General features: G+C 67.0%; 49 protein-coding genes (1 of these 49 only partly in view). 24 read left to right on the plus strand and 25 right to left on the minus strand.

Annotated elements, in window-relative coordinates; genetic code table 11:
* Together PKE80_RS01270 and PKE80_RS01275 are read right to left on the minus strand one after the other, a co-directional pair.
* Positions 1 to 76: the start of a bifunctional metallophosphatase/5'-nucleotidase gene (locus tag PKE80_RS01270; RefSeq protein WP_271180937.1), read on the minus strand. It extends 1,685 nt beyond the left edge of the window; the window shows 76 of its 1,761 coding nt (coding positions 1-76); its start codon is at positions 74 to 76; its stop codon lies beyond the left edge, outside the window.
* 68 nt (positions 77 to 144) lie between these two features.
* The gene (locus PKE80_RS01275) at positions 145 to 546 is read right to left on the minus strand and encodes a metallopeptidase family protein (RefSeq protein WP_008829333.1); all 402 of its coding nucleotides are present in this window, start codon (positions 544 to 546) and stop codon (positions 145 to 147) included.
* Between the two features lie 266 nt (positions 547 to 812).
* On the opposite strand from PKE80_RS01275, the gene nagZ reads away from it, so the two are divergent.
* The 6 genes from nagZ (at position 813) to tatC (ending at position 4,999) form a co-directional block, all read left to right on the plus strand.
* A complete protein-coding gene (gene nagZ, locus PKE80_RS01280) occupies positions 813 to 1,823 on the plus strand; it encodes a beta-N-acetylhexosaminidase (protein ID WP_271180938.1) in 1,011 nt (336 codons plus the stop codon).
* A 1-nt stretch (position 1,824) separates the two neighbouring features.
* Positions 1,825 to 2,628, plus strand: coding sequence for a segregation and condensation protein A (locus tag PKE80_RS01285; protein WP_069708938.1), 804 nt, complete (start codon positions 1,825 to 1,827; stop codon positions 2,626 to 2,628).
* Complete coding sequence (gene scpB, locus PKE80_RS01290; RefSeq protein ID WP_271180939.1) at positions 2,625 to 3,254, plus strand: SMC-Scp complex subunit ScpB; 630 nt, start codon at positions 2,625 to 2,627, stop codon at positions 3,252 to 3,254. Before PKE80_RS01285 ends, scpB begins: the two co-directional genes overlap by 4 nt.
* 109 nt (positions 3,255 to 3,363) lie before the next feature.
* Positions 3,364 to 3,606 carry a twin-arginine translocase TatA/TatE family subunit gene (locus tag PKE80_RS01295; protein WP_008829337.1) on the plus strand — a complete coding sequence of 81 codons (243 nt, stop codon included), beginning with the start codon at positions 3,364 to 3,366 and terminating at the stop codon, positions 3,604 to 3,606.
* A gap of 20 nt (positions 3,607 to 3,626) precedes the next feature.
* Positions 3,627 to 4,013 (plus strand): Sec-independent protein translocase protein TatB, encoded by a 387-nt coding sequence (tatB, locus tag PKE80_RS01300; RefSeq protein ID WP_271180940.1) that lies wholly within the window; start codon positions 3,627 to 3,629, stop codon positions 4,011 to 4,013.
* 155 nt (positions 4,014 to 4,168) lie between these two features.
* On the plus strand, positions 4,169 to 4,999 hold the full coding sequence (tatC, locus tag PKE80_RS01305; protein WP_271180941.1) for a twin-arginine translocase subunit TatC: 831 nt from the start codon (positions 4,169 to 4,171) through the stop codon (positions 4,997 to 4,999).
* Positions 5,000 to 5,101: 102 nt separating this feature from the next.
* Here the strand turns inward: tatC and PKE80_RS01310 are convergent, their stop codons facing one another.
* From PKE80_RS01310 to PKE80_RS01320, 3 genes are all read right to left on the minus strand, one after another.
* Positions 5,102 to 5,431: a GIY-YIG nuclease family protein gene (locus tag PKE80_RS01310; protein WP_271180942.1), complete on the minus strand. Its 330-nt coding sequence runs from the start codon at positions 5,429 to 5,431 to the stop codon at positions 5,102 to 5,104.
* Between the two features lie 268 nt (positions 5,432 to 5,699).
* Positions 5,700 to 7,391, minus strand: a complete 1,692-nt coding sequence (locus tag PKE80_RS01315) for an amidohydrolase (protein ID WP_271180943.1) — start codon at positions 7,389 to 7,391, stop codon at positions 5,700 to 5,702.
* On the minus strand, positions 7,388 to 8,323 hold the full coding sequence (locus PKE80_RS01320; RefSeq protein ID WP_069708942.1) for an NAD(P)-dependent oxidoreductase: 936 nt from the start codon (positions 8,321 to 8,323) through the stop codon (positions 7,388 to 7,390). The genes PKE80_RS01315 and PKE80_RS01320 overlap by 4 nt, the downstream gene beginning before the upstream one ends.
* A gap of 104 nt (positions 8,324 to 8,427) precedes the next feature.
* Here PKE80_RS01320 and PKE80_RS01325 point away from each other — a divergent pair, with 104 nt between their 5' ends.
* The 3 genes from PKE80_RS01325 (at position 8,428) to PKE80_RS01335 (ending at position 12,339) form a co-directional block, all read left to right on the plus strand.
* A complete protein-coding gene (locus PKE80_RS01325) occupies positions 8,428 to 9,684 on the plus strand; it encodes a threonine ammonia-lyase (protein WP_271180944.1) in 1,257 nt (418 codons plus the stop codon).
* Positions 9,685 to 9,921: 237 nt separating this feature from the next.
* Positions 9,922 to 10,755: an arginyltransferase gene (locus PKE80_RS01330; protein ID WP_271180945.1), complete on the plus strand. Its 834-nt coding sequence runs from the start codon at positions 9,922 to 9,924 to the stop codon at positions 10,753 to 10,755.
* Between the two features lie 417 nt (positions 10,756 to 11,172).
* Positions 11,173 to 12,339 carry a nucleotide sugar dehydrogenase gene (locus PKE80_RS01335; protein WP_271180946.1) on the plus strand — a complete coding sequence of 389 codons (1,167 nt, stop codon included), beginning with the start codon at positions 11,173 to 11,175 and terminating at the stop codon, positions 12,337 to 12,339.
* 729 nt (positions 12,340 to 13,068) lie between these two features.
* Here PKE80_RS01335 and PKE80_RS01340 read toward each other — a convergent pair.
* From PKE80_RS01340 to PKE80_RS01375, 8 genes are all read right to left on the minus strand, one after another.
* Entirely contained in the window at positions 13,069 to 13,482 is a 414-nt protein-coding gene (locus PKE80_RS01340; RefSeq protein ID WP_373877732.1) for a hypothetical protein, read from the minus strand.
* Positions 13,483 to 13,766: 284 nt separating this feature from the next.
* Complete coding sequence (locus PKE80_RS01345; RefSeq protein WP_271180948.1) at positions 13,767 to 14,153, minus strand: DUF1801 domain-containing protein; 387 nt, start codon at positions 14,151 to 14,153, stop codon at positions 13,767 to 13,769.
* Entirely contained in the window at positions 14,150 to 14,782 is a 633-nt protein-coding gene (locus PKE80_RS01350) for a lysozyme (RefSeq protein WP_271180949.1), read from the minus strand. Before PKE80_RS01350 ends, PKE80_RS01345 begins: the two co-directional genes overlap by 4 nt.
* A 298-nt stretch (positions 14,783 to 15,080) precedes the next feature.
* A complete protein-coding gene (glnA, locus tag PKE80_RS01355; RefSeq protein ID WP_271180950.1) occupies positions 15,081 to 16,490 on the minus strand; it encodes a type I glutamate--ammonia ligase in 1,410 nt (469 codons plus the stop codon).
* A 104-nt stretch (positions 16,491 to 16,594) separates the two neighbouring features.
* A complete protein-coding gene (locus tag PKE80_RS01360; RefSeq protein WP_008832116.1) occupies positions 16,595 to 16,933 on the minus strand; it encodes a P-II family nitrogen regulator in 339 nt (112 codons plus the stop codon).
* 379 nt (positions 16,934 to 17,312) lie between these two features.
* A complete protein-coding gene (gene argC / locus PKE80_RS01365; protein ID WP_271180951.1) occupies positions 17,313 to 18,236 on the minus strand; it encodes an N-acetyl-gamma-glutamyl-phosphate reductase in 924 nt (307 codons plus the stop codon).
* Positions 18,233 to 18,538 (minus strand): SH3 domain-containing protein, encoded by a 306-nt coding sequence (locus PKE80_RS01370; protein ID WP_036525990.1) that lies wholly within the window; start codon positions 18,536 to 18,538, stop codon positions 18,233 to 18,235. The genes argC and PKE80_RS01370 overlap by 4 nt, the downstream gene beginning before the upstream one ends.
* 272 nt (positions 18,539 to 18,810) lie before the next feature.
* Positions 18,811 to 20,193: a leucyl aminopeptidase family protein gene (locus PKE80_RS01375; RefSeq protein WP_271180952.1), complete on the minus strand. Its 1,383-nt coding sequence runs from the start codon at positions 20,191 to 20,193 to the stop codon at positions 18,811 to 18,813.
* Between the two features lie 49 nt (positions 20,194 to 20,242).
* Between PKE80_RS01375 and PKE80_RS01380 the strand changes: the two genes are divergently transcribed.
* The 3 genes from PKE80_RS01380 to PKE80_RS01390 all read left to right on the plus strand — a co-directional run bounded on the left by PKE80_RS01380 (position 20,243) and on the right by PKE80_RS01390 (position 23,181).
* Positions 20,243 to 21,070: a DUF4163 domain-containing protein gene (locus PKE80_RS01380; RefSeq protein ID WP_036525992.1), complete on the plus strand. Its 828-nt coding sequence runs from the start codon at positions 20,243 to 20,245 to the stop codon at positions 21,068 to 21,070.
* Between the two features lie 37 nt (positions 21,071 to 21,107).
* The gene (map, locus tag PKE80_RS01385; protein ID WP_271180953.1) at positions 21,108 to 21,938 is read left to right on the plus strand and encodes a type I methionyl aminopeptidase; all 831 of its coding nucleotides are present in this window, start codon (positions 21,108 to 21,110) and stop codon (positions 21,936 to 21,938) included.
* Positions 21,939 to 22,140: 202 nt separating this feature from the next.
* Entirely contained in the window at positions 22,141 to 23,181 is a 1,041-nt protein-coding gene (locus PKE80_RS01390; RefSeq protein WP_271180954.1) for a DUF7064 domain-containing protein, read from the plus strand.
* Between the two features lie 65 nt (positions 23,182 to 23,246).
* Here PKE80_RS01390 and PKE80_RS01395 read toward each other — a convergent pair whose 3' ends face one another.
* The 6 genes from PKE80_RS01395 to PKE80_RS01420 form a co-directional block, all read right to left on the minus strand.
* Complete coding sequence (locus tag PKE80_RS01395) at positions 23,247 to 25,406, minus strand: TonB-dependent receptor (RefSeq protein WP_271180955.1); 2,160 nt, start codon at positions 25,404 to 25,406, stop codon at positions 23,247 to 23,249.
* A gap of 288 nt (positions 25,407 to 25,694) precedes the next feature.
* Entirely contained in the window at positions 25,695 to 26,951 is a 1,257-nt protein-coding gene (locus PKE80_RS01400) for an adenosylmethionine--8-amino-7-oxononanoate transaminase (protein WP_271180979.1), read from the minus strand.
* Between the two features lie 20 nt (positions 26,952 to 26,971).
* The gene (gene bioD, locus PKE80_RS01405) at positions 26,972 to 27,604 is read right to left on the minus strand and encodes a dethiobiotin synthase (RefSeq protein WP_271180956.1); all 633 of its coding nucleotides are present in this window, start codon (positions 27,602 to 27,604) and stop codon (positions 26,972 to 26,974) included.
* Positions 27,601 to 28,386 (minus strand): methyltransferase domain-containing protein, encoded by a 786-nt coding sequence (locus PKE80_RS01410; RefSeq protein ID WP_271180957.1) that lies wholly within the window; start codon positions 28,384 to 28,386, stop codon positions 27,601 to 27,603. The genes bioD and PKE80_RS01410 overlap by 4 nt, the downstream gene beginning before the upstream one ends.
* Positions 28,383 to 28,994 carry an alpha/beta fold hydrolase gene (locus PKE80_RS01415; protein WP_271180958.1) on the minus strand — a complete coding sequence of 204 codons (612 nt, stop codon included), beginning with the start codon at positions 28,992 to 28,994 and terminating at the stop codon, positions 28,383 to 28,385. Before PKE80_RS01415 ends, PKE80_RS01410 begins: the two co-directional genes overlap by 4 nt.
* Positions 28,991 to 30,154, minus strand: coding sequence for an aminotransferase class I/II-fold pyridoxal phosphate-dependent enzyme (locus PKE80_RS01420; protein ID WP_271180959.1), 1,164 nt, complete (start codon positions 30,152 to 30,154; stop codon positions 28,991 to 28,993). Before PKE80_RS01420 ends, PKE80_RS01415 begins: the two co-directional genes overlap by 4 nt.
* A gap of 266 nt (positions 30,155 to 30,420) precedes the next feature.
* On the opposite strand from PKE80_RS01420, the gene ybeY reads away from it, so the two are divergent.
* From ybeY to PKE80_RS01440, 4 genes are all read left to right on the plus strand, one after another.
* Positions 30,421 to 30,927 (plus strand): rRNA maturation RNase YbeY, encoded by a 507-nt coding sequence (ybeY, locus tag PKE80_RS01425; protein WP_271180960.1) that lies wholly within the window; start codon positions 30,421 to 30,423, stop codon positions 30,925 to 30,927.
* 7 nt (positions 30,928 to 30,934) lie between these two features.
* The gene (locus tag PKE80_RS01430) at positions 30,935 to 31,852 is read left to right on the plus strand and encodes a hemolysin family protein (RefSeq protein ID WP_008831117.1); all 918 of its coding nucleotides are present in this window, start codon (positions 30,935 to 30,937) and stop codon (positions 31,850 to 31,852) included.
* Positions 31,853 to 31,907: 55 nt separating this feature from the next.
* Positions 31,908 to 32,792, plus strand: coding sequence for a LysR substrate-binding domain-containing protein (locus PKE80_RS01435; RefSeq protein WP_172705104.1), 885 nt, complete (start codon positions 31,908 to 31,910; stop codon positions 32,790 to 32,792).
* 193 nt (positions 32,793 to 32,985) lie between these two features.
* On the plus strand, positions 32,986 to 33,708 hold the full coding sequence (locus tag PKE80_RS01440) for a DUF2059 domain-containing protein (RefSeq protein WP_271180961.1): 723 nt from the start codon (positions 32,986 to 32,988) through the stop codon (positions 33,706 to 33,708).
* A 121-nt stretch (positions 33,709 to 33,829) separates the two neighbouring features.
* Here PKE80_RS01440 and PKE80_RS01445 read toward each other — a convergent pair whose 3' ends face one another.
* Complete coding sequence (locus tag PKE80_RS01445; RefSeq protein ID WP_036525997.1) at positions 33,830 to 34,849, minus strand: PhoH family protein; 1,020 nt, start codon at positions 34,847 to 34,849, stop codon at positions 33,830 to 33,832.
* Between the two features lie 261 nt (positions 34,850 to 35,110).
* Between PKE80_RS01445 and PKE80_RS01450 the strand changes: the two genes are divergently transcribed.
* The gene (locus tag PKE80_RS01450; RefSeq protein ID WP_370424920.1) at positions 35,111 to 35,602 is read left to right on the plus strand and encodes an RcnB family protein; all 492 of its coding nucleotides are present in this window, start codon (positions 35,111 to 35,113) and stop codon (positions 35,600 to 35,602) included.
* 187 nt (positions 35,603 to 35,789) lie between these two features.
* Here PKE80_RS01450 and PKE80_RS01455 read toward each other — a convergent pair whose 3' ends face one another.
* Complete coding sequence (locus tag PKE80_RS01455) at positions 35,790 to 36,497, minus strand: alpha/beta fold hydrolase (RefSeq protein WP_271180962.1); 708 nt, start codon at positions 36,495 to 36,497, stop codon at positions 35,790 to 35,792.
* The gene (miaB, locus tag PKE80_RS01460) at positions 36,494 to 37,840 is read right to left on the minus strand and encodes a tRNA (N6-isopentenyl adenosine(37)-C2)-methylthiotransferase MiaB (protein WP_271180963.1); all 1,347 of its coding nucleotides are present in this window, start codon (positions 37,838 to 37,840) and stop codon (positions 36,494 to 36,496) included. Before miaB ends, PKE80_RS01455 begins: the two co-directional genes overlap by 4 nt.
* A gap of 472 nt (positions 37,841 to 38,312) precedes the next feature.
* Between miaB and argS the strand changes: the two genes are divergently transcribed.
* Together argS and PKE80_RS01470 are read left to right on the plus strand one after the other, a co-directional pair.
* The gene (gene argS, locus PKE80_RS01465; protein WP_271180964.1) at positions 38,313 to 40,061 is read left to right on the plus strand and encodes an arginine--tRNA ligase; all 1,749 of its coding nucleotides are present in this window, start codon (positions 38,313 to 38,315) and stop codon (positions 40,059 to 40,061) included.
* A 3-nt stretch (positions 40,062 to 40,064) separates the two neighbouring features.
* Positions 40,065 to 40,856 carry an SPOR domain-containing protein gene (locus tag PKE80_RS01470; RefSeq protein WP_271180965.1) on the plus strand — a complete coding sequence of 264 codons (792 nt, stop codon included), beginning with the start codon at positions 40,065 to 40,067 and terminating at the stop codon, positions 40,854 to 40,856.
* Between the two features lie 127 nt (positions 40,857 to 40,983).
* Here PKE80_RS01470 and PKE80_RS01475 read toward each other — a convergent pair whose 3' ends face one another.
* The 3 genes from PKE80_RS01475 to hemC all read right to left on the minus strand — a co-directional run bounded on the left by PKE80_RS01475 (position 40,984) and on the right by hemC (position 43,673).
* The gene (locus PKE80_RS01475) at positions 40,984 to 41,886 is read right to left on the minus strand and encodes a hypothetical protein (RefSeq protein WP_008830275.1); all 903 of its coding nucleotides are present in this window, start codon (positions 41,884 to 41,886) and stop codon (positions 40,984 to 40,986) included.
* A complete protein-coding gene (locus PKE80_RS01480; protein WP_211149656.1) occupies positions 41,886 to 42,596 on the minus strand; it encodes a uroporphyrinogen-III synthase in 711 nt (236 codons plus the stop codon). Before PKE80_RS01480 ends, PKE80_RS01475 begins: the two co-directional genes overlap by 1 nt.
* 126 nt (positions 42,597 to 42,722) lie before the next feature.
* Positions 42,723 to 43,673: a hydroxymethylbilane synthase gene (gene hemC / locus PKE80_RS01485; protein WP_271180966.1), complete on the minus strand. Its 951-nt coding sequence runs from the start codon at positions 43,671 to 43,673 to the stop codon at positions 42,723 to 42,725.
* A 44-nt stretch (positions 43,674 to 43,717) separates the two neighbouring features.
* Between hemC and tsaD the strand changes: the two genes are divergently transcribed.
* The 5 genes from tsaD to PKE80_RS01510 all read left to right on the plus strand — a co-directional run bounded on the left by tsaD (position 43,718) and on the right by PKE80_RS01510 (position 48,948).
* Positions 43,718 to 44,752, plus strand: coding sequence for a tRNA (adenosine(37)-N6)-threonylcarbamoyltransferase complex transferase subunit TsaD (gene tsaD / locus PKE80_RS01490; protein WP_271180967.1), 1,035 nt, complete (start codon positions 43,718 to 43,720; stop codon positions 44,750 to 44,752).
* Positions 44,749 to 45,747: an NAD(P)H-dependent glycerol-3-phosphate dehydrogenase gene (locus tag PKE80_RS01495; protein WP_271180968.1), complete on the plus strand. Its 999-nt coding sequence runs from the start codon at positions 44,749 to 44,751 to the stop codon at positions 45,745 to 45,747. The genes tsaD and PKE80_RS01495 overlap by 4 nt, the downstream gene beginning before the upstream one ends.
* Positions 45,744 to 47,297 (plus strand): lipopolysaccharide biosynthesis protein, encoded by a 1,554-nt coding sequence (locus PKE80_RS01500; RefSeq protein ID WP_271180969.1) that lies wholly within the window; start codon positions 45,744 to 45,746, stop codon positions 47,295 to 47,297. The genes PKE80_RS01495 and PKE80_RS01500 overlap by 4 nt, the downstream gene beginning before the upstream one ends.
* A gap of 164 nt (positions 47,298 to 47,461) precedes the next feature.
* Positions 47,462 to 48,184 carry an OmpA family protein gene (locus PKE80_RS01505; protein ID WP_271180970.1) on the plus strand — a complete coding sequence of 241 codons (723 nt, stop codon included), beginning with the start codon at positions 47,462 to 47,464 and terminating at the stop codon, positions 48,182 to 48,184.
* A gap of 140 nt (positions 48,185 to 48,324) precedes the next feature.
* Complete coding sequence (locus PKE80_RS01510) at positions 48,325 to 48,948, plus strand: helix-hairpin-helix domain-containing protein (RefSeq protein WP_271180981.1); 624 nt, start codon at positions 48,325 to 48,327, stop codon at positions 48,946 to 48,948.
* The last annotated feature ends 80 nt before the right edge of the window (positions 48,949 to 49,028 follow it).

A 49,028-nucleotide genomic window follows, 5' to 3' on the forward strand; every position in this document is an offset into this window, starting at 1 on the left:
TTGCCTGCGGTGCAGCGCAGGCAGCGGTGAAAGCGAGAGCGAGGAGCGGCAGAGCGCGTAGACGGGGGGAAGTCATGACCCGGCTCTATCGCACTGCAATATGACGGGCCAAGGGCCAATTTCGCTGATGGCCTGTGCGAATTGTCAGCGCACCTGATCCTCCAGCGCATGCATGGCGTCGTCGGACAGGCCGAAATGGTGGCCTACCTCGTGGATCACCACATGCGCGACGAGGTCTTCCAGATCCACCTCGGTCTCGCACCATTCGGCGAGAAGGGGCTGGCGATAGAGCGTGATGCGCGGCGGGAATTCGCCCGAGATCCACACCGAATCGGTGTCCATCGACCGGCCGTGATAGAGTCCGGTCAGTTCCCAGGCATCCTCGATGCCCATGGCGCCCAGCGTTTCCTCGTCCGCGAATTCCTCGATGTGGACGGTGATCCCGTCGAGGTGTTGCGCGAAGGGCGCAGGAATCCGCGCGAAGGCGGCGTGGGCGAGGCGCTCGAACTCGGCGGCGGAGGGGGGAGGGCCGAATGTGCGGGTCATGGGTGGAGGTATGCCCACCCCCGGCCCCTCCCGCAAGCGGGAGGGGAGCAACACAGGATCGCCCTCCCGCAGGCGGGAGGGGAGCAACACAGGATCGCCCTCCCGCAGGCGGGAGGGGAGCAACACAGGATCGCCCTCCCGCAGGCGGGAGGGCCGGCAGGCTTGGCGGTTTACCGCCTAGCCGAACGGGGTGGGCATCACACCATCCACACCCGCATCGTCCCCCATTCTTGCGAAACCGCCGCCATTCTGCGACCAAAACACGCATGGTTCCGGCAATCTTCGGCCTCTCCGGCCTGACCCTCGGCGACGACGAACGCGCCTTCTTCCGCGACGCCGATCCGGCGGGCTACATCCTGTTCGGCCGCAACGTCGAAAGCCGTGCGCAAGTCCGCGCCTTGACCGACGAACTGCGCTCCATCCACGGGCGCGAGCATCTGTTCGTCTGCATCGACCAGGAAGGCGGCCGCGTCGCCCGAATGAAGCCGCCGACCTGGAGCGCCTATCCGCCCGGCGAGGCGTTCGACCGGCTCTACGACCTTGCCCCCGCCAGCGCCATCGAGGCGGCGCGGGTGAACGCGCAGGCGCTCGGCCTTGACCTTGCCGAAGTCGGCGTCAGCGTGGACTGCCACCCCTCGCTCGACGTGCGCCAGCCGGGCGCGCACGACGTTATCGGCGACCGCGCGCTGGGTGCCGAGCCGATGCGGGTGGCGGCGCTGGGCCGCGCGATCCTCGACGGCTTCGCGCGCTCGGGCGTCGCGGGCTGCATCAAGCACATCCCCGGCCACGGCCGCGCGATGGCGGACAGCCACAAGGAATTGCCCACCGTCACTGCCTCCGCCGAGGAACTGGAACTCGACCTCGCCCCGTTCCGCGCGCTGGCCAAGGCGCCGATCGGGATGACCGCACACGTGCGCTACACCGCGTGGGATGCCGAGAACCCTGGCACCCTCTCGCCTTTCGTGATCGGCGAGATCATCCGCAAGACCATCGGTTTTTCGGGTCTGCTGCTGACCGACGATCTCGATATGCAGGCCCTTTCCGGCAGCGTGCCGGAACTGGCGGCGCAGGCGATCGCGGCGGGCTGCGACATCGCGCTCAACTGCTGGGCGAAGATGGACGACATGGTCGGCATCGCCAAGGCCCTGCCGGTCATGGCCGAGGAAACCGCCGCCCGTCTCGACCATGCGCTGGCCGGAACCGGCCCCGCGACAGCGGCCGATCACGCCGAACTGCTGGCGAAGCGCGACGCCCTGCTGGCGCTGCGGGCGGCCTGACGTGGCCAGTAATCCCGGCCTCTTCGACGACTGGGACGGCGAGGACCGCCAGGGCGCTCAGGCCGACAAGCTGTACCTCGAGATCGACGGCTGGGAAGGGCCGCTCGATCTGCTGCTCGACCTCGCGCGGCGGCAGAAGGTCGATCTGCTGCGCATCTCGATCCTCGAACTGGTCGACGCTTACCTGACCTATATCGAGGAGGCCGAGGCGCTGCGGCTGGAACTGGCGGCCGATTACCTCGTGATGGCGGCGTGGCTGGCTTACCTGAAGTCCGCGCTGCTGCTGCCGCGCGACGAGCAGGAGGACCCGAGCCCCGAGGAAATGGCCCTGCGCCTGCAGATGCGCCTGCAGCGCTTGGGTGCGATGCGCGAGGCTGCGGCGCGGCTGATGGGACGCGACCGGCTGGGGCGCGATGTGTTCGAACGGGGTGCTCCCGAGGGATTGCGCGTCGATCGCAAGTCGCGCTGGCAGGTCGAGTGGTTCGACCTCGTAAGGGCTTATGGCGACGTGAAAATCCGTTCGCAGCCGGTAGTGCACATGGTGCGCGAGCGGATGGTGATGACGCTCGACACCGCGATCGCCCGGGTCGCCTCGATGCTCGGCGTGGCGATCGACTGGATGGAACTGCGCGACTTCCTTCCGGCAGCGCATGGCAGCTGGGAAAGCCCGCAATTGCGCCGTTCCGCGCTGGCTTCGAGCTTCGTCGCGGCGCTCGAACTGGCCCGTACCGGCAAGGCCGAACTGGCGCAGGACGAGACGTATGGCCCCCTGCGCCTAAGGGCACTCAAAGGCACCCAAACGTGACACAAGACGTCCAAAACGCGCCCGACGACGTGTTGCGTGCCGTGGAGGCGACCCTCTTCGCCTCCACCGAACCGCTTACCGCGGATCAGGTCGCGCTCCACCTCGGTTTCGGCGAGAAGGGCGGCGAGGTCCGCCCTGCGCTCGCCGATCTGCAGCGCCATTATGAGCGACGCGGCATCCACCTCGTCGAGCGCGGCGGGCGCTGGCATTTCGAGACCGCGCCCGATCTCGCGCACCTGCTCCGGCGTGAGAAGGAGGACGTGCGCCGCCTCAGCCGCGCCGCCACCGAGGTGCTGGCGATCGTCGCCTACCACGAACCCGTCAGCCGTGCCGAGATCGAGGCGATCCGCGGCGTCCAGACCGCCAAGGGTACGCTCGACGTGCTGATGGAGGCGGGCTGGGTGCGCGTCGCCGGTCGCCGCGAGGTGCCGGGGCGGCCGGTGATCTACGCGACGACGCCAGCGTTCCTCGACCACTTCGGGCTGGGCTCGCTGAAGGAACTGCCGGGCATCGACGAATTGCGCGCGGCGGGCCTGCTCGACCCGGTTGACGAAGACATGATCGAGACGGCGCTGGGCAGCAAGAATCCTCGCATACCGGACAACGCGGATTCCGAAGATGACTGACGTGCGACCGGTGAAGGACATAACCATGACGGGCTGGCAACTTGGCATCAAAGCGCCTACATGCCCCCTATGACCGGTCGGAATCGACCGCGCTTTTGGAGTTGAGGTTATGGGTAGCTTCTCGATCTGGCACTGGCTGATCGTTCTCGTGATCGTGCTCGTGCTGTTCGGACGCGGCCGCGTTTCGGAAATCATGGGTGACTTCGGCAAGGGCATCAAGAGCTTCAAGGACGGCATGAACGAGGAAGAGGCCAAGAAGGCCCAGGAAGCCTCGGCTCCCGCCGCCCAGATCTCGTCGCAGAAGGCCGATCCGGCGCCGACCGCGACCGAAGTGAAGAACGAACAGGCCTGAGCGCTCGGGGCTGATCGGGGATGTTCGACGTCGGTGCATCCGAACTGTTGATGATCGTCATCGTGGCGGTCGTCGTCATCGGTCCCAAGGACATGCCGATGGCGCTGCGCACGGCTGGCCGCTGGATCGGCAAGATGCGCAAGATGTCGAACCACTTCCGGTCCGGCATCGACGCCATGGTGCGTGAGGCCGAACTGGAGGAAATGGAGCGCAAGTGGCGCGAGCAGAACGAGGCCATCATGAAGGCGAGCCCGCAGCTCCCCTCGATGAACCCTTCTGCCGACGACATGAAGGCGCCCGCCTTTTCGGAGCCAGTTGCGGAGGTTGCCGTGGCTGGTGACACGGAAACGCCCAAGGCCGAAGCGCCGAAGCAGGCTGAATTCCACTTACCCCCGCCGCCGCCCTGAGGCGAAATGACATGAGTTCCAATCACCTTCGTCATTGCGAGCGTAGCGAAGCAATCCAGGGCCACGAAGACCGTCCTGGATTGCTTCGCTACGCTCGCAATGACGATTTGGGGTCAGGCCCTCCCGCCTCGCACTCTGGCCTGAGGCCGAAATAAATGCAGCCCTTCCGCATTTCCGACATCGACGACACCCAGGCGCCGCTGCTCGATCACCTGATCGAGCTTCGGGGCCGCCTGCTGCGGGCCTTCATGGCCTTCGCGCTGGCCTTCGCGGTGTGCTTCTACTTCGCGGGCGACATCTTTGCCTTCCTCGTCCGCCCGCTGACCGAGGCGTTCCCGCCCGGACAAGGCAAGCTGATCTATACCAAGCTCTACGAAGCCTTCTTCGTCGAGGTGAAGATCGCGATGTTCGCGGCCTTCTTCGTCAGCTTCCCGGTGATCGCCAACCAGATCTGGCAGTTCGTCGCCCCCGGCCTCTACGCGAAGGAAAAGAAGGCGTTCCTGCCGTTCCTGATCGCGACGCCGGTGCTGTTCACGATGGGCGCGGCGCTGGCCTACTACGTGGTGATGCCCACGGCGTTCCACTTCTTCCTCACGTTCGAGGGACAAAAGGGCGGGCTCAAGCTGGAGGCGCTGCCGGGCACGGGGGATTACCTCGCGCTGGTGATGCAGTTCATCCTGGCCTTCGGGATCAGCTTCCTGCTGCCGGTGCTGCTGATGCTGCTCAACCGTGCGGGGATGGTCACGCGCGCGCAGTGCGTGGGCGCGCGGCGCTATGCGATCGTCGGCATCTTCATCGTCGCCGCCGTGGCGACCCCGCCCGACGTCGTCTCGCAGCTGCTGCTGGCGGTGCCGTTGCTGCTGCTGTGGGAAGGCACGCTGGTGCTGATGTGGTTCACCGAGCGCCGCGACGCGAAAGACCGCGCGCGCGAGGAAAAGGCCGTCGAGGAAGCCGCCAAGGCTGCCGGACACGCTGCGGCGGAGTAAGGGCTGATAAGGTCCGGCGCCGCGTGCGGGCTTCGACAGGCTCAGCCTGAGCGGGGTTGGGATTTTTGCGCTACCTCCGCTCACCCTGAGCTTGTCGAAGGGTCAGGCTGAGCCTGTCGAAGCCCCCGGCGGCGAGGCGATCCCCGCGCGGGCTTTCCCGTTCCGCGCCAGTTCGCTGACCAGCGACCAGTCTCCCGCCATCATCGCTTCCTTCTTGGCGCGGCCCCAGCCCTTGAGCTTGCGTTCTGCGGCGAAGGCATCGTCGCGAGTCTGGAAATCCTGCGCCCAGAGGAATGTCACGGGCAGGCGGCTTGCTGTGTATCCGCCGAGGGCGCCGGTCCGATGCTGCGCGATGCGGCGTTCGAGGTCATCGGTGTGGCCCACGTAATACGATCCGTCGCGGCAGCGCAGGATGTATGTGTGGAACGCCATGGACTGAGGGTCTGGCGTTGCGGGCGGGCTTCGACAAGCTCAGCCTGAGCGGGTTGGGGTTAAAACTCGGCAAGGGGCGGTCCGAAAAGCAACCTCGTCGTCCCGCTCGGCCCGAGCGGATTGGGGTTAATCCTCGGCAATGGCGCGGTCAGGAAAGCAACCTACCAACCCCGCTCAGCCTGAGCTTGTCGAAGGCCCCGAGGCTGGGCGCGAGGTTCCCGTGCTTCGACGGGCTCAGCATGAGCGGTGTAGGGCGAAAGCAGTGCGCTTACCGCCGCACCCCCGCCTTGCCGCCGTCCTGCGCCGCCGACCATGCCAGCCTGCCGCCGATCCACGTTTCCAGCACATGCGTGCCGCGCAGCGCCTGCGGTTCGGCGGTCATCGGGTCTTCGTCCACGAACAGGAAGTCCGCGCGCATGCCCGGCGCGATGCGGCCGAGGCGGTCCTCGGCGAACAGTGAGTAGGCCGCGCCCGTGGTGTAGGCGCCCAGCGCCGCCTCGCGGGTCAGCACTTCCTGCGGCTGCCAGCCGCCGGTGGGCTGGCCGTCCGCACCGGTGCGGCTGATCGCCACCGCGAGGCCCTCGAAGGGATGCGCGGGCTCTACGGGCGTGTCGGAGCCGAAGGCCAGCTTCGCGCCCGTCGCCGCGATCGACTTCCATGCATAGGCGCCCGCCAGCCGCTGCGGGCCGAGGCGCGCCTCGGCCATGACGCGGTCGGAGGCTTCGTGCTGCGGCTGCATGCTGGCGATCACGCCGTTACGGCCGAAGCGCGGGATGTCGGCGGGATCGACCACTTGCGCATGCTCGATGCGCCAGCGGCGGTCGCCCTTGTAGGTCTGCGACAGTTCCTCGATCGAATCGAGCACGGTGGCGTTGGCCTCATCGCCGATGGCGTGGACCGCGACCTGGAAGCCGTCCATCGCCGCGCGGCTCATCAGGTTGCCGAGCTGGGTCTGGCTCATCTGCGGCAGGCCCTTGGTGGCGGCATCGTCGGCATAAGGCGCCTTGAGCCACGCCCCGCGCGAACCCAGCGCGCCGTCGAGGTAGAGCTTCACGCCGTTCATCTTGAGCCGGTCGTCGTCGATCCACGGTGTGGGGCCGGGGCCGCCGATCAGCGTCATCGCTTCGATGCCGCCCGCGTAGGCGACCACGCGCATGCGCAGCTGGTGCTTGTCGGAGGCGCGGCGGAAGGTCTGCCAGTCCTCGATCGAGGTGCCCATGTCCGCCACGGTGGTGACGCCCGCCGCCAGGAACTGCAACTGCGCCTCGCCGAAGGCGGTGTCGGCATCCTCGGGGCGGGGCTTGGGGCGCTTCTTCTCGACGAGCGCGGTGGCGGCGTCGACCAGCACGCCCGCCGGGGCCTTCGACCCCGCGACGCGCAGCACTTCGCCGCCTGCCGGATCGGCGGTGCTGGCGGTCACGCCCGCAGCGGCCAGCGCGGCGGAGTTGGCCCAGCCCGCGTGCCCGTCGATGCGGGTGAGCCAGGCGGGCTTGCCGCCGGTCACCGTGTCGAGTTCGGCGGCGGTCGGCATGCGGTCCAGCCCCCAGCTCGCCTGGTTCCAGCCGCCGCCGAGGATCCACGGCGCCTCGGGATGCGCGGCGGTCCATGCGGCGATGCGCGAAAGGGCCTCGTCGAGCGACTTCGCCATCGACAGGTCCAGCGTCATCTTCGCGAAGCCGGTCGCCATGACGTGGCCATGCGCATCGATCATGCCGGGCACGAGGATGCGGCCCTTGCCATCGACCTTGTAGTCCACCTTCTTGGGTCGCTTGTCGCCCTTGTGGAAGACTTGGGCGATCTTGCCCTGCGGGTCGATCAGGAAGCCCTCGAAGCGCTCCACGCCGCCCTTGCCGTCAGGGGTGACGCCCTCGACGTTGTCCACCAGCACATCGGCGACGGCGGGAGTTGCCAGCACCGTACCCGAAAGCAGCGTGGCCGCTGCCGCAATCCATGACTTCACGATTTACCCTTCTGGGGGAGCCGCTTGATGATGGCGCTCGTATCGAGCCGCCCGCCGCCCGTGGCCTGCACGTCGGAGAAGAACTGATCGACCAGCGCCGCCACCGGCAGCGAGACGCCCAGGCCCCGGCCTTCCTCAAGGCTGAGGCCCAGATCCTTGCGCATCCAGTCGATCGCGAGGCCGAAGTCGAATTCGCCCGCGTCCATGGTCTTCCAGCGGTTGTCCATCTGCCAGGACTGCGCGGCGCCGCCCGAGATCGCCTCGTAGACTTTGTCCATGTCGAGGTGCGAGGCCTGCGCGAAGCGCACCGCCTCTGCCAAAGCCGCGACGTTGCCGGCGATGCAGATCTGATTGGCCATCTTGGCGATCTGGCCCGAGCCCGCCTTGCCGACGTGGACGATGCGGCTGGAGTAGCTCTCCATGATCGGCCGTGCGGCTTCGAGCGCATCGTCGCGCCCGCCGCACATCAGGGTGAGGGTGCCGTTCTCCGCGCCGATCTGCGATCCGGTCATCGGCGCGTCGACGCAGTGGATCTTGAGGTCGCGCGCCTCGACCGAGATCTGGCGGGCGATGCGCGCCGAGACGGTGGTGTGGTCGATGAAGGTGCCGCCGCGCTTGAGCATGCGGAACACCCCGTTGGGGCCGAGCACGACGTCGGCAAGGTCGTCGTCGTTGCCGACGCAGGTGATCACCACATCAGCGTCCTGCGCCGCGTGGGCCGGGTTGGCGGCGATGCGGTGAGCGAGGCCGGGGTTGGCGTCGCGCCACTTGCGTGCGCGCTCGGGCGTGCGGTTGTAGATCGTCAGTTCGTGCCCGGCCTGCGCGATGTGCCGCGCGATCGCGCCGCCCATGGTGCCGAGGCCGATCATCGAGACCTTGCGCGGGGGTACGGCCGGGGCGGCGGGGGCTTCGGAGGCGGTCTCTTCGGTCATGGCCCGTTCTTAGCGCCTTTTGGCCAAAAGCAAACCGCCATAGGCACCGTCATGGGCCGACTTTGCTTTCCATCCGTCGCCGTTTCCGGTAGGCGCGCGGGTCTATGGACCAGACTTTGCTCAACACCGCTCCCGCGGGCCTCGAAGACGCCCCGCTGACCGCAGCCGACGTACGCGCGGCGGGGATGCGAATTTCGGGCAAGGTCGTGCGCACGCCGACGCTCTACAGCTCCACGCTGAGCGCGATCACCGGCGCCGACATCTGGCTCAAGTTCGAGAACCTGCAGTTCACCGCCGCCTACAAGGAGCGCGGCGCGCTCAACGCGCTGCTGCTGCTGACCGAGGAGCAGAAGGCGCGCGGCGTCATCGCCGCCTCGGCCGGCAACCACGCGCAGGGCCTGAGCTACCACGGCACCCGCCTTGGCGTGCCCGTCACCATCGTCATGCCCAAGACCACGCCGACGGTGAAGGTCATGCAGACCGAGAGCGTGGGCGGCAAGGTCGTGCTCGAAGGCGAGAGCTTCGACGAGGCCTATGCCCACGCCCGCAAGCTGGAGGGCCAGCTGGGCCTTACGTTCGTCCACCCCTTCGACGACCCGCACGTCGCCGCCGGACAGGGCACCGTCGCGCTGGAAATGCTGGAGGACGTGCCTGACCTCGACACGCTCGTCCTTCCGGTCGGCGGCGGCGGCCTGTCCACCGGCATGGGCACCGTGGCGCGCGACATCAATCCGGGAATCCGCCTGATCGGCGTCGAGGCGCAGCTCTATCCCTCGATGTACAATCTGCTCAAGGGCACCAGCCTGCCGATCGGCGGCGATACCCTGGCCGAAGGCATCGCGGTGATCGCGCCGGGGCTGATGACCTCGAAGGTGCTGCGCTCGCTGCTCGACGAGTTCCTGCTGGTCAGCGAATCGCAGATCGAGAGCGCGCTGGCGCTGCTGCTGCAGATCGAGAAGACGCTGGTGGAAGGCGCGGGCGCATCGGGCCTTGCCGCCGTGATCAACAACCGCGAGCTTTTCGTCGGCCGCAAGGTCGGCCTCGTGCTGTCGGGCGGCAACATCGACACCCGCCTGCTGGCGAACGTGCTGCTGCGCGACCTCGCCCGCTCGGGCCGCCTCGCCCGCCTCAAGATCGGCCTGCAGGATCGCGCCGGCGCGCTGTTCAAGGTCGCCAAGATCTTCCACGAACACAACGTCAACATCATCGAAGTCTTCCACCAGCGCATCTTCACGCACTTGCCCGCCAAGGGTCTCGTCACCGAGATCGAGTGCGAGGCGCGCGACAAGGAGCAGCTGCAGGCGCTGATCGCCGGGTTGCGCCGCGAAGGCTACGAAGTGAAGCTGGTCGAGACCGACTGATTCGAAAGAGGCTGGCCTTGGGCGATATCGAGGTATATCGTTCGAGGTAACGATTACATCGACCCATCGCCCCGAATTGGTACGGCGATGGGCCGATACCGCCAGTCCGGCGCGATTTCACCGCAGACCGGTCGGTTTTTGTGGTTAAAAGACTCGCAAGACGCTGCAGCGCTATGCATATTTGGGAAAGCAGACGGACATAAGGCCGGCCGCAACGCTAGAGGAAGATCCAGTTAGGTGACGGCTCCCGTTCGATTTCCCCGCTTCTTCGTGACGAGCCCGGCTCCGTGCCCGTACCTGCCGGGCCGTAGCGAGCGGAAGGTATTCACCGAACTCAAGGGACCGCACGCCGATTCGTTGAACGATGCGCTGGGTCGCATCGGCTTCCGTCGCAGCCAGACTGTCGCCTATCGCCCCTCCTGCATCGACTGCAACGCCTGCGTCTCGGTGCGCGTGGTCGCCTCCGAATTCCGCGCCTCGCGCACGCAGAAGCGCACGCTGGAGGCGCATTCGGATCTCGTCGCCACCGTCTGCCGCCCCTGGTCCACCAGCGAGCAGTTCGAACTGCTCCAGCGCTATCTCTCGGTTCGTCATCCCGAAGGCGGCATGACGACGATGGACGAGGTCGATTTCGCCGACATGGTGGAGCACACGCCCGTCACCAGCTACGTCATCGAATACCGCGAACCCTCGATCGACGGCGTCGTGCCGGGCCGCCTCGTCGGCGCCTGCCTGACCGACCGCCAGTGCGACGGCCTGTCGATGATCTACTCGTTCTACGATCCCGATAGCGAGCGGCAAGGGCTGGGCAACTACATCATCCTCGACCACATTCGCCGCTCGCAGGACATGGGCCTGGGCTTCGTCTACCTCGGCTATTGGGTTGAGGGTTCGGCCCGCATGCAATACAAGGTGCGTTACCGCCCGATGGAGAAACTCGGCCGCGCCGGGTGGGAACGCATCGACACCGCTGAACACGACCGCCTGATCGCCGCAGCCGTCTCAACCCCCCGTTGCGACGCCGCCGCGACCGGTCCCAAGGACGGGATGCCCTCTGTCACCAAGGGGTGAGGGGCAAGCTGGTCACGCACGGCTGATTGACCACTATTGTCGGGCATATGGTGGGAAACCGGTGGATTCGGAATTTCAGGTATGAATAGATATCTTCCGAAAGCTTCTTCAGAAAATTTTGTTACAAGGAAGCGTCGCGTTGTGATCTGAGGTCTAAGTTATTCAAGACTTGGTAAGTCAGAATGGCCGATAGTTATTTCGATTGTCATCAATTTTTACTGATGGGTCGTTATAATGATTTCATTTTATCATGTTGGTCAGCATAACGATTGAGATTATGCGATTGCAGCATAAAGCCGTTGACTGTTTGGGTATCTCGCTCGATTAGATGTTCAATCGGAAGCAGTGGACCGAGCCGAGCCTTCGCGAGGCAGGGATTTCTGTCTCGAAAGCACATGATTCACGCGGGTGATCTGGATGAAAATTGCCGTCTTCGGCTTAGGCTATGTTGGGTTGTCGAACGCAGTGCTATTGGCGCAGCACAACGAGGTTGTTGCCGTCGACATATCGCCCGAGCGGGTTGAAATGCTCAATGCCCGAAAGTCGCCGATCATAGATGCGGAAATCGAGGATTTTCTTGCGACAAGAAATCTCAATCTCACGGCGACCCTGGACCCTGCGGAAGCCTTGATTGGAGCGGACTACGTCATTGTCGCGACACCGACCAATTACGATGCCGAGACCAACAAGTTCGATACCTCCTCTGTCGAGGTGGTCATTCGTACCGCGATCGCAGAGAGTTCGACCAGCACGATCGTCGTGAAATCGACGATCCCGGTCGGTTTCGTCGATGATGTCCAAGCGAAACTGGGCACCTCGCAAGTCATTTTCAGTCCTGAATTCCTGAGGGAAGGCAGGGCGTTGTACGACAACCTGCACCCTTCGCGCATCATCGTCGGAGAGCGTTCCGAACGCGCGAAGGTTTTCGCGGAACTGCTGCTGGAAGGTGCCGAAAAGAAGGATGTCGACCTGCTTTTCACGAATGCTCGTGAAGCCGAGGCGATCAAGCTATTCGCGAACACGTATCTTGCGATGCGAGTCGCCTTTTTCAACGAACTGGACAGCTATGCCATCGCCGGCGGCATGGACACGCGCCAGATAATCGACGGCGTCGGATTGGATCCGCGTATCGGCAGTCACTACAACAACCCGAGCTTCGGTTACGGCGGTTACTGCCTGCCGAAGGACACCAAGCAGTTGCTGGCGAACTACACCGATGTGCCGCAAAACCTGATACGCGCCATCGTCGATGCCAATCGCACCCGCAAGGATTTCCTGGCCGACCAGATCATCATGAAGAGCCCCCGGAAGGTTGGCGTGTTCCGGCTCGTCATGAAGGCAGGTTCGGACAATTTTCGACAGTCCTCGATCCAGGGGATCATGAAGAGATTGAAGGCGAAGGGCATCGAGGTGGTGATCTACGAGCCGGCGATGGAGGCGGATGAATTCTTCGGTTCCAAGGTGTTGCGGGATCTGTCGACCTTCAAGCAGGATTGCGACGTCATCATCGCCAATCGCATGACAACGACGATTGCGGACGTGGCGGATAAAGTATTCACCCGTGACCTGTTCGGTTCCGACTGATCCTTCTGCCTTCTCGGCGCGAACTGCGTAGGGAGCTTCCGTCTTCGGCTATCAAGTAACGATCCGAAGGCATATGGCGTCTTTTCATTTGATAGACAGGTCATCATCCATGACCTTTTGGCGATGGCAGCGCGGTGCAGCAGTTTCGCGTGACGCAGGCGCAGAGCGAGGCGTCCGTCATTTCGGTATGTGGCCTCGTAGCCAGCGGCAGCGCCAGCCATTCGGCATGAACCAAAGGCTCTAACGGCAGCGGCTTGAGGTTCGGAACATCGACTTCATCGAACAGCTGACGGCGCGCCTTGCCAAACTGGCACAGCGCTCGTCGGTCATTGCGATCGGCAAGGCTCTCGGCAATCGCTGCATTGAGCTAGGCGAGGCTGTGGAAGATTCGGTTGCGCAATCGGCCCAAAAGCCAGGGCTCGACGATACCGGCGCAGGCCTCGAGCTTGGCTTTGTCTCGCAGCTTGCGCGGCGGCTTCGGCAAGATCGCCGTACCGTAATCGCGAGCCTATCGGTGCAACTGTGGTTCACCTGGCGATCAAAGTGATAGGCCTTGATCACCGCCACCTTGGCATTGTCGGGCACCAGCAGCTGGGGAACGCCGCCGAAGAAAGCGAAGGCGGCATTTCTGCCTGTGATCCAGTCGGAGAACCGCTCGGTCCATGTCGCGAGGGCAAACGACAGGCTCGATCGTCCATCACGGCGACGAAAATGTGGGCACCGCGGGGCTCACCGGTCCGTCGATCCACCACGATCGGCACCGTACCGCCAGCGCAATCGAGGAACAGCTTCTCGCCGCCGGCATGGCTTTGGCGCATGACCAGCGGCAGGCGGCCAGCGTCGGAACAGATCGCAGAAGCGGCTGTAACGATAACCGTCCGGATGCTCGGCACGGTACTCTTCCCAGAGCACCTGCAGGTTCACGTGTTTGCACTTCAGTTCGCGCGTTACCACCGGCCAATCCGGCTCGGGCAGCTTACGCCGCCCAGGTTTGGCGCCCAAGGCGCCATACAGGCCTCCCTCCAGATTTATGTCGCCAATCTTGGACGGACCCGGCGACTCCAATCCCGAGCGCTCGAAGCGCACGACCATGTCGCGCACTGTGGGCCGAGTAAGGCCGGTCAGCCGGGCGATCTTGCGCATCGGGACACGAGCCTCCCGATGCATTCTCACTACTTCGCGCACATGGCGCATCTTCGGCCTCCTCGTCGGCATCTCCATCCTCCGGCTTCTACGCCGATAGGATGAACCCAACGATCGGGCTTCTCACTCCCTCCCGGGTGGCCGGGCTGACCTCGGAATCCGCAGCCCTCCTGTTACGAAGGGGGCGGCCTGCCTATCTCTAGGCACAACCGGCACCCGTGATGCCGTCATGGTGCATTGTCGCCGGGCTTTCAGATCAGATGGATTCGCTCGTGGCGCCTGCGTTAACGTGCTTTCTTTGCCTGATTGAGCGCCGCTGCCGCGCGCAACAGTGTCGAGAGAGCGGCCTCGTCGATTGTCGCACCCTCATAAATGTCGATGGCGCGGCGCACGTTGCCGTCGAGGCTGGCGTTGAACAGGCCCGCCGGGTCGGGCACCGAGGCGCCCTTGGCGAACGTCAGCTTCACCGCCGCCTTGTAGGTCTCCCCGGTGCAGACGATGCCGCCGCCCGCGTACCACGTGGGCACGCCGCGCCATTTCCATTCCTCGACCACCTCGGGTAGCGCGGCGTGGACGACGGCCCGCACTCTTGCTAGCGCCTCCCCGCGCCAGTCGCCGAGTTCGGCAATGCGTTCGTCGATCAACTGAGCGGGGGTTTTCGTGTCGGTCATGCTGTCCCGTAGAGTTTCGCTTCATCCGCGCGCCGGTTCTTGAGGCCGGTCATCGGCTTGCCGTCGTTGTAGATCCACTTGCCGAACTGGGCCTGTGCCCCGGCGAAGTCACCCGCCTTGTGCAACTTGCCCAGCGTCGAACTCGTAATCTTGCCGGTGTTGTAATGAAACGAGACGAGCGCGTCGAACTGGTTCTGCGAGGTCGCGGCCGAACCGATGAAGGCGGCCACTTCCTTCACGTAATCGACCATGTCGACGTCGAAACGCGCATCGCACTGCGCCTGCGTCCAGACGACGCCTTTCCTGACGTCCGGGCCGGTCGAGCCCCAGCCGATCGTCCAGGGCTTGCCGTCGACGCTGCCGGGGTCGGGATAGGCTGCGAAGGTGCCGTCCGCGAGGCGCCTGGCGCAGCCCTCCCACTTCTTGATGAGCTTGGCCCCGGCGGCGCCCAGCACGCGCCCGGTCGCCGCAGCGGGGCTTGCGGGGGCTGCGACCGGCTCGGGGGCGAGGCTTGCGGTCAACGCGCCGGTGGAAAGGTCGATCGCCTTGTCCAGCGCGTTGACTTCGGCCTGTGTGAACGAACGGTCCAGCATCTTGCGGACGGCATCAAAGATCGGCTTGCGATTCATGTACGTGCCCTTTCGCTACAGACGGCGCACGCAGTATCGCGTGCAGAACAACTACACTTCGTGCGCCCGAATACGTGTGAATACGGAAATCATACCGCCAGATACGGCCCCATCTCTTGCGGGGTGCGCATGAGGTACATCCACGCCGGTGTTGTAGGAAAGCGGATTCTTGAGGAGGAGCGGCGCTATCCGGAATTGTCATCGAGCCCGAACGCGAAAGGGGCGCCCGGATTGCTCCGGACGCCCCCTCTCGGCGAACTGCCAAACTGGCGAATATCGCCAGCGCTGATCGGATGGATCAGGCGCTGTAGTACATGTCGAACTCGACGGCCGACGGCGTGGTTTCCCAGCGCAGCACTTCGGGCCACTTGAGTTCGAGGTAGGCTTCGATCTGGTCCTCGGTGAACACGCCGCCTTCGAGAAGGAAGGCGTGGTCGGCCGCGAGGGCGTCCAGAGCTTCACGCAGCGAACCGCAGACGGTCGGCACTTCGGCGAGTTCGGCCGGCGGCAGATCGTACAGGTTCTTGTCCATGGCTTCGCCCGGGTGGATCTTGTTCTTGATGCCGTCGAGGCCGGCCATCAGGAGCGAAGCGTAGCACAGGTAGGGGTTGGCCATCGCGTCGGGGAAGCGGAATTCCACGCGCTTCGCCTTGGTGCCCGCACCGTAGGGGATGCGGCACGAGGCCGAACGGTTGCGCGCCGAGTAGGCGAGCAGAACCGGTGCTTCGTAACCCGGGACCAGGCGCTTGTAGCTGTTGGTGGTCGGGTTGGTGAAGGCGTTGAGGGCCTTGGCGTGCTTGATGACGCCGCCGATGAAGTACAGGCAGGTCTCCGACAGGCCGGCGTAGCCGTTGCCGGCGAAGGTGTTCTCACCCTCGTTCCAGATCGAGATATGCGTGTGCATGCCCGATCCGTTGTCCTTCATGATCGGCTTGGGCATGAACGTTGCGGTCTTGCCGTAAGCCTGTGCGACCATGTGCACGACGTACTTGTAGATCTGCATGCGGTCGGCGGTGGTGACCAGCTTGCCGAAGGTCAGGCCGAGTTCGTGCTGGGCAGCCGCCACTTCGTGGTGGTGCTTGTCGCAGGGCAGGCCCATTTCGAGCATGGTGGTGACCATCTCGGCGCGGATGTCCACGGCCGAGTCGACCGGGGCGACCGGGAAGTAGCCACCCTTGGCACGCGGGCGGTGGCCCAGGTTGCCGGTGTCGTATTCCTTGTTGGTGTTGCCCGGCAGTTCGATGTCGTCGATCTTGAAGCCGTTGCCGTCGTAGCCGTCGTAGAACTTCACGTCGTCGAACATGAAGAACTCGGCCTCGGGGCCGACGAACACGGTGTCGCCGAACCCGGCCGACTTGACGAACGATTCCGCACGCTTCGCGGTCGAGCGCGGGTCGCGGGCATAGAGTTCACCGGTCGAGGGCTCGACGATGTCGCAGAACAGGATCAGCATCGGGGTGGCCGAGAACGGATCGGTGTAGACCGCGTCGAGGTCGGGCTTGAGGATCATGTCCGACTCGTTGATGGCCTTCCAGCCCTCGATCGACGAACCGTCGAACATCAGGCCGTCTTCCAGCTCATCCTCGCCGAGGACGGTCGAAACCATGGTCAGGTGCTGCCACTTGCCCTTGGGGTCCGTGAAGCGAAGATCGACCCACTCGATCTCCTCGTCCTTGATCTTCTTGAGGACGTCCTTTGCACTAGCCATTTTCTTGGTTCTCCAGCGTTACTCTTCCGATCCCGAAAGAGGATAGGGTTGTTCGTGTTGCGGGAATGCGACGGCCCCCACCATCGCAGCCCGATCCTGTGTAATTACAGCGCGTCGTCGTCGCGTTCGCCGGTGCGGATGCGCACGGCGGTCTCGACGGGGACGACGAAGATCTTGCCGTCGCCGATGCGGCCGGTCTGCGCGGCGTCGGCGATCGCCTCCACCACGCGCTCGGCCAGAGCGTCGGGCACGACGACCTCGAGCTTAACCTTAGGGAGGAAATCCACGACGTATTCGGCGCCGCGGTAGAGTTCGGTGTGGCCCTTCTGGCGCCCAAAGCCCTTGGCTTCGGTGACGGTGATACCCGAGACGCCGACTTCGTGCAGCGCTTCCTTCACTTCGTCGAGCTTGAACGGCTTGATGATGGCTTCGATTTTCTTCACGCCTGCCTGGACCCCTGCACTTGCACCCGGACTGTATCTTGAGGGAACCGGTCCGGGAACCAGAAGCCTCGCGCGCGATTCCCATCAAGAATCGTGCCAATGCGGTGGCGCTACTGATAGGCCGAGTGTGCGCCTGCGAAAAGACCGCATTTGGGCGATTTACCCGGTCAGTAAACAATCTGTCGCATATGATGCGTCGGATTTGGGAAATGTTGTGTTCAATTTTCAGGCAATGGGTGCCTGAAAATTGTGCATGAAGTTGTGTGCGTAGGGGCGGACCCTCCCATTGGTCCATGATGGCTAGCGAAGCAAAGACCCCCGGGGCAGCATATGCTGCCCCGGGGGTCTTTGCTTCGCTAGCCATGACGAATTTGACGGGTTAGAGCCGCAGGCCCGCCGTCTCGTCGAGACCGGCCATGATGTTGAGGTTCTGCACCGCAGCGCCGCTCGCGCCCTTGCCGAGGTTGTCGAGGATCGCGACGAGGCGCGCCTGCGAGCCGTCCTTGGCGCCCAGAACGCGCAGGGTGAGGGTGTCGACGGGCTCCATCGAGGCGCGCAGCAGCAGTTCGTCGGGCTGGTCGGTCTCCACCTTCACGACTTTGCTGCCGGCGTAGAACTCGGCCAGAGCGGCGCGCAGGGCGTCGGGCGATCCGGCTTGCGGCATCATCGAGAGGTGCAGCGGCACTTCGACGAGCATGCCGCGATGAGCGGGCACCACGGCGGGGGCGAAGATCGGATCGTGGCCGATGCCGGTCTGTGCCTTCATCTCGGGCACGTGCTTGTGGCCGAGGGCCAGGCCGTAGGCGCGGAAGGCGATGTCGGTGTCGTCCTCGAAGCGCGCGATCAGCGCCTTGCCGCCGCCCGAATAGCCCGACACGGCGTGACACACGTAGGGCCAGTCGGCAGGCAGCAGTCCAGCACGCACCAGCGGGGCGACCAAGGCGATGAAGCCGGTGGGATAGCAGCCCGGATTGCTGACGAAGCGGGCCTGCGCGACCGTGTCGTGGCCGACGATCTCGGGAAAGCCGTAAGTCCAGCCTGCCGCGACGCGGTGGGCGGAGGAGGCGTCGATCACGCGGGTACGCGCGTTGGCGATCATGCCGACGGCGGCCTTGGCGGCATCGTCGGGCAGGCACAGGATCACGACGTCCGCGTCGTTCAGCGCCTCGGCCCGCGCGGCGTCATCCTTGCGGCGATCATCGCTGAGCGTGATCAGCGAGAACTCGCTGCGCCCGGCGAGCCGGTCGGCGATTTCGAGGCCGGTGGTGCCTGCCGCACCGTCGATGAAGACGCTGGTGGTCATGCCGCTTCCAGATCCGAGAGAGCTACGTAGCCGACCGCGCCGTCCTCGCCCAACTGGCCCCAGGACCACTTGCCGGCGATATCCAGCACGTTGAAGGTTTCCCCCGCAGGCAGGTCGGCGATGACTTCCGCATCGTCGCGGCCGAAGACGCGCAGGATCGCGCCGGACTTGAGCGCGCGCGGCATCGGCACGGCATAGTGCGGCACGAAGTAGCGGCCCGCCAGCTTGATGTGGGCAAGGTCGCCGCGCACGGGCAGGCAGCCGGGATCGGCGCTCACGCTGGGGCCGGTCATGGCCAGCATTTTCTGGGACCCCATGCCGTCCGTCTGGTCAGGGCGAGTATACGAATCCACAGATGCCAACGCGGGTGCGTCTCCAAAGTCAAAGATGGGCGCGCCTAGCCGAGACACGGGATTTTCGCAAGGTTACGAGTCGGGACGCCGTCCTTCGCGAGCGAAACGGGCTGCTGAACCTTCCCCTCGTCATTGCGAGCGTAGCGAAGCAATCCAGGGTCGCGCAAACCGCTCTGGATTGCTTCGCTACGCTCGCAATGACGAAGTCGGGTCATCGGTTTTCAGCCGTAGCGCGTCTTTAGCATGTGCCATGCCGCGCGCAGGCCGAGCGCTTCGCCGCCCTTGGGACGGCCCGCCTTCGCGGTGGGGCGCCAGGCGAAGGTATCGAAGTGGGCCCAGTCCACGCCCTTGGGGACGAAGCGGTCGAGGAACAGAGCGGCCGTGCTGGCGCCCGCGAAACCGCTGGAACCGGCGTTGTTGATGTCGGCGACGTCGGACTTGAGGTACTCGCGGTAGCCTTCGTGCAGGGGCAGGCGCCAGCACGGGTCGTCCACCGCCTTGCCCGCCGTGAGCAGGGCGTCGGCCGTCGCATCCTCGCGGGTGAAGAGGGCGGGGAGGTCGGGGCCGACCGCGACGCGGGCCGCTCCTGTCAGAGTGGCGAAGTCGATGATGAATTCGGGGCCCGCCTCACCCGCGCGAGTGAGCGCATCGCCGAGGATCAGGCGGCCTTCGGCGTCGGTGTTGCCGATCTCGACGGTGATCCCGGCACGGCTGCGCAGGACGTCGCCGGGCCGGAAACTGTTGCCCGAGATCGCGTTCTCCACCGCCGGGACCAGCACGTGCAGGCGCACCGGCAACTGGGCGCTCATGATCAGGCGGGCGAGAGCGAGGGCGTGGGCCGCGCCGCCCATGTCCTTCTTCATCAGCAGCATGCCCGCGGAGGGCTTCACGTCGAGGCCGCCCGAATCGAAGCAGACGCCTTTGCCGACCACGGCGATGCGCGGGTTCTTCGGGTCGCCCCATTCCAGTTCGATCATGCGCGGCGCGTGGCTGCGGCCCGCGGCGCGGCCGACCGCGTGGACCATCGGGAAGTCGCGCTCCAGCACCTCGCCGCGCGTGACGCGGATCTCGGCGCGGAAGGCCTTGTGCAGCGCTTCGGCCTCGGCCTCCAGCTGGGCAGGGCCCATGTCTTCGGCCGGGGTGTTGACGAGGTCGCGCACCAGCATGACCGCCTCGGCCTCGGCAGTGAGAGCGGCGATCTGCGCGGGTTCGCCGGTCAGGAGCAGGCGCGGGCCGTGGTCCTCGGCGTCGGCCTTGTAGCGGTCGAAGCTGTACTGGCCGAGAATCCAGCCGAAGATCGCCGCGCCCGGCTCGCCGCCAACACGGCGGTAGGTCCCGGCGGGCAGTTTCTCGGCGAGTTTCGCCATGCACCAGCCGCCGAGCGTTCCGGCGTCGGCCACGCCTGCGGCCACGCTCCAGCCGTCGCCCTCGGGGAGAATGACGTATTCCCCGGCACTTGCGTCGAAGCGAGCGGCCTCCAGCACGGCGCGCTGGGGAACGGTGAGGCCTTTCGTGAATTTCTCCAGTCCGTCCTTGTCGACGAGATGGATGGAGACGGCCTGCTGGCCGCGATCGGGCTGGATCAATGCGTTCTTGTCGCTCATGGCCTGATTCTCTAGCCTCCACCCGAGCCCGAGTGCGAGAGGAATTTTGATGCGATACTCCGGTATGGTTGTTGTTCTGGCATTTGCCGCCGCTGCGTGCAGTGGATCGGGCGACAGCGATCCACAGCCGAGCGCCACGGCGGTGGCCAGCGAAGAGGCGCTGCCGATGGCCTCCACCGAAGCGCCCTCGGAAGCGCCCGCCGTGAAGGGGCGCTCGGAAAAGGAGGAGAACGACCTTTACGAGTTCGGCTATTCCTATCCCGACGCGGCGGCAGCGCTACCCGGCCTGCGGGCGATGCTCGACCGGAAGCTGGACGATACCAAGGGCGAACTGGTCTCCTCCGCACGCAGCGACAAGGCGGAGATGACCAAGGACGGCTTCCCCTATCACGCGCATTCGATGCAGGTGGACTGGAAGGTGGTCACCGACTTGCCGGGCTGGCTGTCGCTGTCCTCGGAGATGTACCAGTATAGCGGCGGCGCGCACGGGATGAGCGGGTTCGATACCCTGCTGTGGGATCGCGGCGCCGACACGGCGCGCAAGCCGATGGACCTGTTTACCAGCCAGGACGCGCTGCGTGATGCCTTGCGCACCCCGTTCTGCGACGGGCTCGACAAGGCTCGCGCGGGCAAGCGGGGCGAGCCGGTCCAGCGCGACAGCGGGCAGATGTTCACCGAATGCATCGACCCGACCGCGCAGACGCTGATCCTGGGTTCGACCAACCGCAAGACCTTCGATCGCATCGGCGTGCTCGTCGCGCCTTATGAGGCCGGGCCTTACGCGGAAGGCAGCTATGAAGTGACGGTGCCGGTGACGGGCAAGGTGATGGCCGCGCTCAAGCCGCAGTATCGCTCGGCCTTCTCGGTGAAACCCTGATCTCGCAATTTCACCCCGGATGCGCTATCTGGGGCGGATGACCGAATACCAGATCGTAGAGCCCGGCCAGGAAGCGCTGCTGCGCGACGGCACCATCAAGCTGCATGGCCCCGACGGCTTCGAGGGCATGCGCCGCGCCGGCGCGCTCGCCGCGAAGATCCTCGACGAAATCGCGCCGATGGTGCAGCCGGGCGTCTCCACCGCGGAGATCGACGACAAGGTGCGCGAACTGACCCTCGCGGGCGGGGCGGTCCCGGCGACGCTGGGCTATCGCGGCTATGCGCATTCGTGCTGCATCTCGATCAACCACGTCGTCTGCCACGGCATTCCGTCGGAAAAGACGCTCAAGGACGGGGACATCGTCAACATCGACGTCACCCCGCTGCTGGACGGCTGGCACGGCGACACCAGCCGCATGTACCTGGTCGGCGACGTGCCGCTGAAGGCACGCCGTCTGGTCGACGTGACGTATGAGTGCCTGATGATCGGCATCGAGCAGGCGAAGCCCGGCAACCGCGTGGGTGACATCGGCGCTGCCATCCAGGCTTATGCCGAGGCGAACCGCTACGGCGTCGTGCGCGAGTTCTGCGGCCATGGCCTCGGCCGCCTGTTCCATGACGCGCCCGAAGTGGTCCATGCCGGTCGCCCCGGCACCGGCCCGCTGCTCAAGCCGGGCATGTTCATGACGATCGAGCCGATGATCAACCTCGGCAAGCCGCCGGTGAAGCTGCTGAACGACGGCTGGACGGCGGTGACCCGCGACAAGTCGCTCTCGGCGCAGTTCGAGCACTCGATCGGCATTACCGAGGACGGCTGCGAGATCTTCACCACCAGCCCCAAGGGCCTGCACAAGCCACCTTACACCTGACACCTCGTCGTCCCGGACTTGATCCGGGACCGCTGGCCATGAACGGCCTCCCTTGCTGCGCGTGGCTGCAATCTATCGCCTAAAGATTTGCCAGCGGTCCCGGATCAAGTCCGGGATGACGAGGTATCGCCCCGGCGCGGGCCTCGTGGATGACCCGGCGCGTATGGCGTGACAGTCTCCCTCGAAACGAAGAGGGAGAGTGATGGTGGCTGACCTGTCAGGCGGTATCCCGGTCGAGCGCGAATTCGTCGTGGCCGAAAAGCCCGACGACGGCATCCGCGATGCGGTCAACGTGTGGATCGAAGAAGAGAACGGCCTCTTCGCCATGCGCGTGGGCGTCGAGGCGGTCGGCGCGCAGTGGGACCGGCACGAACTGTGGCTCGACATTGCCTTCGCCGACGGGCGCCTGTGGTCGCGGCGCGGCGCGGGCGAGCCGCATTCCCCCTACGACGCGCAAGGCAGGCCCACGGTGCGCGGGACTGGTCCGGTGCGCTTCGAATGCGCGGAGCCGTTCCGCCGCTGGACGGCTGCCTTCGATGGGCCGGTGGCGCGGACCAGCGCGCAGGAAATCCTCGACAACCCCGATTTCGCCGAAACCGCGTGGAGCAAGGTCGCCTTCACCGTCGACATGGAGATGGCCGCGATCCCTTGGGAGCCGGGCACGATCCTTCCCGAAGCAGCCGAGGCGCTCGGCGGCAAGCAGGGCGACTACATGAGCCCGCGCTACGAGCAGCTGTTCCGCTGCAGCGGCACCCTCGTCATCGATGGCGAGGAGCGCGCGTTTCGCGGCAATGGCCTGCGCATCCGCCGAACGGGTTTCCGCGCCTTCGCGGGATTCTGGGGGCACTGCTGGCAGTCCGCCGTGTTCCCGGACGGCCGCGCCTTCGGCTTCAATTCCTACCCTGTGCGCGAGGGCGAGCCGCCGAGCTACTCGGAAGGCTGGATCATCGAGGACGGGGTGCGCACCGGCGCGCGGCCGGTGGTGATCCCATGGCTGCGGCGACTGGTGACCGGCGGCGAGGACGTGTCCTGCGTGCTGGAGACGGTGGACGGGCGCCGGGTGGAGATCGGAGGGCGGACCTTCGCCAATACGCGCTCTCGCGGCGGGCATGTGCTGCCGCCGGACTGGCCCAAGGACTGGCCGATCGTCCAGCAGGCGCACGCGGTCTATACGTGGGACGGCGTCGAAACGACCGGTATGGTCGAACGATCGAGCAAGCCCAGCGCGATGGACATATCCTGATCGCGACCCGCGAGCGAAACGAAGCAACCGGCAGGAGCGCCGCAGCGCCCCTGCCGGCATGTGTCTTAGAAGTCGGCCGAGATCGACGCCTTGATGGTGCGCGGCTGGCCCTGCAGCACCGAGTTCGCGAACGTGTCGAAGGCCGAAGCCCAGTAGCGCTTGTTCGCGACGTTATCGACGTTGAGGCGCAGCGTGACCGGCACGTCGCCCGCCGCCAGCACGTAGCGGGCGCCGAGGTTGAAGATCGTCCAGTCGGGGATGCTCAGGGTGTTCTGCGCATTGACCCACTGCTTGCCGGTATGCGTGACGCGCCCGGTCAGGGTCAGGCCCTCGACCATCGGGGTGTCCCATTCGAGGTTGGCGTTGGCGGTCCAGTCGGCGACGCCCTTGGCATCCTTGCCCTCGGTCAGCGGATCGTTGGTACGGCGCTGCTTGGCATCGTTGACCGCGACGCCCGAGATCAGCCGCAGGCCGGGTGCCAGTTCGCCGTTGACGGTGAACTCGACGCCGCGATTGCGCTGTTTGCCGAACAGGCCGTAGTATACCAGCGTGTCGTCCGGGTTGTCCGGGGTTGCGTCGATCGACAGGATGTTGGGCTTGTCGATCTGGTAGAGCGCTAGGCTCAGGAACACCGGGCCAACCTTCAGCTTGCCGCCGAATTCGTACTGCTTGGTCTTGTAGGGCGGGATCACGTCCGGATAGTTCACCGCCGTCACCGGCGCGCTGGAGCCCTGCTGCAGCGCCTCGATGCGGTTGGCGTAGAGCGACAGCCCCTCGAATGGCTTGACGACGATGCCGATGATCGGGGTGATCGCGTCGTCTTCGTACGTGGTATCGAGCGAGCCGTCGAAGGCGAGGTAGCTCTTCACCTTGATGTTCTGGAGGCGCAGGCCGCCGGTGATCTGGATTCGGTCGTCCCACAGGCCCACGGTGTCGGAGGCGTAGATCGACCACAAGCTGGTGCGCGAGATCGGGAACGGATCGTCTAGGTCCCCCCCCACCAGCACCGAGTTCGGCAGGGCGATCTGCTGTACGTCGTAGAAGTTGTTCGCGACGCCGGTGAAGTCGCTGCCATAGCGGAAATCGTAGGCGTTGCGGTTAACCTGCCAGCTCATGCTGGAGCCGAAGTTGAACTCATGCGTGACCGCCGAGCCCAGCTTGACGCGGCCGCCGAAGTCCACCGCCTCGTTGTTGTCGGTGCGCGGCACGTAGAGCGCGGTGAGGAAGCCCGCGCCGGTCATCGCGTTGCTGACCGACTGGCCGCCGTAGATGCCTTCTTCCGAGCCGTCGCGCGCGCCGGCCTTGGCATAGAGCATGAATTCGTCCGACACGTCGTATTCGACGTTCAGGATGCCGAACAGGTCGCGCAGCTTGGTGTAGGTATAGTCTTGTGCGTAGTTCGCATCGGCCTTGGGCACGCGCGGCATCGTCGCCGAGTTGATCGTCACCTTGGGGCGCAGGTTGTCCACGCGAACCTGCTGGTAGGCGAGGTCGAGCGAGACGCGCAGCGGGCCGCCGTCATAGTCGAGGCCGACGCCCAGCACGCGGGTGCGGCGGTCCTCGCCGTCGATGCCGAGCTGGCCGTCCTGATAATTGCCGTTAACGCGCACGCCGAACCGGCCGTCGCTGGAGCGGCGGGCCACGTCGAAGCTGCCCGACCAGTGCGAATCCGAGGTGTAGCCGAAGGTCACGCGGTTGAGCGGCTGGTCGCCGGCGCGCTTGAGCATCAGGTTGACGCTGCCGCCAAGGCCGGAGCCGCCCGGCGCGGCGCCGTTGAGGAAGGCGCTGGCACCATTGAGAACCTGCACGCTCTGGAAGAGTTCGGGTGCGATCAGCTGGCGCGGGGTGATGCCGTAGAGGCCATTGAGGCCGACGTCGTCGCCGTAGAGTTCGAAACCGCGGATCACGAAGCTTTCGGCGGCGTTGCCGTAACCGTAAGTGGTGCGCACGGTGGGGTCGTTGTCGAGCACTTCGCCCAGCGAGCGCGGCTGCTGGTTGAGGATCAGAGTCTCGTCGAAGCTGCGCACGTTGAAGGGCAGGTTCTCGGCCGCCTTGTTGCCGAGCACGCCGGCGCTGCCGCCGTCATCGACATGGGTGGCGTTTACGCGCTGCGCGAGGACGATGATGTCATCGCTCGCGGGCTCCCCACTTGCGGTCTGCGCCATGGCAGGCGCCGCGACCAGCATGCCGGTGCACCCCAGCATCAGAGCGAACTTGAACTTCATGAGAATTTCCCCTGCTTGCGATCGTGCCGCACTCGATTGCATCGGCGGCTAACGGGAATGCGGATCATTCGCAATAGCAACATTTTGCGACAGGTTCGTTTTGACGGAAATGTTGCAAAACGGCATCGCAGGCAGGAGGCGTCTGAAGTCGCCGGAAAGCGGGGGTTGACGGGCCATGGAGCACAAAGGATTTGCGCTGCTCACCGATGTTGCGGTCGCGACAAAGCTGCCGGTGCGGCTCGGCTCCATTCGCAATTGCGAAAGCTTACGCCGCCTAATTTCAGGCCACTAGAACGAGACGACGGCCTCGCCGATGGCGTTCCACACTTCGTCGAGCTGGTCGTCGGTGATGCAGTAGGGCGGCATCACGTAGACGGTATTGCCCAGAGGGCGCAGCAGCACGTCGCGGCTGCGGAAGAAAGCCATGAGTTCGGGCGCGAGGCTGTCCATGTAGCCGCCGGTGCCCATCGTACGCATGTCCAGCGCGGCGATCGTGCCGAGCGTGCGCGGGTTGTCGAAGTGGCAGAATCGACCCAGTTTCTCCAGCCAGGCCGACTGGCGGCGGGCGAGGTCGTCGATGCATTCGCGTACCGGCTCCTCGGCCCAGATGGCGAGGTTGGCGGCGGCGGCGGCGCAGGCCAGCGGGTTGGCGGTGTAGCTGGAGGAATGGAAGAACATCTTCGCGCGGTCGGTGGACCAGTGCGCGGCGAAGATTTCCTCGGTCGCCATCGTCACGGCCAGCGGCAGCGATCCGCCGGTCAGGCCCTTGGACAGGCACAGGATGTCGGGCACGATGTCGGCCTGTTCGCAGGCGAGCAGGGTGCCGGTGCGGCCCCAGCCGGTCATCACCTCGTCGGCGATGAACAGGACGCCGTATTTGCTGCAAATCTCGCGCATCGCCCGCAGCGTTTCCGGGCCGTAGACGAGCATGCCGCCCGAGCCGAGGATCAGCGGCTCCAGAATCAGCGCGGCGATGTCGCCCTCGCGGCACAGCGCTTCGAGCGCATCGAGCGTATCCTGCTCGGCTCCGGCGGCGGGGTAGGGAATGCGGCCGACGTCGAACAGCAGCGGCGCGTAAGGCTGGTTGAACACCCCGCGCGCGCCCACCGACATCGCGCCGATGGTGTCGCCGTGGTAGGAATGCTCCATCACCACGATGCGGTGGCGCGCTTCGCCTTGCGCATGCCAGTAGCCAAGCGCCATCTTCAGCGCGACCTCGACGCTGGTGGAGCCGCTGTCGGAGAAGAACACCCGCGTCAGTTCGCTCGGCATGATCGCGGTCAGCCCGGCGGCGACCTGCTCGGCGGGTTCGTGCGTCCAGCCCGCGAAGATCAGCTGGTCGAGCTTCTGGGCTTGTTCGGCCACAGCGGCCATGATGCGCGGGTGGCAGTGGCCGTGCGTGGTCACCCACCAGGACGAGATCGCGTCGATCACCGTGCGCCCGTCCGCCGTGTGCAGCAGCGCGCCTTCGGCATGGGTGACGAGCGGGATCGGCTCGCCGAGGCCATGCTGGGTGAAGGGGTGCCAGACGGGGGAGGCGGCCAGAGAGCCAGAACGCGGCAGGGTCACGCGAAGTCCTCCAGGCGGAAGTTGGCGGCGAAGGCGGCGGCCAGCGTCTGTGGCGTCAGCGGATCGAGGCGGGGCAGGCGGCCGAGGCGCTTGACGTTGCCCATGGCGCAGATGGTGGCCTCGCTGTCCTCTTGCGGCTCGCCGACGAAGGCGACGCCGAGCACGTCCACACCGCGCGCGCGCAAGGCCTCGATCGAAAGCAGCGAGTGGTTGATCGTGCCGAGCATCGTGCGCGCCACCAGCACCACCGGCGCGCCCCAGCGGGCGAACTGGTCGGCGTAAGTCTCGGTGCGCGAGATCGGCACCAGCGCGCCGCCCGCGCCCTCGACCACCAGCGGTCCGTCGACTTCCGGCAGGGCGAGGCGGGCGGTGTCGATGGTCACGCCGTCGATCTCGGCGGCGAGGTGGGGGGAGCAGGGCGTGGTCAGGCTATAGGCCTCGGCCAGCACCTTGCCTTCGGGCAGTCCGCCGAGGAACCCGACGCGCTGGGCGTCGGGGCCTTCCTCCTCGATTCCAGCCTGCACCGGCTTCCAGTAATGCGCGCCCAGCGCCCCCGCCAGCGCGGCGGCGAAGACGGTCTTGCCGATGCCGGTATCGGTGCCGGTCACGATCAGGGTGCGCTGGGTCATTGGGGGCTCACGTAAGGAAATGTCGGGGCGCGGCGCAAGTGGCAGGTCACCACCTCGTAAGTGACGTTGCATCCGCTTTGGGCGAACCGCGCCATCACCGCGCGCAGCTGCGCCGGGTTGAGAGGCCGGTGCGAAGGCGCGGAAGTGCCTGCGCCGATGGCCTTGACCGCACGTAGGAAGGCGCGCGGATCGAGGTGGGTTTCGGTCACGTCCTCGACCAGCAGCGTCTCGGGGGAGAGCGTCGCGAAGGCCTCCACGGGGGGGTAGGCGGGAGTGCCGGGGGCGATCCCCTCGGCCTCGTGCGCGGCGCGCCATTCTTGGAAACTGCGCGGTCCCAGCGTGGTGACGACGAGGTGGCCGCCGGGCGCCAGCCACTGCGACAGGCGGGCGAGGGCGGCAGGCGTATCGTCGAACCACTGCACCGCAAGGCTGGAGCAGATGAGGTCGAAAGGCGCGCCCTCGGGGGTGCCATGCTCCCCGTCGAGGGTGGCGAAGCGCAAGGTGCGCACGTCATCAGCAGCAATAAGCGCGGCGCGGCAACGCTCCACCATTTCGGGCGCGATGTCGGTGACCAGCCAGTCGCCGCCGATGCCCTGATCGATCAGCGCGGAGGTCAGGAAGCCGGTGCCGCAGCCGATCTCCAGCACGCGCGGCGCGGGCGGAAGGTCGAGCGCGGCGATGCGCGCGGCGAGGGTCGTGGCGACCTCGCGCTGGATGCGGGCATGGCCGTCGTAGTCGGGTGCGGCGGCGAAGGCGCTGCGGATGCGCTCGCGGCGGCTCATGCGAGCATCCCCCGAATGGCGGGGGCGCACAGCTGCGGGGCTTGCAGCGGCAGGAGATGGCCGCCCGCTTCGTGGTCGATGCGGCGGACCTGCGCCCCGATGAACGTGGCGGCGCGCATCTCGGGCGGGAGCAACGGGTCGGCGCCGCCGTGGATCGCCAGTATCGGCACGTCCGGCAGCGACGGGGCGGCGTCGCGCAGGCGCAGGAGGTCGGCGGCGAGCGCTGCGGGGTCGATTTCTCCGAAGGCCCCGGTGGAGCCGCAGGTCTTGCGGAACTCGGCGAGCACGCCGCGCTGGTCGGTCTCGAAGCGGCGCAGCATGCGGTCGAGTACGCGTACCGGGACGCCCGGTCGGCCTGGAACGGCGGTGAACCGCTCGAACCCGTTGATCGCCACGATTCCCATGAGGCCCGGCGGCGGGGCAGCGAGGACGCGCATGGTGCCGAAGGAATGGGTGATTGCGAGGCAGGGGCCTTCGACGGCAGGCTCATGCGGCGCGCCGAAGTAGCCGCGATCGTCGCTGACGTGTGCCCACTCGGGCAGCAGTGCGGCGAGCGGTTCCCAGAAATGGCGATCGAAGCCCCAGCCGTGGGCGAACAAGAGCTTCACCGATGTGTCTCGATCGCGGCGAGCAGGGCGTCGATGTCGGCCTCCGAATGCCCGGCGCGCAGGGCGAGGCGCAGGCGGCTGGTGCCGGCCGGCACCGTCGGCGGGCGGATCGCGGAGGCGAGGAAACCTGTCGCCTCCAGCCTTGCGGAGAGCGCCATCGCCTCGTCCTCCGGCCCGATCACGGCGGGCACGATCTGGGTCGAGGACGCGCCGTGATCGAGGCCAAGGCGGGCCAGCCCTGTGCGCAGCCGGTCGCCCAGTGCGGCGAGGTGCGCGCGCTCGGCGTCCATGCCCGGCAGCAGGTCCAGCGCGGCGTCCACCGCGCCCAGCACGGCGGGCGGCGGGGCGGTGGTGAAGATGAAGCCGCTGGCCGCGTTGGTCAGGTAGTCGATCAGCACACGCGATCCGGCCACATAGGCGCCGAAACCGCCCAGCGCCTTGCTGAAGGTGCCCATCACGAGGTCCACCTTGCCCGGCACCAGCGCCGAAAGCCCGCGCCCCTCGGGGCCAAGCACGCCGGTGGCATGGGCCTCGTCGACGAACAGCGCGGCGTCGTGGCGCTGTGCGATATCGGCGAGGCGCACCATGTCGGCGCGGTCGCCGTCCATCGAGAACACGCTCTCGGTCAGGATCAGGCGGGCGGGGGCATCCGCGCCCTTGTCCGCCAGCAGGGTTTCGAGGTGGCCCAGGTCGTTGTGGCGGAAGCGGTGCTGGCGCACGCCCGCCATCGCGATTCCCGCGTGCATTGAGGCATGGATCAGGCGGTCGGTGAACACCGCGACGCCCGGAATCGCAGCCAGCAGCGCCGGGATCGTCGCCGCGTTGGCCTGCCAGCCGCTGGCGAAGATCAGCGCCGCCTCGCAGTGCTTGAACGCAGCGATGCGCGCTTCCAGCGCAAGGTGCGCCGCGCTCGTCCCCGTCACCAGCCGTGAGGAGCCGGAGCCGGAACCGTCCCGCGCGGCCCACTCGGCCGAGCGCTCGACCAGCAGCGGGTGGCGGGCGAGGCCAAGGTAGTCGTTGCTGGAAAAGTCGAGCATCGTGCGCCCGGCGCGCTCGATCCGGCCGCCGGGCAGCAGGGTCGTGGCGCGCAAGGTCCGGCGCTGTCCGGCGCGGGTAATGCGCTCCAGCGCTGCCTCGAGGTGTGAATCGAGCCGGCTCATGCCTCGCCCGGTATGGCAAGCGGGTCCTTGGCACAATGGGCGGTTTGTCCGGGGGGAGGTATGAAGGGGCGTCCGGCGAGGTTTCGGCGATCGTTTCCTCTCTCCCACGGGGCCTTGCCGGATCCCTTTTTCGTCATTGCGAGCGCAGCGAAGCAATCCAGGGCGGCGTGGCACTGCCCTGGATTGCTTCGCTGCGCTCGCAATGACGGGGGTGGGGAGAGTGGAACCACTCGACCCCGGCCACACCGCGCGATAAGGCGCGTTTCATGGACCTCGAAATCGACATCGAAGAACCCTGGGACGCCGCGACCGACTGGGCCGATCTCGCGCAGGCGGCGCTGGAAGCCCTCGTCACCCTCGCGCCCGAGCTGGACAACGAGCGCCTCACCACCAGCCTGCTGTTCACCAGCGACGCCGAAGTCCACGTCCTCAACCGCGAATGGCGCGCCAAGGACAAGCCGACCAACGTGCTCTCGTTCCCCATGCTGGAGCGCGAGGCCCTGCTCGATCTGGACGAGGACGGCCCGCCCGAAATGCTCGGCGACCTCGCGCTGGCGTGCGAAACCTGCACGCGCGAAGCGGCAGAGAAGGGCATTCCGGTCGAACACCATGCCACGCATCTCATCATCCATGGCCTGCTCCATCTGGCGGGCCACGATCACGAGACGTCGGACGAGGATGCCGAGGCGATGGAGGCGCTCGAAACAAAGGCACTTGCAGTTTTAGGCATTCCCGACCCATATGGGGACCGCACTGCAGCAACAGGGATTTAACCGTACGATGGCCGACAATGGCCGCCACGCCGACTCCGGTTTCGGAGAAGGGGACAGTACCAACACGCTTTGGCGTGCATTCAAGCGGCTTTTCCACGCAGAGGGCGACCAGTCCCTGCGCGCCCAGCTTGAGGAAGTCATCAACGAGCACGAAGGTGAGGCCAGCGGCGCGCTGACCGGCGATCTCTCGCCGATCGAGCGGCAGATGCTGCGCAACCTCCTGCATTTCAGCGAGCACGATGCCGACGACGTCGCCATCCCGCGCAGCGAGATCGTGGCGATCCCCGCCTCGGCCAGCTGGGCCGAAGTGGTGGAAGCCTTCGCCGAGCATGGCCACAGCCGCATGCCGGTCTACGGAGAGACGCTCGACGCCATCAAGGGCATGATCCACATCAAGGACGTGTTCCCGCTGCTGGCCCGCAGCGCGCCCCCGCCCGAGGACTGGACGACGCTGATGCGCCAGCCGCTCTACGTCCCGCAATCGCGCGGCGCGCTGGATGTGCTGGCCGACATGCGCGCCCAGCGCATCCACCTTGCGGTCGTGATCGACGAGTACACCGGCACCGACGGCATCATCACCATCGAGGACCTCGTCGAGGAGATCGTCGGCTCGATCGAGGACGAGCACGATGATGCGCCCGAGGAATTGCTGGTTGCAATCGACGCAGGTATGTGGGACGCGGACGCCCGAGCCGAACTGGACGATGTGGCCGAGCGGATCGACCCGCGGCTGGCCGAAGTCGAGGAAGCGGTTGATACTCTCGGCGGCCTGGCTTTCGTGCTGGCCGGACAAGTGCCCGAAGTGGGCGCGGTCCTGGACCACGAAAGCGGCTGGAAGATCGAGGTGACGGACGGCGACGAGCGGCGCGTGACGCGCCTGCGCCTGCATCCGCCCGTGGAAGAGTTGGAGAGCGAGGCCGAATAACCGCTGTCGCCGGACCCTCCGGCGGCGGCCATAACCGAGTGAAAAGACCGCAATAGTGCCAGTACGTCGTCTACCTCCCCTGCGTGCGCTCGAAGCTTTCGTGCGCGTGGTGCGTCTCGGTTCCGCCAAGGCGGCAGCCAACGAGCTGGCGCTCAGTCCCTCGGCCCTGTCGCGCCGCGTCGCCGCGCTGGAGGACTTCACCGGCAAGCGCCTGTTCACCCGCCAGCACCAGGCGATGAAGCTGACCGACGAGGGGCAGGCGTTCTACACCGCGATCGCGCCCAAGCTGGAAGAACTCGCCGAAGCGGTCGAGGCGCAGATCGATCGCGGCCAGGTGCTGCGCCTGCATCTGGGCGTGCCTTCGCTGTTCGGCGGCCAGCGGCTGTTCCCGCGCCTCCCCGAACTGCGCAAGCTGCATCCGCGCCTGCACATCGACATCGACACCGGCGCGCATCTGGAAGACCGCGTCGGCGATACGCTGGACGCCGCGATCATCCTCGCGAAGGAGCCGGACCCGCAGTATTACCGGGTGCAGCTCGATCACAACAAGGTCTACGCGATCACCTCGCAGGCGCTGGCCGAGGAACTGGGTCCGGTGCCGGACGAGGCGAAGCTGTCGCGCCAGACGTTCCTGATCCATCAGGACCTGCCCGACAGCCTCGATGCGTGGAAGCGCGCGATCGACCTGCCCGATCTCGACCCGGCCTCGGTCGACCGCTTCGATTCCGGCCAGCTGGTGCTGGAGGCGGCGGCGCAGGGTCTGGGCATCGCGATCATGCACGACGACCACTTCCGCCGCTCGCACGATACCCGCCTCGCGCGGGTCTACGACATCGAGGTGGAGAGCCCGTACCGCTACTGGTTCGTGTGTCGCCCCAAGTCGCTGGAAGCGCGGCCGGTGCGCATCTTCCACGAATGGCTGCTGCAAGCGGGGCTTTGACGCCCTCCGCACACTGATCGTCATTGCGAGCGTAGCGAAGCAATCCAGAGCGGTTTACGCGGCTCTGGATTGCTTCGCTACGCTCGCAATGACGGGGCTATCGCGACCAACCGTCATTTTCATTTTTCCCATAGCGGCGAACGGGATATGCCCTGCGGCGTCCCGTTCGTGCGGGCTTGTGGGAGTATCTCAGATGCGTTTCGTCCTTACCGCTTGCGCCGCCCTGCTGGCGTCCGCTTCGCCTGCTCTTGCAGCCGAGCCCGTAGCTGCCACCGACCCGGCGCGTCTTGCCGCTGCGAAGCAGACGGTCGACTACGTGTTCCCACTCGGGACCTATGGCCGGATCATGAACGGCACGATGGACAAGATGATGGATTCCATCATGGATTCCATGATGCAGATGCCGCTCAAGGACCTTGCCGGGATCAGCGGCGTCGATACCGAGAAGCTGGGCAGCGGCACCATGGCGCAGATCATGGAGATCTACGACCCGGCCTTCAAGCAGCGCATGTCGGCCACCACCCGTACGATGATGACGGACATGATGGGCCTGATGACCCAGTTCGAGCCCGACATCCGCGACGGTCTGGCGAGCGCCTACGCCGGGCGGTTCGACGCGAAGCAGCTGCAGGAGATGAACGCCTTCTTCGCCACGCCGACGGGCAAGGCCTACGCCGCGGATTCCTACATCATCATGATGTCGCCCGAGGTCATGAACAGGATGCAGGCGCTGATGCCCCGGCTGATGAAGGAAATGCCGGTGATCATCGACAAGGTGAAGGCCTCCACCGCCGATCTGCCCGCCCCGCGCAAGTACGCGGACCTCAAGAGCGCCGAGAAGGACAAGCTGGCCGGGCTGCTCGGCATTTCGCGCAAGGAGCTGGACGACGGCGAGGCGAAGAAGGCGGCGGAGTAACAAGCCCACCCCGTCCGGCTAGGCCCTGCGGGCCAAGCCTCCCGGCCCTCCCGCAAGCGGGAGGGCAATCACGGCCTACTCCCCTCCCGCTTGCGGGAGGGGGCGGGGGTGGGCCTTTCTCTTAAGCGTCCGGCCCCTCGTAAGCCTCGACGATGCGGCCGACGATCGGATGGCGCACCACGTCCGCTGCGGTGAAGCGGGTCACCGCGATGCCGTCCACGCCCTCCAGCCGGGCGACCGCGTCGGCTAGGCCCGAGTGGCGATCGCCGCCGGGGATATCGACCTGGCGCGGGTCTCCGCACACCACCATGCGGCTGTTCTGGCCGAAGCGGGTAAGGAACATCTTCATCTGCTCGCGCGTGGTGTTCTGCGCTTCGTCGAGGATGACGAAGGCATCGGCCAGCGTGCGGCCGCGCATGAAGGCGATCGGGGCGATCTCGATCTCGCCGTTGGCGAGGCGGCGTTCCACCTGCTCGGGCGGCATGCAGTCGTACAGCGCGTCGTAGAGCGGACGCAGATACGGATCGACCTTGTCCTTCATGTCGCCGGGCAGGAAGCCCAGCTTTTCGCCCGCCTCGACCGCCGGGCGCGACAGGATCAGGCGCTGGACCGAGCCGGTCATCAGCTGGCTGACGGCCTGCGCCACCGCTACGTACGTCTTGCCGGTGCCTGCCGGGCCGAGCGCGAAGATGACGTCCGACTTGGCGAGCTGGCGCATGTAGTCGATCTGCGTTGCCGAACGCGGCACGATCGTCTTCTTGCGGGTGCGGATCATGATCGGCGGCGCGCCTGCGTCACCAGTGATGATGCCTTCGAGGGTGGGTTCGGTGCTCATGGCGATCAGGGATTCGATGGCGCCGGAATCGAGCGCCTGCCCCATCTCCAGCCGGTGATACATGCCCTTGAGCGTGTCGCGCGCGCGGGCGACGGCATCGTCCGGCCCTTCGATCTGGATCTTGCTGCCCCGGGCGGAGATGTACACGCCGAGGCGGTTCTCCACCTGCACCAGATTTGAATCGAATTGCCCGAACAGGGCTCCCAGCAACACAGGTTCGTCGAAATCTATTTCGACACGCGCCCGACGGTGGGTTTCGGGGCGGAATTGTGCCGGATCGACGGCACGGGCTGCTTTGCGGGCCATGTGCTCCTTTCATGCGAGATTGATGTCTCGTTCTACCGTGAAGATGGCTCCACAGGGCGCGCCCCGCAAGGAGGTTTCTGCAAAATTTCCTGCGTTTCGTCGGGGATAACTGCGCGTTTCGGCGCTCCGGCACGCAACTGTCGCAAGGGTGCGACACTTATGTCCCCACGCTGCACGCCGCATTCCCGGATCGTTCAGGAGCGCGCGGGCAGTTTCCAATCAGAAGGCCGGATACGGCTCTTGAGAAGAAGGAGAATACTGGTGCGCAAGTTCTTCATGATTGCCCTGGCTGCCGGTGTAGCCCTGCCGACCGTCGCGGTCCCGACCATGGCCTCGGCCCAGAGCGCCCGCGAAGTCCGTGACAGCGCCCGCGAGGTCCGCCGCGACGAGCGCGACTTGCGCCAGGCCCAGCGCTACGGTGACCGCCGCGACGTCCGCGATGCCCGCCGCGATGTGCGCGACTCCCGCCAGGAACTGCGCGAGGACTGGCGCGACTATCGCCAGTCGCATCGCAACGACTTCCGCCGTCCGGCTTACGTCGGCCCGCGCGGCTATCGCTATCGCCCGGTGGCGGTCGGCTACCGCTTCCAGCCCGCCTACTACGGCGACCGCTACTGGGTGCGTGACTATGCCCGCTACCGCCTGCCCGCCCCGCGCGCCGGCCATCGCTGGGTCCGCTACAACAACGACGTGGTCATGGTGAACACCCGCACCGGCCGCGTGGTCACCGCGCACAACGGCTTCTTCTGGTAAGAAGCACACCCCCTTGCAGGAAGAGCCCCGGAGCGCGAGTTCCGGGGCTTTTTCGTGGATGCCCGCCTTTCGTCATTGCGAGCGCAGCGAAGCAATCCAAGGCGGTTTGCGCTGCCCTGGATTGCTTCGCTGCGCTCGCAATGACGAACCTGTGTGATCTTGACTCGCCGTTGGCGGACAGGCTCGACTACGCCGAAAGCCACTCACGCAGTGCCGCGTTCACCGCTTCCGGCCGCTCCATCGGCGCCATGTGGCCGCATTCGGGGATCGTCACCAAGGTCGCACCCGGCACGGCCTGCGCGATCGTGCGCGAATAGTGCGGCGGCGTGGTGCGGTCATCCTCGCCGACCAGCACCAGCGTCGGCACCGCGATCGCACCGAGGCCCGGCAGCGGATCGGCGCGGGCGATGATCGCGCCTTGCTGCCGTTCGAACGCCTCGATCCCGACGCGCATGGCCATCGCCACCACCGCATCGCCGATCGCCGGATCGGCCTGCGGATGGACCAGCAGGCCAAGGCTGCCGCGCAGAACTTTCTCGAAGCCGCGTTCCCGCGCGGTCCTGACGGCAGCGCGGCGGACGGCGGCATAGTCGGGCGCATCGGCCGTGGCGCTGGTGTCGAGCAGGGCGAGCCGCGTGACTCGCTCCGGCGCGCGGGCGATCACTTCCATCGCGACGTAGCCACCCATCGAGAACCCCGCGAGCGCGAAGGTATCGGGCGCATCGTCGAGCAGCCGCTCAGCCATGGCGGCGATCGAGCCGTCGCTGAGCGTATCGGCGACGGTCATGTCCGCCACGTCCGCCAGCGCGGCAGTCTGGGCGCGGAAGACCTCCGCGTCGCAAGTCAGGCCGGGGATGAGGACGAGTGGCTGGCGGCCCGAATTTACAGCGTTCACGCCACCTCTGCGGTCAGCGGCACCGCACCGAGGCTGTTCGGCCCGGCGCTGGTGATTGCGACGCGCACGATCTGGCCGACCTCTGCCTCTCCGGTGAAGTGGACCGACTGCAGCCACGGCGACTTGCCGAGCCACTGGCCGGCATGCTTGCCCTTGCGCTCCACCAGCACGTCGCAGGTCTTGCCGACCGTCGCGGCGTTGAACGCCAGCTGGTCACGGTTGAGTGCCGACTGCAGGCGCTGCAGCCGCTCGTCCATCACGGCGGCGGAGACCTGGTCGCCCATCGTCGCGGCAGGCGTACCGGGGCGGGGCGAATACTTGAAGCTGAAGCACTGCGCATAGCCGACCGCGTCGACCAGCCCCAGCGTATCCTCGAATTCGGCATCGGTCTCGCCGGGGAAGCCGACGATGAAGTCGCCCGACAGCGCGATGTCCGGCCGCACCGCGCGCACCCGGTCGAGAATCTTGAGGTAGCTCTCGACCGTGTGGCTGCGATTCATCGCCTTGAGCACGCGGTCGTTACCCGCCTGCACCGGCAGGTGGAGGAACGGCATCAGCTTGGCGTTCTCGCCGTGGGCGTCGATCAGGCCCTGCGTCATGTCGTTTGGGTGGCTGGTGGTGTAGCGGATGCGCGCCAGTTCCGGGATCGCCGCCAGTTCGCGCGCCAGCCCGTCGAGGCCGACTGTCTGCCCCTTGGCGTTCTCGCCGGTCCAGGCATTGACGTTCTGGCCGAGCAGCGTGATCTCGCGCGCGCCGGCCTCGACCAGCAGCTTCGCCTCGTCGATCAGCGCGGCATAAGGGCGCGAGACTTCGGCGCCGCGGGTATAGGGCACCACGCAATAGGTGCAGAACTTGTCGCAGCCTTCCTGCACGGTCAGGAACGCCGTGGGGCCGGACCGCTTGCGCCGGGGCAGGGCGTCGAACTTGGTCTCGGCGGGCATGTCGGTGTCGGTGACGCGCTCGCCCGCGCTGGCGGCGCGGACCATCTCGGGCAGGCGGTGATAGGCCTGCGGGCCGACAACCATCGTCACGGCGGGCGCGCGGGCCATGATCTCCTCGCCCTCGGCCTGCGCGACGCAGCCGGCGACGGCGATCATGGGTGACGATCCGTCCTCGCGGTCCCAGTTCTTCACGAGGCGGCCGATGTCGGAATAGACCTTCTCCGCCGCCTTCTCGCGGATGTGGCAGGTGTTGAGCACGACAAGGTCCGCCTCCTCGCCTTCCGGCGCGGCGGTGATGCCCTGTTCGGCGAGCAGTTCGGCCATGCGGTCGCCGTCATAGACGTTCATCTGGCAGCCGAAGCTCTTGACGCGGTAGGTCCGGGGAGTCGCAGTCGTTTGCATCGCGCGCCGTTAGCGCAAAAGGGTGGGTTTGGACAGGGGGACTGCCTTTTATCCTCCCTGTCGCGCAGCGATGGGGAGGTGGCAGCCCGCAGGGCTGACGGAGGGGTTCCTCCCCCTCCACCACTCGCTACGCGAGCGGTCCCCCTCCCCATTGCTTCGCAACAGGGAGGATACACAAGATGTGCAACGGCGCGCTTACGGCTCGCCCGCTTTCCTACAGACCGCCCGCTCCGATAGATTACTCCCATGCCCCGCCCGAACCTCCACGGCCGCACAAGGTTACACCGCAAGGTGACACATCCCCCTCACAAGGTGACACATTCCCCGCAAAATGTGTCACCTTACCCCCGCAAGGTGACACTTTCCGGCCCAAGGTGACACCTTTCCCCTCTGGACCGTGTCAACGGTGTAAACCTGTCACCTTGCAGCGCCCTGTTTCCCTTCTTCCATACTTGGGCTATCCGCGCGCGTCATGAGCACTACGCAGACCCTTTACGCCGCCTTCGCAGGCCACCTTTCCGCCGCGCTCGATGCGCTGGAAGCAGCGGGCACGCTGCCGGGCGGCCTCAAGCGAGGCGCGATCACGGTCGAGCCGCCGCGCGATCCCTCGCACGGCGACCTCTCGACCAACGCCGCGATGGTGCTGGCCAAGCCCGCCGGCCTGAAGCCGCGCGATCTGGCCGAGGCGCTGGTGGCGGAGCTGTCGAAGCTCGATTCGGTGACGTCTGCCGAGATCGCAGGGCCGGGCTTCATCAACCTGCGCCTCTCTTCCGCCACGTGGCTGGCCGAACTGCGCGCGATCGCCGATCTCGGCGTGGATTACGGTCGCTCGACGATGGGCGGCGGGACCACGGTGAACGTCGAATACGTCTCGGCCAACCCGACCGGGCCGATGCACATGGGCCACTGCCGCGGCGCGGTCGTCGGCGATGCGCTGGCGACGCTGCTGGAGTTCGCGGGCCACAAGGTCACCAAGGAATACTACGTCAACGATGCCGGCGGACAGGTGCAGGTGCTCGCCCGCTCGGCGCACGTGCGCTACCGCGAGGCGCTCGGGCACGACGTCGGCGCGATCCCCGAGGGGCTCTATCCGGGCGAATACCTGGTGCCGGTAGGCCAGCAGCTCGCCGCCGAGTTCGGCGAGACGTACGCTGCCGCACCCGAGTCGGAATGGCTGGCGCTGTTCCAGAAGAAGGCCGTCGCCGCGATGCTGGTGATGATCAAGGACGACCTCGCGCTCCTCGGCATCCACCACGACCTGTTCTCTTCGGAGGCCGAACTGCAGGCATCGGGCAAGCCCGACGAGGCCGAAGCCTGGCTGCGCGCCAAGGGCCTCGTCTACGACGGCGTGCTCGAAGCGCCCAAGGGCAAGACGCTGGAGGACTGGGAAGCGGTCGAACTGCCGCTGTTCAAGTCCACCGCGTTCGGCGACGATCAGGACCGCCCTATCAAGAAGTCGGACGGCACCTGGACGTACTTCGGTGCCGACCTCGCCTATCACTTCCAGAAGGCCCAGAGCGCTGACGCCCTCGTCGATATCTGGGGTGCGGACCACGCGGGCACCGTCAAGCGCATCAAGGCCGCGGTGGCCGCCATGACCGGCGCCGATGGCGAGCCGACCCCGTTCGAGATCAAGCTGGTCCAGATGGTCCAGCTGCTTCGCGACGGCGAGCCGGTGAAGATGTCCAAGCGTTCGGGCAACTTCGTCACGCTGGCCGAAGTCGTCACCGAAGTGGGCAAGGACGTGGTGCGCTTCACCATGCTGACCCGCAAGCCCGAGGCGCAGATGGACTTCGACTTCGCCAAGGTCGTCGAGGCCAGCAAGGACAACCCCGTCTTCTACGTCCAGTACGCCAATGCCCGCGTCCACTCGACGCTGCGCAAGGGACTGGCCGAGGGTGGCTTCACTCCCTCGGGCGAGCACGTCGAACTGCTGGGCGACGAGGAACTGGAACTGGTCAAGCTGGCCGCGCAGTTCCCCCGCATCGTCGAGGCGGCCGCTGCCGCCCGCGAGCCGCACCGCATCGCCTTCTACCTCGGCGACGTCGCAGCAGCGTTCCATGGCTACTGGAACCTCGGCAACGACAGGGTGGAAAAGCGGTTTGTTAACGCGCAGGATGCAAAGCTGACGGGTGCGCGGCTTTTCCTGGCGGCGCAGATCGGGCAACTTGTCCGCAACGGCCTGGCTCTGCTCGGGGTCGAGGCGGTGGAGGAAATGTGATCCATGGCAGGCGCTGACGACGGCTATTTCCCGAAACCGGAGAAGAAGAACCCGGTGTTCGGTTCGGGCAAACAGGGCAGCCCCTACTTCGAGGAGGACGGCGATGCCTCCGCCTCGGCCGCGTTCGGCGCCACCGCGCAGCAGTTGCAGCTGGAGGAGGACGTGCGCCTCCCCTGGCTGGAAGGCGACGACGAGGGTTATGAGGAAGAGCGCTCCGGCATCGGGCAGGGCGTGCTGCTGGGCGCGCTCGGCCTCGTCGCGCTGGTGGTCATCGGCGGCGGCGTGGTCTGGGCGATCAAGAGCCGTCCCGAGCAACCGCTGGTCGCAGACGGCGGCGTGATCGCCGCGCCCAAGGCCCCCTACAAGGTCAAGCCCGACAATCCCGGCGGCGAAGTCGTCGAGGGCACCGGCGACACCAGCTTCGCGGTGGCCGAGGGTCAGTCACGCCCGGTCCAGATCGACAAGAGCGACGATACGCCCGCGCCGGGCTTCCGCACGACTGCCGAGCCTGCCGAAGCCAAGCCGACCGACAAAGCTTCCGCGGCCGCTCCGGTGGTCAGCGGTGTCGGTGTGCAGGTCGGCGCCTATGCCTCTAAGGAGGCGGCGGAGGCCGGGTGGAACACGCTCAAGACGCAGTACGAACCGCTCGGCAGCATGAGTCACCGCGTGGTTCAGGGCAAGGCGGACATCGGCACCGTCTATCGCCTACAGGCCGTCTCCGGCGACGGCGCGGCGGCACGGGCCTTGTGCTCGGGCATGAAGGCCGCAGGGATGAGCTGCCAGGTCAAGAACTGATTGCTCGTCGTCCCGGCGCAGGCCGGGACCGCTGGCCGGGACCAACCCACCTTGCGGCGCGCGCAGCGAGTTCGCGCCTAAAGACCGCCACCGGTCCCGGATCAGGTCCGGGACGACGGATGGTTTTTTACGCCCCCTCCGAAGCCTCCGGCGCCGGTTCCTCAGCCGGCGCGGTCGGCGCGAGCGGGCTCGGCTGATCGACCGAGTGGCCGGTCGAATCCTGCAGCCGGTTCGGCTCCAGCATCGCCGTCGTCTCGAGCAGGTCGAGCGCCTTCTGCGCGGCTTCGTAGCGGCGCGCATCGGCGATCCAGTTATCGGCCGCTTCGGCGCCGGGAAGCCGCTCGACCTCGCCGATGGCCGAATCGATGCGCTTGGCGGTTAGCATCAGGCGGGCGCGTTCGATGCGGGCGGTTGGATTGGCGAGCGCGGCCGAATCGCGGCGTACCACGAAGAGCGAGGTGATCTCCTGCCGCGTCCGCTCCCACAGGCTGCGGTTGGCGGTGCTGACCGTCAGTTCCGGCGACAGCGCTTCCAGCCGGGCGCTCAGCGCGTCGATGGTGACCGGGTTGGCGGCGAAGTCCACCAGCGTCTGCACCGCGCGCGGCTGGGCGTTCATGAAGCGCAGGCGCAGCTGGTCCGCAAGATAGCCGAGCGGCTCGCCGCGATCGACCATGCGGCGGGCGGCGAAGGCGATCAGCAGGCCCTCGGCGCGCCCGGCGTTGCCGGCGGCGGCGCTGGTCTGAAGGTCGATGCGCGACATGCGATCCTCGATCATCGCAAGGCGCCCCTCGACGGTGGCGATCTGCGACATCTGGGCGGCGGGCGGCGCAGGCCTGGGGCCGGGTTCGGGTGCCGCCGTCAGCGTCGCGGTGTTCGCGGCGTCGAGCAGGGTCGGCAGGTAGCCGCGCGTCGCCAGCCAGGCGACGAGCCCGGCGCCGATCACGAAGGCGATGAGCGCGACGAACAGCGTCATGCCCGCCGAGCGGCGCTGCGGAGGAACGCCGGGAGGGGCGGAAGGGATGTCCTGCATCAAGTCCTTGTCGTCGCGGTTGCTGTCCGTGGGCCGGTGTCTTGGCACATCTGCTGCGCCAAGGCCAGCAATGCGGCGTCGTCAGGCCGGGCGGCGCTGCGCACTTGCGCCCAGCCTTCCCCGGCGCGCGCGGCGACCCTCGGGCCGATCGCGGCGAGGCGGATGCGCGAGCGCGGGATAGCGGCCTCGTCGCAGACCTGTGCGAAGCGCGCGGCCGCCTCGCCCGAGTGGAACAGGGCGAGCACGGGGTCGGCCAATGCCTCGATCAGCGCGGGCGGGGTGGGCAGGGCCTCGCTGGCGTAGACCTCGCGCGTGAAGATCGTGACGTCCTCGGGCACGTCGAGCGTGGTGCGCTCCCGCCCGGCGAGGCGCAGCAGGCGGTGGTGTCCGGGCTGGAGCACGCCGAGCAGGTTCTGCAGTCCGCCATGGCCGGTGGCGGCGACCTCCATTCCGGCTTCACGCGCGGCCTGTGCGGTGGTTTCGCCGACGCAGTAGGCGGGCAGGCCGCGATAGGCCGCAATCTGAGGTCCACCATGGCGCAGGGCATTGGCGCTGCCGAGCAGGAGCGCGTCGACGGCGTCACGTGGGGCGGGCTCCCATACGAGGGGGCGCACTGCGAACAGCGGGAAGGCCAGTGCCTCCAGCCCGCGTTCACGCGCTGCTGCCAGCGTGGCCAAGGCACCGGGCTCGGGGCGGAGGATCAGGATCATCGCCTTCGTCGTCCCGGACTTGATCCGGGACCGCTGGCAGTCTTTAGCCGCGAACTCGCCGCGCGCGCTGCAAGGTGGGCGGGTCCCGGCCACCGGTCCCGGATCAAGTCCGGGACGACGAAAGGCTCACGCTCCGGCAAAATGCACCGTGATGGCGGGAACCGCGCGGGCGAGCAGGTCGGCGGCGAGGCGCCCCGGACCTTCCGCGTCGTCGGCGGGAAAGCGGGCCTCACCCGTAACGTGCTCGGCGCCATCGGGGCTGTAGAGCGCAGCGCGCATGACGAGGTGCGCGTCCTCATTGCGGGTCAGCACCGCGATCGGGCTGTGGCAGTTGCCGCCGAGGCCCGCCAGCAGCGCCCGTTCGGCGAGCACTTGCGCGCGGCTGGGCGCGTCGTCCACGGCAGCGAGGAAGGCGCGGGTGCGTTCGTCGTCGGCGCGGCACTCGATCATGATCGCGGCCTGCGCCGGGGCGGGCAGCCAGTCCTCGGCGTCGAGGGGGTGGCCGGTGCCGGTCTCGCCCAGCCGCACGAGGCCCGCCCGCGCCAGGAACGTCGCGTCGGCCTCCCCCGCCGCCAGCTTGGCGAGGCGGGTGGCGACGTTGCCGCGGAAGGTCACCACCTTGCAGTCCGGCCGGGCGTGGAGCAGCTGCGCGGCGCGGCGCGGCGCGCTGGTGCCGACGACGGCCCCCGGTGGCAGCGCGGCGATGCTCTCCGCGCCGACCAGCACATCGCGCACGTCCTCACGCGGGAGGATGGCGCCGATCGTGAAGGCCCCGGGGCGGATCGTCTCGACGTCCTTGGCCGAGTGGACCGCGAAGTCGATCTCGCCGCTCGCCAGCCAGGCGTCGAGTTCCTTGGTCCACAGCGCCTTGCCGCCGATTTCGGCGAGCGCGCGGTCCTGGATGCGATCGCCGCTGGCGGTAACGGCCACGATCTCTATATGCGCCGGATCGATTCCGTGCGCCTGGGCGAGCCGGTCTCGCGCCTCATGGGCCTGCGCCATCGCCAGCGGCGAACGGCGTGTGCCCAATTTGTAACGCTCAGGGCGGAAGGTCTGGTCTTGTTTATCGTTGGTCATCGGCGGCTTGTGCTACCGGGCATTGTCGTTCAGGGGAAGGCCGGATGAGCATAGTTCTCGGCATTGAATCCTCGTGCGACGAGACGGCGGCGGCGCTGGTCACCGACGACAGGGTGATCCTCGCCCAGCGCATCGCCTCGCAGGACGAAGAGCACCGCCCTTTCGGCGGCGTCGTGCCCGAGATCGCCGCGCGCGCCCATGCCGAGCGGCTTGCCCCGCTGATCGAGGCGACGCTGGCCGATGCCGGGATGACGCTCGATCAGGTGGACGCGATCGCCGCGACCGCCGGGCCGGGGCTGATCGGCGGGGTCATGGTCGGTCTCGTCACCGCCAAGGCGCTGGCGATGGCCACCGACAAGCCGCTGATCGCGGTCAACCATCTCGAAGGGCATGCCCTGTCGCCGCGCCTCGCCGATGCCAGCCTCGCCTATCCCTACCTGCTGCTGCTCGTCTCGGGCGGGCACTGCCAGATTCTGCTGGTCGAGGACGTGGGCCAGTTCCGCCGCCTCGGCACAACCATCGACGACGCGCTGGGCGAGGCTTTCGACAAGTCCGCCAAGGTCCTCGGCCTCGGCTATCCCGGCGGCCCGGCGCTGGAGCGGCTTGCGCTTCAGGGCGATGCGAAGAAAGTGCCGCTGCCGCGCCCGCTCAAGGGTTCGGCCGAGCCGCACTTCTCCTTCGCCGGGCTCAAGAGCGCGGTGCTGCGGGCGAAGCAGTCGGGCGAGTACACCGATGCCGACATCGCCGCCTCGTTCCAGCAGGCCGCGATCGACTGCCTGATCGACCGCACCCGCCGGGCGCTCGCCAAGTGCGGGCCGGTGAACGCGCTCGTCGTCGCGGGCGGCGTCGCGGCGAACAAGGCGATCCGCAGTGCGCTGGAAGCGCTGGCGGCAAGCCATTTGCTGCCTTTCATCGCACCGCCGCTTAGCCTGTGTACGGACAATGCGGCGATGATCGCCTGGGCCGGTGTGGAGCGGTTCGAACGCGGGCAGTCCGACCCGCTCGACGTGGCGGCGCGCCCGCGCTGGCCGCTCGATCCGGAGGCCGAGGCGGTACGCGGTGCGGGAGTGAAGGCATGAGCGCGAAGATCGGCGTCATTGGTGCAGGCGCATGGGGCACGGCGCTGGCGCAGGCATTCGCCAGCGATGGCAGCGACGTGCTGCTCTGGGCGCGCGAGACCGAACTGGTCGAGGAGATCAACCGCGACCGCCGCAACGGCCTCTACCTGCCGAGCGCCGCGCTGGCGTCCACCATCCGCGCCACCAGCGACCTGGGCGAATTCGCCGCACTTCCGGCGCTGCTGGTGGTCGTGCCCGCTCAGTTCGTCGCCTCGGTGATTGCGGGCCTACCTGCAGGCGACCGGGATCTCGTGCTCTGCGCCAAGGGTATCGAGGCCGGAACCGGCCGCCTGATGGCCGACGTCGCCGCGAGCGCCTGCGCGCCCGAGCGACTGGCGGTGCTCTCCGGGCCCACGTTTGCGCACGAAGTCGCCGCCGGGCTGCCGACCGCCGTGACGCTCGCCTGCGGTGGCGGGCGTGCGCAGTGGGACCGGCTGGCGCCGCTGCTCGCCCGCCCGGCGCTGCGGCCTTATTATTCCGATGACGTCGTCGGCGCCGAGATCGGCGGTGCGGTCAAGAACGTGCTCGCCATTGCCTGCGGTGTGGTCGAGGGTTTGAACCTCGGCCAGAACGCCCGCGCGGCGCTGATCGCGCGCGGCTATGCCGAAATGCTGCGCTTCGGGCTGGCGAGAGGCGCCCGCGCGGAGACGCTGTCGGGCCTGTGCGGTCTTGGCGATCTGGTGCTGACCTGCTCCTCCACCTCCAGCCGCAACTTCTCGCTCGGTCTCGCGCTGGGCAAGGGGCTGACCGCCGCCGAGGCGCTGTCAGGCAAGAACAGCGTGGCCGAAGGCGCGGCGACCGCGCCGGTGCTCGCCGACCTCGCCCGCCGTGACGGCATCCAGATGCCCATCGTCGAAGCGGTCGAGCGGCTGCTGAAGGGCGAGGCTCCGGCGAGCGCGGTCGTGAGCGATCTCCTGTCGCGCCCGCTGCGCGACGAGCAGGAGCCTGCTTCTTGAGTACGCCCTACGGCGATCCCGCCCACGCACCGCAAGGCGACAAGGAGCGCGACGACATCGCCGCTCTCGCCAAGGGCGGGCGCACCAACCTGTTCGGATTCTTCCTGCGGCTCGCCGCGCGCATCCCGTTCCTGTTCATCGCCGGGCGCGCCGCGTCCTACGGACCGGCCGCGCTGGGCCGCTTCGCCTCGGCGCTGGTGCTGATCGAGCTGACCTCGATGCTCTGCACGATGGGCGAGAAGCGCGGGCTGGCGCAGCGGCTGTCAGAGACGGAGGGGCAGGTGCGGCCTGCCAACGTGATCGCCGACGGTTCGATCCTCGCGATCATCGCCAGTTGCACAGCCGCCCTGCTTTTCTGGTTCGTGCCGGGCGTGCTGTTCCCGGGTGGCCATTACACGCAGATCGACCGCTTGATGGTGATCGCGCTGCCGCCCTTCACGATGACCGAGATCTGGCTGGCCGCGCTCGCCTATCGTCTGCGGGTGACGCCGACGGTGTGGTCGCGCGCGATCGTGGAGCCGTGGACGATCTCGATCATGGCGGGCGCGATGATCTGGCTGGCGCCCGAGAGCGGGCTGTCCATCGCCTATATCGCCTCGATCTATGCCGCCGCGCTGACGGCGGCGATCCCGTTCTTCCGCGAATACGGCCTGCCGCGCGGGTGGAAGCCCCGGCCCGGTGCAATGCGCAAGCTGGCCTTGCGCTCGCTGCCGATCGCATTGGCCGACGCGATCGAGTGGGGCACCCGGCGCGTCGACATCTTCCTGCTTGGCTTTCTTGCCCCGGCTTCGGCGGTCGGCGTCTATTACGCGGCGCAGCAGGTCGCGAGCCTGCCGCAGAAGCTCAAGACCAGCTTCGAGCCGGTGCTCGGCCCGGTGATCACGCGCAACCTGAAGGAAAAGGACTATGCCGCGATCGCCCGGCAGGTCTGTCAGGTGGGCTTCTGGATCACCGCCTCGCAAGCCGGGATCGCACTGGCGCTGGGCATTCCCGGCAACGGCGTGATGGGCCTCGTCGGACGCGAGTTCGTCGGCGGCACCGGGGCGCTGGCCTTTCTGCTCGCAGCCGAGGTCGTCGCCGCCACCGCCGTGGTGAGCGAGGCGGCGCTGATCTACGTCGCGCGGCTGCGCAACTTGTGGGTCTCGATCGGGACCATCGCGCTGCAGGCGGCGCTGACGCTCTTCGGCATCCTGCTGATGCAGCGGCTCGGCTTCAATCCGCTGTTCCAGGCCGCCGCTGCCGCCTGCGCGCTGATGCTGGCGCTGGGGCTGTCCTCGATCGTCAAGTCGGTGATGCTGGCGCGCATCCTGAAGGAACCGATCAACAACTGGCGCTGGGCGCTGGTCTGGGCGGCTTTGCCGGCCGTCGTCATCGGTTTCCTCGCGGTGCGCTTCCTGCCCGAGTGGGCGGCGCTGGCCTTCGGAATCCCGGCGATCCTGGGTTCCTACTTCCTCGTTATCTGGAAGAAGGCGTTCGGGCCTGAGGACCGGCGGCTGTTCCAGAAGGCGAAGAAGGTCGAAACTCCGCTTGGCGAGCAACTGCCCGGCTGACAGCCCGGCTTCGGTTCTCTAGGTTGCCCCTCCATGACGCCGAACCACTTTCGTCATTGCGAGCGTAGCGAAGCAATCCAGAGCGGCTCAGAACGGCCTTGGATTGCTTCGCTACGCTCGCAATGACGATTCAATTTCAAGCCATCTTGCTCTAGGCTGCCCTCATGAATCCCCGCCGCGCATCGCTGATCGTCGCCGGAGCCGCGCTGTGCCTGGTCATGTCCTTCGCCGTCACCCGGGCGCGGGGGCTTGCGTTCATCGGCGACCTCGACCGGCAGGCTTCGGCCGCGCGCGATGCTGTGGGCGGGAAGGGCGTGACGCTGAATTTCCGCGACCGCTACGGCTGGCTGACCCGCCACCCGGTGCTCTCCGGCGGCAGGGACCTTTCGCCCGAGACGCGCAAGGCTGTCGCCGCCGCCATCGCTGCGGTGCCGGGGATCGCGGGGGTGAGTTGGGCGCGGGACGGCGACGATCGCAGCGTCTTGGCCCACTGCCAGGACGACGTCGAGCGCATCCTCGAAACCCGTACCATCCGTTTCGGCGAGGCCAGCACGCGCCTCGAACCGTCGAGCGAGCGGCTGCTGGGCGAAGTGGCGCGCTCGCTGCGGCCTTGCGTGGGCAGCATCATCGCGGTGACCGGGCATACCGACGCCTCGGGCAACCAGAAGGTCAATGTCGCGCTCTCGCAGGCGCGGGCGGAGGCGGTGCGCTCGGCCCTCATCGCGCGGGGGATTCCGGCGACGAATCTGCGCGCGGCAGGCCTCGGCTCGGCGCGGCCGGTGGAAGGGCTGGACCCGCTCGACCCGGCCAATCGGCGCATCGAGTTCTCGGTGCTCTATACCGCGCCGGTCAAGCCGACGCCGATCGATACGCCGGGGCCTGAATGATGGACTTGAGGGACTAGGAAAGGACGCTGCCTTGCCGCTATGGCTGGAAATGGCCGTCTCGGTGCTGCTGTCCTACGGGATCGGTTTCGGCATCGGCGCCGCAATATGGAATCGCAGGAAGGTGAACTGACGTGCTGGAAATGGTTCAGGCGAACTGGCTGGTCTTCATCGTCGCGCTGCTCGTGGGCATCGTGGTGGCCTACTGGGTCTTCATCCACGGCTCGAAGCCGGCGCGGCGCGAGCATCGCCCCGACGTGCTCGACGAGGGCGCGGCGCCCGCGCAGCGCAACCAGGCGCTGATAGACGACGCGCCGCCCGCCTCGCAGTACCACATCGACCCGCCGGCGATGGCCGGGACGATGGCGGGCATCGGCGAGGTCATCGCCGTCGCCGCGCAGGAAGAGGCCGACGAGGCGCGCCACAACGATGCGGCGCACGAGCCCCCGCAGACCATCGCCGCCGAGCCCGATCCGACGCCCGCTCCTCCGGCCCCGCCGGTCGTGGAGACGGCTGAGGGTGAAGTCGCGGCGGACGACCTGCGCAAGATCAAGGGCCTCGGCCCCAAGATGCTGACATTGCTCCATGCGCTGGGCGTAACGAGCTATGCGCAGATCGCGGCATGGAGCGATGCGGACCTCGACGAACTCGACACCAAACTGGGCGCCTTCGCGGGCCGCCCGCGCCGCGACAGCTGGGTAGAGCAGGCACGGCTGCTGTCGAGCGGCGATACCGGCGCTTACGAGGCGCAGTTCGGGAAGCTCTGAGTATTTTCTGCAAATCCGCCACAGGCGGATTTGGCGGCACCGGCCCACGCCCCCACCCGACCTCCCACGAGCGTACCATA

Origin of the sequence: Novosphingobium resinovorum (assembly GCF_027922145.1) — a bacterium.
GTDB classification, from domain to species: domain Bacteria; phylum Pseudomonadota; class Alphaproteobacteria; order Sphingomonadales; family Sphingomonadaceae; genus Novosphingobium; species Novosphingobium resinovorum.

What these genes read in the sequence shown, in the direction of transcription:
- glnA (WP_271180950.1), bottom strand. Translation starts at nt 16,490, where the DNA reads ATGGCTAGTGCAAAGGACGTCCTCAAGAAGATCAAGGACGAGGAGATC.
- PKE80_RS01440 (WP_271180961.1), top strand. Translation starts at nt 32,986, where the DNA reads ATGCGTTTCGTCCTTACCGCTTGCGCCGCCCTGCTGGCGTCCGCTTCG.
- miaB (WP_271180963.1), bottom strand. Translation starts at nt 37,840, where the DNA reads ATGCAAACGACTGCGACTCCCCGGACCTACCGCGTCAAGAGCTTCGGC.
- nagZ (WP_271180938.1), top strand. Translation starts at nt 813, where the DNA reads ATGGTTCCGGCAATCTTCGGCCTCTCCGGCCTGACCCTCGGCGACGAC.
- bioD (WP_271180956.1), bottom strand. Translation starts at nt 27,604, where the DNA reads ATGACCCAGCGCACCCTGATCGTGACCGGCACCGATACCGGCATCGGC.
- argS (WP_271180964.1), top strand. Translation starts at nt 38,313, where the DNA reads ATGAGCACTACGCAGACCCTTTACGCCGCCTTCGCAGGCCACCTTTCC.
- PKE80_RS01395 (WP_271180955.1), bottom strand. Translation starts at nt 25,406, where the DNA reads ATGAAGTTCAAGTTCGCTCTGATGCTGGGGTGCACCGGCATGCTGGTC.
- PKE80_RS01510 (WP_271180981.1), top strand. Translation starts at nt 48,325, where the DNA reads ATGGTTCAGGCGAACTGGCTGGTCTTCATCGTCGCGCTGCTCGTGGGC.
- PKE80_RS01380 (WP_036525992.1), top strand. Translation starts at nt 20,243, where the DNA reads ATGCGATACTCCGGTATGGTTGTTGTTCTGGCATTTGCCGCCGCTGCG.
- PKE80_RS01470 (WP_271180965.1), top strand. Translation starts at nt 40,065, where the DNA reads ATGGCAGGCGCTGACGACGGCTATTTCCCGAAACCGGAGAAGAAGAAC.
- PKE80_RS01505 (WP_271180970.1), top strand. Translation starts at nt 47,462, where the DNA reads ATGAATCCCCGCCGCGCATCGCTGATCGTCGCCGGAGCCGCGCTGTGC.
- PKE80_RS01370 (WP_036525990.1), bottom strand. Translation starts at nt 18,538, where the DNA reads ATGCTGGCCATGACCGGCCCCAGCGTGAGCGCCGATCCCGGCTGCCTG.
- PKE80_RS01295 (WP_008829337.1), top strand. Translation starts at nt 3,364, where the DNA reads ATGGGTAGCTTCTCGATCTGGCACTGGCTGATCGTTCTCGTGATCGTG.
- PKE80_RS01475 (WP_008830275.1), bottom strand. Translation starts at nt 41,886, where the DNA reads ATGCAGGACATCCCTTCCGCCCCTCCCGGCGTTCCTCCGCAGCGCCGC.
- argC (WP_271180951.1), bottom strand. Translation starts at nt 18,236, where the DNA reads ATGACCACCAGCGTCTTCATCGACGGTGCGGCAGGCACCACCGGCCTC.
- tatC (WP_271180941.1), top strand. Translation starts at nt 4,169, where the DNA reads ATGCAGCCCTTCCGCATTTCCGACATCGACGACACCCAGGCGCCGCTG.
- PKE80_RS01420 (WP_271180959.1), bottom strand. Translation starts at nt 30,154, where the DNA reads ATGAGCCGGCTCGATTCACACCTCGAGGCAGCGCTGGAGCGCATTACC.
- PKE80_RS01345 (WP_271180948.1), bottom strand. Translation starts at nt 14,153, where the DNA reads ATGACCGACACGAAAACCCCCGCTCAGTTGATCGACGAACGCATTGCC.
- PKE80_RS01480 (WP_211149656.1), bottom strand. Translation starts at nt 42,596, where the DNA reads ATGATCCTGATCCTCCGCCCCGAGCCCGGTGCCTTGGCCACGCTGGCA.
- PKE80_RS01350 (WP_271180949.1), bottom strand. Translation starts at nt 14,782, where the DNA reads ATGAATCGCAAGCCGATCTTTGATGCCGTCCGCAAGATGCTGGACCGT.
- PKE80_RS01310 (WP_271180942.1), bottom strand. Translation starts at nt 5,431, where the DNA reads ATGGCGTTCCACACATACATCCTGCGCTGCCGCGACGGATCGTATTAC.
- PKE80_RS01495 (WP_271180968.1), top strand. Translation starts at nt 44,749, where the DNA reads ATGAGCGCGAAGATCGGCGTCATTGGTGCAGGCGCATGGGGCACGGCG.
- PKE80_RS01410 (WP_271180957.1), bottom strand. Translation starts at nt 28,386, where the DNA reads ATGAGCCGCCGCGAGCGCATCCGCAGCGCCTTCGCCGCCGCACCCGAC.
- PKE80_RS01340 (WP_373877732.1), bottom strand. Translation starts at nt 13,482, where the DNA reads ATGCGCAAGATCGCCCGGCTGACCGGCCTTACTCGGCCCACAGTGCGC.
- PKE80_RS01320 (WP_069708942.1), bottom strand. Translation starts at nt 8,323, where the DNA reads ATGACCGAAGAGACCGCCTCCGAAGCCCCCGCCGCCCCGGCCGTACCC.
- tsaD (WP_271180967.1), top strand. Translation starts at nt 43,718, where the DNA reads ATGAGCATAGTTCTCGGCATTGAATCCTCGTGCGACGAGACGGCGGCG.
- map (WP_271180953.1), top strand. Translation starts at nt 21,108, where the DNA reads ATGACCGAATACCAGATCGTAGAGCCCGGCCAGGAAGCGCTGCTGCGC.
- PKE80_RS01430 (WP_008831117.1), top strand. Translation starts at nt 30,935, where the DNA reads ATGGCCGACAATGGCCGCCACGCCGACTCCGGTTTCGGAGAAGGGGAC.
- hemC (WP_271180966.1), bottom strand. Translation starts at nt 43,673, where the DNA reads ATGACCAACGATAAACAAGACCAGACCTTCCGCCCTGAGCGTTACAAA.
- PKE80_RS01335 (WP_271180946.1), top strand. Translation starts at nt 11,173, where the DNA reads ATGAAAATTGCCGTCTTCGGCTTAGGCTATGTTGGGTTGTCGAACGCA.
- tatB (WP_271180940.1), top strand. Translation starts at nt 3,627, where the DNA reads ATGTTCGACGTCGGTGCATCCGAACTGTTGATGATCGTCATCGTGGCG.
- PKE80_RS01275 (WP_008829333.1), bottom strand. Translation starts at nt 546, where the DNA reads ATGACCCGCACATTCGGCCCTCCCCCCTCCGCCGCCGAGTTCGAGCGC.
- ybeY (WP_271180960.1), top strand. Translation starts at nt 30,421, where the DNA reads ATGGACCTCGAAATCGACATCGAAGAACCCTGGGACGCCGCGACCGAC.
- PKE80_RS01375 (WP_271180952.1), bottom strand. Translation starts at nt 20,193, where the DNA reads ATGAGCGACAAGAACGCATTGATCCAGCCCGATCGCGGCCAGCAGGCC.
- PKE80_RS01390 (WP_271180954.1), top strand. Translation starts at nt 22,141, where the DNA reads ATGGTGGCTGACCTGTCAGGCGGTATCCCGGTCGAGCGCGAATTCGTC.
- PKE80_RS01325 (WP_271180944.1), top strand. Translation starts at nt 8,428, where the DNA reads ATGGACCAGACTTTGCTCAACACCGCTCCCGCGGGCCTCGAAGACGCC.
- PKE80_RS01445 (WP_036525997.1), bottom strand. Translation starts at nt 34,849, where the DNA reads ATGGCCCGCAAAGCAGCCCGTGCCGTCGATCCGGCACAATTCCGCCCC.